This is a genomic window from Pseudoalteromonas sp. SR44-2 (genome assembly GCF_014163745.1).
Taxonomy (GTDB): domain Bacteria; phylum Pseudomonadota; class Gammaproteobacteria; order Enterobacterales; family Alteromonadaceae; genus Pseudoalteromonas; species Pseudoalteromonas distincta.
On the sequence record NZ_JACJDW010000011.1, the window covers coordinates 1 to 57,671 of the forward strand.

Sequence of the window (57,671 nt, forward strand, 5' to 3'; positions counted from 1 at the left end):
CAAGTGTTGCTTGCAGTGCTTGTTCTATATTCACAAAAAATCCGTAGTTAGTTTCCTAACTACGGATTTTGCATGATCGCTTGGATCGGTCAACCGGTCATTTTCTTAACTGATCGGCATTAAGCGCATGCGCTCCTTTTTTAATACCTTAAAATTAAAGTATTAAGCAGGTAGTTTTTCTAGCCATACTTTTAACCAAGGCTCGGTTACTGGCCATGGTTCAAAATCTTCACATGCATCTATTTCTAGGCGGTTGCCCACAGGCTTTGCTTGTAAATCGCGTAGTAACTCGTCAAAGCTACGCCCTGCGCCACAAAATGTATCGCCGTAACATCTGTCACCCATTGCAATTACACCAAACGGTTTATCGGTAAGCATTGGGAAAGTGCTATTCATTGCAAAGTACAATCCGGCCAAATTACTCGGTACATCACCTTGACCTGTTGTGGAGGTAACAATTAAAATATGCGATGCATTTTTTATATCATCAAGTGATGCTTCAGTAATTACTGTAGCAGTATGACCCGCTTGCTCTATTGTGGTTGCAACTTCATCGCTTAAACGCTCTGCACCGCCACTAACGCTGCCTACAAAAATACTAATATGTGCCATTAATAATCCTTTTCTTGCTCTGGCCAACCTAGCTGCTTACATATTTCAAGCATGTCTTCACCTAGTGGCGCTTTAATTGTTATTGATTCATTACTATAAGGGTGCACAAAACTAAGCTCTGTTGCAAATAACATTAAGCGTCTTAGCTCAAAATGATCCCTAAAAAATTGATTATGCTGGTTATCACCGTGATTTACATCACCAATGATAGGCAGTGATAAGTGTTTTAAGTGTCTGCGAATTTGATGCTTGCGCCCGGTTTTTGGAGAACACTCAACTAACGAGTAACGCACTGTTGGATACTTACCTATAGGAATAGGCAATGCAGCTTGGTGCAAGCAATTAAACTGGGTTTGCGCTTCTTGCGGTGCTTTATCTTGATCTGCAAACTTATCGGCTATTTTATCAAGTTCTTCTTTAAGCGGTTTATCTAAAAACACTGACTCTGGCGCAAAACCGCGCACTAAGGCCAAATAGCGCTTAGCAATAGTACCTTCAATAAATAGCTGGTTCATATCGCGAGCTGCTTCCGAGCTCAATGCAAACAGTAATACGCCCGACGTAGGTCTATCGAGCCTATGTACTGGAAATACATGTTGACCTAGCTGGTCGCGCAACATTTGCATAGCAAACTGGGTTTCGTGTTTATCTAAAAAAGAGCGATGCACTAATAAACCTGAAGGCTTATTTATTGCCACATAGTTTTCATCTTGATACAAAATAGTCAGCTCGCCATATTCAATAGGCGCTAGACGCTCACTCATTTGGTTCTCCTAAAAAGGTATCAAGGGCTGTTAGTAATTCAATAATTTCATCGCTTCCGGCTTTATTCACAAGTGTCATTTGCGCCATAGGGGCGATAGCAAAGTTACGCGGTAGTGGTTGCCTATGCGTTAATAATTGCTGTATTTTTTCAATAAATACAAATTGTAACCACTGCTCAAATGCCATTGTATCGTGACAAAAAGGAGTATTTGAAAGCAGTGCCTCAGCGTCTATTGGCTCACTTTGCCAAAGCGCGTGTTTTTGTAAAAGTGCCGTTAGCTGCACTAAATAAGTTTGGGTTTGCTGGTACATAACCACCCTCTTTTATATATGTAATGCAATTATACCCTGTTCCCTCATAGGCGGCTATGACGTATAATTAATGTAATTTTGCAGTAAAAACAGTTGAGAAAACAATGAGTGATCAAATAGCTACATTAGGTCAGCTTTTAGATGGTGCGGGTACTCAGTGGCGTGCTTTTGATATTGGCAGGCACATTACTAAGCTTGATAAAAAACAATTTTTAGCTATTGAACAAGCTCAAGTGCCTTACCCTTATCCACTTGCTGGTCATGCATGGCTCGCTATTCAATTTTGGGATACTAAAGCCAGTAAAGAACCGTATGTATGGTTTTTAAAATTCCCCCTTGATGAGCAAAGTATGCTGGTAAGTGCTAGTCGAGATCACTTTGCTGATATGGTTATTCAAGCGCTAGGCACTAAAATTACAGGCGAACAAGCCGATGGAAAGCTTGATAATAACCCTTATGTTTTTACACCAAACGCAAATAAATTAGCGGCATTTAACGCTCAAGTAAAAGTACTATTAAAACAGCCTGCATCGCAGTATTACGAGCATGCACGACTGTACTTTAGCGGTAAAATTGGTTTTGATAATTGGCAAAGTGTTGCACTACAGGGTATTGCCGATTTTGCACTACGCTTAGACAGCGATACAAACTTAAGTAATCTGCAAAAAGCATGGGCGCATTTACCTATTGAAGTACTACAACCACTCAGCGCCATGCTTGAACACGTTGAAATACCAACATCAATGAGTGAGTTACTTGTTGATTACACGCAGGGTGCAATTAGTAACAACGACACAGTAGCTATAACCGCAGCACTAAGATCAGCTTCAAAAGGTCAAGCTCAAGGGTTATGCGCTCAATTAGTCGATGCTGTACTAAGCTCACCAGTGAGGCACGACTCTGACGTGTTACTAACAATAGCTGGGCGGTGTTTTAAGCAATTAGAAAACCCTGAACGCTTACATGTATTTATGGATAATTGCGCGCATCATCAAAAAATTGAAGAATTGTTTCCAAGTATTTTTGCCGACTTAGTTGCAATACCGACTATTCGCCCGCATTTATTAGGCTTATTACGTAAAGAAAATCGTAGCGAAACCCTCGCGCGTGCAATTGGAAGGTTATTCTCTTAAATGGCAAGTTTATGGACGTTCATACTTATTGGTAGTGTAATTTACTTATTTTGGCTTAACCGAAAGGTTGCTGAAGCGGCGAACGTTCATGCTAAACGTCAAAGTGAGCAATTGCAGGTGCAGTTGATGAGTGTTGCATGTACGAAACGCCGCTTTGGTTTTTTAAAGAACGGCAAGCCAGGCATCAAAAGTGAATTTATATTTGAGTTTTCAAGCGATGGTGAAAATGCTTATCAAGGTGTGTTAATTATGGAAAATGAGTTTCTGAAAAGTGTGGTTGTTCCACCGCATAAAATATAAAACTTAATATACTTTAAGAGAGTGTGTGTCTTAAATTAATAAATTTAATTCAATACAAAAAACTAAGGCGTAACTAAAGTTACGCCCCAATTGGACTGCATCCTGCTAGATATCCATTATCTTAAATCCGTATTATCATCCCCTGAACGAGTAAACAACCTTGTTTACCCTCACATTGCATCCTGCAATATCCATGGCCACCTTGGCAAACCCACGAAATCTATCGTTTGGCTACATCCGTAGCATCATCCTTGGTAATCCTTTTAAGTAGCTCCTGCCACTTTTTGCATCCTGCAATATCCATAGCCATCTTGGCAAACCCACGAAATCTATCGTTTGGCTACGTCCCGTAGCATCATCCCTGTTAATCCTTTAAAGTAGCTCCTGCCACTTTTGCATCCTGCAATGTCCACTTGCCATCTTGGCCGTCCTGCGTAAACTAACGCTCCTGCTACTTCCTGTAGCGTCATCCGTGATTATCCTAAAGTAACTCCTAGTTACTAAGTGCTTCATGCACTTCCTTATTCTTCCTTGTATCCTTTTTTACTTGTCCTTTATGCTTCCTGCTGGCGCCTGCTATGTTGCCTATTCCGTATCCTTGGCAGTAACTCAATCATTGAGCTATGTCGTCTTGACAAAGAGAAGTTTAAAGCAATCAGGGGGGAGAAATAGGACTTAACACTAAATAAATAAACGTCACAAAAATGAAAAGATAAAATAAACACTTAAGAACAACAACTTAGAACAAAAAAGACTACTTATTAGTAGCCTTTAAGTGACAATGCTCACGATGATGTAAGATATATCTCACGGTCTTATGTCCGTTTGGGCGCATTGGCTTACATAAAAGTTTTAAATAGTTGGCTCAAGTATTGATTTAAATAGTAACTCGCCCTCTACTTGGTTAAAAGTAAGCTGTTTAAATGCTTCAAAATTTTCAGTTTTAAAAAATTCAATGTGCTCCTTACGGGTTACAAATACAGCCATCCCTGTTGACTCAGCGTTACATTTAACTAAGTCATCAAGCCCGCGTAGCAAGTAACGACCAAAGCCTTGCCCATGAAAATGCGGATCTACGGCAATAAAAGCTAAAAAGTAATAATTGCCCTTTTGTTTAAGGGCATCTCTAATTGTTTGTTCTTTATCTATTAATTGATTTGTTTGTAAGTAGCCAGCACTCAGCATTAATTTTAAACGCCAGTGCCAATAACGCTGCGCTTGTAATTGGCTATTAGATTCAAATACACACGCTACTGCTTTTAATTTATCGTTACGGTATAAACCAATTAGTGGCTGTTTTTCTTGCCAAAAACTACTGAGCTCTTCGCGAATTAATGATCGTAATTTTTTTTCATATACTGATTTATTTTCGTCATTGTAGCTAAGCATGTTTTGTAATACAGGATCGTCATGGTAAGCCTGATAAATTAGGCTCGCTGCAGTGCTAATATCTTCTGCGGCTAAATACTGTACGCTGAACGTATCAGCTGGTGTGGTTACACTCATTGTATTTCCTCTATTATTTTAGCTATAGGCTGTTTAACTTTATACCTAACTATATACCTAACTATATACCTAACTATATACCTAAAATTATTAACCGTAAATTCAGCGAGAGTTTAACTAGCAGGAGGTACAGTTAAGTACTAGTATGAATTTTCATTCATTTAAAGGAGCAATATCATGGATACGACAAAACACGACATTAACACACTTTTTGCACAGCTTGGATTACCAAATAGTGATGAGCAAATAGATGCATTTATCGCCTCACATGAATTAAAAGACACAACATTACTCCAAGAAGCTTCTTTTTGGGATGAGGCACAACAGCACTTTTTAGCTGAATCCCTTGCACAAGACGGAGATTGGAGTGAAGTAATTGACGAGTTAGATGTACGCATTCGTCAAAGTAAGTAATTTTATTTAATGTACCCTCCCTTATTTATTGCTAACATAGCATCTGCGCAGCATTTATATGCTGCGTATTTATTTTATTAAAGAGTTATATATCTAATGAATTCAGTTGTATTTGATGCAATCAAAGCCCTTCTTGATGAAGGCAAAACCCCTACTGTAGCACTAACTAAAAGCCGTTTGGCGCAACCGGTTCCAATGCCGATGATTATTGCAGCAGTAAGCCAATATAAAAACAATCCTGATTCAATTAATAACTTCATGAGAAACCCACAGCAGTCAGATAATACTGAGCTTAAAACAAGTCAATTAGATAGAATTGAGCAAAAACTCGATAAACTTCTTGCACTGCTAGAACAAAAATAATTTGAGACTATAAATGTTCGTTGTTGATTTAACTTTTGATTGCTACCAAGACACCACCCTAGAACAAGCCGAACAAGCAATAAATCGCTTAGTAAATGCACTGCGTTTTAATGGTCAAATAATGGGGGAAGAATTTCCAACCGTTTTAAAAGATGGATTTTTTATTACCCGCGTAATGTGCCCGACCGAAGATGCAATGCACCCGCTAAATAACAGCCCGTTTGTTAAGCACAGTATCGAAAAGTTACATAGTGCTGGGCTACTTGCGCCAAAAGTAAAAGTGATCGGACAAGATATTCACTCCAACGGGGCTGATTGCTGTAAAGAACCATCAAGTTATATTTTATACACAACCTATGTGCATACGTGCAGCCCGCTTTATTGTGGTGATGACTTTTTGCCTGTGCCGCTATTTCGTATTCCGGCAATTGCTAATGGTGACTATAAAACGCTTATAAAATGGCAAGAAGATTGGCAAGCCTGCGATCAAATTCAAATTAATGGCGCAACTCGTTGTGAATTTCCGGCGCTTGAAGAAATATCGAGTATCCAAAGCGACCTATATAGACGCGGAAAAGACATAACAAAGCGAATTAGTTTTTTAACTAAAAAGCCAACCTATTATTATTTATATCGTGTAGGCGGTGTAGATAAAGCGTCTGAACTTGAACGAAAATGCCCTAGCTGTAATGGCGATTGGAAATTACCTGAATCATGGTTTGGGTTATTCGACTTTAGGTGTGAGCCGTGTGGCTTGGTGTCTAATATATCGTGGGATTTTCAGTAACCACTTCAATAAGCGCTTAAAATCAGCTTAGTGATAACGCTAAGCTGATTTATTAAACACGTTTTAAACCTCTAATGCCTTTAAAAAAACATTAATGTTAGGCGCTAGTACATGGTGTGTTTTTTTGCCGACAAACTCTAAACATACTTCACCAGTGTGCACCAATACACTTACTAGTAAATCATCTTGATCTGTTAAACCAATAAATACTGTTTCTTGCTGCTTGAGCTTGCGTTTCATTAAAACGTGGCCCGTTATATTTTGCTGTAGCAAATTAAAGTCTTCTTCGTTCCATACTTGTAGTAATTCAACCTGATGCCCATCAATACTTGCTAAAATACTTCCACCGTACATATGTCCGTATAGCTCGCTAAGCTCTTTTGGAAACTCAAGCTCAAGTGCACTGGCTAAATCATTAAGCGAACCTGCAGGTTGCTGACGCGTGCCCTGCCATTGAATGTTTCCTTGCTCGTCAACCTCACCAACTTCACATGGGCTTGGCCATTGCTCGTCGTGCGCAATAAGTGGGTACTTTGTAGTGCTTTTAAGGGTATTTTCGCTAAATGTTTGATGAAGTTGTTCTATAAGCAATGCAACAGACATACTGTGAAACTCATTTAAATTAGATATAATGTCCCTATTGTAACTATTTAAGAGCAAACATGACAGATTACAGCAATTCTCCAGACCTTAAAGGTAGCGTATTAGGCCAATCTACTGAGTATGTAGATGTGTACACGCCAAGCTTGCTTTTCCCTATTGCGCGCAAACTAAATCGTGATGCTTTAAATATTGACGAAGCTGAGCTTCCATTTAAAGGCCAAGACATTTGGACAGGTTACGAGCTTTCATGGCTAAACAATAAAGGTAAGCCGCAAGTTGCCGTGGCCTTATTTACCTTTGAATGCCAAAGCAGCCATATTATTGAGTCAAAGTCGTTTAAACTTTATTTAAATAGCTTTAACCAAACCCGATTTGAAAGCATTGATGTAGTAAAACAGCACTTAATTGATGATTTATCTAACGCGGTTAACAGCCCTGTCAAAGTGACTTTATATAATCCTGATGATTACAATTGCTTACCGTGTACAGCGCTGCCAGGTGAATGTATTGATGATTTAGATATTGAAATTAATCATTACGATATTGATGCTAATTCACTTAAAGCAAAAAGTGATGAAGTAGTTACTGAAACGCTCTACAGCCACTTACTTAAGTCGAACTGTTTAATTACCTCCCAGCCTGACTGGGCAAGTGTAATTATAAGATACACAGGCGAGCAAATATGTCGCGAGTCGTTATTGCGTTATTTAATTTCGTTCAGAACACATAACGAATTTCATGAGCAGTGTGTTGAGCGTATTTATAGCGATTTAACAACACAACTTAATATTAAAGAGTTAGAGGTTTACGCGCGTTATACTCGTCGCGGCGGGCTTGATATAAACCCGTATCGCTCTACGCATTATAACGATACGCCATTTGCAGTTAAAATTAATCGTCAGTAGGTTATTTTAAACTGGAATATAAGTATTGAAAAAGGAGCCTAGGCTCCTTTTTAATATTGGTTTGCGCTAATCGATACGCTTTGTCGGTATAGGCATCGCGCATACATCCACATAATTGTAAGACTGTACAAACCAAGGTTCGTTACGGTTTTTACGAGCACTGATTAAGTTTTTGAACACCGGTGAGTTTGTTTTCATCACTTTAAATATGCTTTTATCGCTTTGTACATCGCCAAGAACTTGTATATTGGTAATTGGGTTAAATGCTTTTCCTTCAGTTGGTGTACGCGCTAAACGATTAAAATGCTCTATACCTTCTAGCACTCGACCAAACACCGTAATATTTTTATCAAGGTAGCGCGGGCCTTGCCCTATTGTTACAAAAAACTCCGTACTCGCACTATTTTTATCGTTGTCGCGCGCCATGGCAAACACGCCACTACAATGCACTTGCCATGTTTGCGTATGTGCTGAGTTTTGAGCTACTGCAAAGCCGTTTAAAAAGCCGGTAACTGGTGCATATCCGTCGCCATTTAGCTCAGTAATTAAAAGTGGTTTGTTTGTTGTTAAATAAAACTCAGCTGGAACTGTTTTATCTGCAGTTTTAATTAACTTTTTACCCGAGCTGTCGCCACCTTGCGCTACAAAACCCTCAACAAACCGATAAACGCTGGTATTTTTATAAAACCCTTCTCGCGCTAACTTTTTAATGTTTTGAGCGTGCTTTGGGGCAAGCTGTTCATTAAGTTCAATATACGCATCGCCCGTTGGCAGCGTTACCTTTAAAATATTTTGAGCATCCACTACTCGCCAGTCATTATCTGTTGCACTAGCAATTACCTCACTCGCGCTCAATAAAGGTAGCTCTTGTTTAGCAAAATCATCACCTAGTTGTTGAGCACAACCGCTCAATAAAACACTAAGCAGAGCTGGCAATATAATTTTTTTCATCGCTTATATCCTTATAATTATTATAGTTTTAGTTATTCCCAATCAAACTTATATAGCACATCAACATTTTGATATAGGCCGCTTGTTATTTCTATGTATAACTGTGAAAGTAACTGATAACGCACAGCCACTTCACTGAGCGAATCAAATACACCCACGCTATATTTAACTTGCAAACTGGGTGCTACGTATCCTGATATTTCTACTTTGGTACTATCACCACTACCTGATGAGCTTAAACTTACATCTGACAATCCAAAAGTTTCACCTACCTTAGAAACAACCCCTTCGCTGCGGCTAACCCCTTGAGAAAGTAATAACTGTGTGAGCATAGCATCGCTTGACGAACTTTCTCCATCGCCTAAAGGTTGGCCATTAAGTAAATATGCGAGTGCTTGTGCTTGATCCATCGCAGGCTCAGAAAATATTTTAAGCGTTGGTTGTTCAACATTACCCGTAAGCGTAACCCCTGCAATGACACCATTTGCAGTCGTATCGGGGTTACGTATTGCTTTAATATTTAAAAATGGTTGTTCAATTGAACCGCTAAAACCTACTTGCCCGGTGCTGATTATTAAATCTTGCCCAAAGGCTAAGTAAGTACCTTCAATTAAGTTAAGCTCACCTGTGGCTATAATTGGTGCACCTTGACTCATTTTTATCGCTAAATCACCCGCAACTTTTGATTCCAAGCCAAACGATTCTACTTTTACATCGTTTTTAACAATCACTTTTAAATCTATGTCGTAATCAAACGGAACTGTTTCGGTGGCCTCGGTTTTTTGATCAACAATAATTTCATCATCGCTAACTTGCACTGCGCCCTCAGGAAGCTCTTCAATCATTATACGACCGTAAGGCACAACTACCTCACCAGCAAGCTTGAGTGCATTATTAGCCAAGCCTATTTTTAAATCCGGCGATACTTTAAAAGTAACCCCTTGCTGCGCGCGTACATAAAACTGATCGCCAACTACCGCCACATTTACAGCAGGTTGCGCACCTTGCCAATCAACGTCACCGGTGAGGTTTATTTTACCGCCCTGGTTGTCGTTTAAGTTGCCTTTTATTGTGGCTGTTGTTTTATCAAACAATACGTTTATATTTGATTTTTGCAGCGCTATAGGCAATTGCTCGCCCTCTAAACTAATATCGCTCACATTAAGCTCGCCATTTAATAATGGATCTTTTAACGTACCTGCTAACGCGACTTTTCCGCTAATATCACCTTTTAACTGCTCAAGGGTTTCAAGAAATGGTTGTAAGTCTGAAAGGAGTATTTTATCAATATTAATAGTGCCGTTAAGCGCTTGCGTATTTTGTATGTCGTCAATATCAATTTGTGTGTTTATTTTACCAAGCACACTTGATTCTAAATTAGCTTCAAGCTTGCCAACTTGAGAGTCCGAAAATGCACTAACAGTTAGAGTTTCGATTGGTAATTTAAAACGATCTTCTTCCGAGGTAAGCACCGCTTCTAAGTCGCTAGAATCGATATTTGCGCGTAATGTTTTAAGCGCACCACTTTGCCAATTAAGTGCTACATCGCCAGTTATATTACCGCGAGTACGAATGCTATTAGGTAAAAAGTGCTTAAGCTCCTCAAGAGCTAAATTGCTTAGTTTAGCATTTAGCTGACCGAGGTTTTTTGATTGGGCTAAGGTGTCTATGCACAATTTACTTTGCTCAGATGCCCAACAATGTGCACTTACATCAAAGTCGCCACTTTGCGTATTAACCATAATGGCAATATTTTTAGTATTACTAAAACTAAGCTTTTTATCGCTGAGCGTTACATTACTAAGCTCGCCATTCCAAGTGGTATTATTAATTTTGCCATTAACTTCAAACTCTACACTGCCTTGCTCAGCATCTACAGATGCCGTAAGTTGGTGATCTGTTTTGTCGCCGCTAATATCAATTTTAACGCTATTAATTTGCTGTTCGGCTACAAGCGCCGAACCAACACTTACCGAAACATCGGTTTGCCAATCGGCTGCGGTATCTAACTGCCCTTTTACTGATAATTTATTAATGTTTATTTCATCAAAAATAAAGCGATCGAGTATTAGCGCTAAATCAACAGAGGGCGTTAACCTTTCCCCTCTCACTTTTAAATTTGCGTTGCCATCAGCAGTAAATGGAATATTAGCTTTTTCATCACTTTTAAGCGTTACTTTGCCATCAACCTGCCAAGTGTCATCAACTTGCCCGCTTAGTGCTAATTTATTGGTGCCGCTACTTAAATAAAAACTATCAATATTAGCTTTTAACGTGTTGTCGAGCTTAAAGTTTGAGGCAAATTCTAGTGGCACGTCGTTAAGTAATCCGTTTAACTTTGTATTATTCATTTGTAGCTGCCACTTGTCGTCAGCTGCATTAAACGAGCCTTTAAACTGTCCTGAAATATCACTGGTAGCGGCATCAGTTAAGTACTGCGCTTTTAAGTTAGCAAGCGTGCCATTAAAGTTAGCCTGTATGCCTTTTTGCCAATCAACATTGGCTTGTATAGTTGCACTGCTTTCGTTCGCTTTAATGCTTAGCGCTTGTAAAGTTGCTTTGGTGAGACTGCCTTTTAATTGGGTATTTAAGTCAACAGCTGGGTACGCGCCTAATTGGCTATTCCCCTGCAGGCTAAGCTGGTAATCGTCGGCATTACCTTGTGCATTGAGGCTTACATTTCGCACTTTAAGTTCATTACTTTGTGCATCAATAAGCCACTGTTTAATTTTGCCATTTAACTCAAACGGATAGTTTTTTTGCTTTAAATTTGCCGTTGCCGTTAAACTAAGCGGATATTGTCCCTGCGTTTCTAAATTTAAGTTTAGATTTGATAAGTCGCCATTCAACTGCAAATTGGCTTGGTGCTCATCACTTTGTAAAACAACATTCCCTTTTATGGGCAAATTTCCTGCAAGCTCAGCATTAAGGTGCGTATTAAGCTGCCACTGCTCATACTTTGCTGAGAATGACTCTAAATTAATAACCGCATCTTCCACACTTAATTGCAGCGAGATGTTTTCAATAACATGCTGGGCTTCGTTTTGCTCAATCGTAATGTTAGCCATTTCAAAGTCTTCAACAACTAAATCAAGTGGTGAAGTAAATTCTATCTTAGGCAGTGCGGGTAGGTGCGTCAAAGGCGCTTGAGTATTTTGCGCCATTTGTGTTTTCGCATCTTGTTCTTGCTCTTTTAAAGCAACAAGTATGGTGGGAATATTCAGGCTTTTAACCGTCAGCTTTGAACCCTCTGCTTTTGCTGAGAGTTTAAAGTTATTAACGCTTACGTTTGCACTTGGATGCTCTAGCGTAAATTTATTGATCGCAATGTTTTTTACAGCAATATTAAAAGGTAAGCTGATTTTTTCAAGCGGCTCTGCCGTGGCTTCTTCTTGTGACTCTGCAGTTTTTGGTAATGTTAAATTTATAGATTTAGCACTTAAGTTATCTATACAAATTCCATCGCACTGCCACCAAAACAAATCAATTTTCAATTGTTGTGCATTAAAGTCCAATCCGTTGCTAGTAAAGCGCACATTAAAGGCATCATTATAAATAAAACGGCCATTTTTAATTTCAATATGTAGTCCATCTACCGCTTTGTTTGCACTATAAGCAATAAATTGATTACCGGGTGCGGTAAATAACAAACAAAATAGTGCGACAACTAACGTGACAAAAATAGCACTTACGGCGGCTGTTATCTTTTTTAATACTGACATTAAATTTCTGGCCCTATGGTAATACTTAAACGTGTGCTTTTACTTTCTTTTGTTAATCCCCAAGCGTGGTCTATACGCACTGGGCCAACGGGTGTTAAATAGCGAAAACCAAAACCAGCGCCTACTTCAAAATCATCAGAAAAATCATTCGTCGCAGTACCACCGTCAACAAATAAAGCTGCGCGCCAGTTTTGAGCAAACTGATAGTTGTACTCTATTGTACTGGTTAGTAAGTATTTACCACCGATGAGATCGCCATCATCATTTTCCGGCGATATTGATTGGTACGCAAAACCACGAACACTTTGATCGCCACCTGCGTAAAAACGCAGTGAGTAAGGTACGTTTTCAATATCATCAACAAGCATTGCACCAACATTTGCTTTTAAAAACACTAAATGCTTATCTAAGTAAGTACGTAACCACGCATGTTGCATTTGAACCCTAATCAGATTAGTACTCGAAAGCACATCATCTAAGCCAAACTCAGCAGATATAAGCCACTGCTCTCCCCAGTATGGAGTCGTGCCGCCTTTTGATTTTTTGCGGGCATAGCTAATGCCCGGCATTAACATTTCTGTGCTTTCTTCCTCTTCATCACCGATGCGGTAGGTTTCTTGGTCGCGGCGTAAAAATGCAGTACGCACCCACTTATTTTCGGTTAACCATTGGCGCTGAACCTGCCCAGTTAATATTTCACTGTAAGTGTCGTTTGTGAGCTCATCTTCTAATTTATAACCAGCTGAAAAACGCCATAAATCATCATTCGGATCATCAACTGGAATGGTATAAGCCATGGAAATATCTTGCTGCCTTTGCGCCACATTTAAATTAGTTTCGAGATAATGGCCGTCTTCTGTGATCCACGGTTTACTCCATTTAAAACGCACTTTGGGCCCTAAGTCAGTACTAAAACCGCCGCCAATTTCATAGCTATTTGCAGGCTTGTGCAACACATCTACCTTAATAGGTACTTGGCCATTTTTACGCGCAGCAATATCGGCGTAAACGCGCACGCTTGCAAAATAAGGGGTGCTTGATAAATCCAAATTATAGTCAGCAATATGTGTTGATTTATAAGGTTGACCCTGAGTAAAAGGCGCAAGCGAGCGTATGTATTTTTCAGCAGGCGTATTACTGGCAATTTTTATATCGCCAAACTGATATCTAACCCCAGTATCAATTACAAAAGTAATAACAGCACTATTTTTCTTAAGTGACACTTCTAATTTGCGCGCTGGCCACTTTGCATCAAAATAGCCAAGCTCCAATAGCATAGATTCTATTTTTTTATGAGCAGAGTCATATCTACCATGATTTAAAACATCACCTTGTTTTAAGTTGGTATTTTTAATTAATGCCTGTAATTGAGTATCATTTTGGCCATCGCCGTTTAGCGTAATATTAATTGCTTCTATGCGAGTTGCAGGACCTCGCTCAACTTTAACAATTAACTCGCTGTCGTCTTTATCATAAATAACCTCGACGGTCGGGCTATAATAACCAAGTGCTTTAATGCTATTTTGTACTTGCTTTTGGGCATAACGACGAAGTGTACGGGTTGGTTTTTCACCAATTAATTGCTTGAGATAAAGGGCTACGTTATTTTCTAAATCACCACTTAACCCTTTAATTTCGTAATCTTCTATGACTTTTTCTGCCGCATAGCTATTTGTCGCAATTAAAGCGCTCACAACACATATGCAACGTAAAAACTTAATAAACAAGTAAATATCCTTACTTTTAATATCTTACATAAAACTGGCTAATTACGCGCATATTAGCATAGCCATAATGAGCAACACATTAACTTAATGACAATCTAACGCGTAAATTTAACTTTGAATAAGTATCAGCATAATTAAAATTAGTACGCGTTAAGACAATATTTTAGTTACAATAGTGCCTACGAATAAAAAATTAATTTTAAATGAGTTTTTAATGCAATTCCCTGATGATGATAACGGCCAACTTTTAGCCGAAATAGCCGCTGCTGGCATTGATTTAAATAAAATGCACCAAGTCGATTTTTTTATTTTATTTGAAGAAGAAGCCGATGCTGAAAAATTTGCTAAAGAAATAGTCTCTGATGCATTAGTTCAAAAGGCTGAACTTGAAAAATGTAAAGACACTGGCGTATGGGAAGTAATCACTCAAGTACAAATGGTGCCAGAGCACACCCTTTTAGGCCAAGCTGAGCAATACATTGAAAGCATTGCTAATAGCTTTAATGGATACGGTGACGGCTGGGGATTAATGGACGGTGACGAAGCTTAATTGCCTTTTAATTGTATTAGTTCAATGTCCTCTATCAGTTAAGCTTAGCGGCTTAACTGATTTGCCTTCCTAAAATTGCCTTTATAGTCAAATAGCTTATCAGCCACTTTCCAACCATACTTTTTGCTTTTTCGTGCAATAACAAAATCTGGTGGTACTAATTCAAATTGTGCGCTTAGTACTTGCGCTGCATTTTTAAAATTAATAGGTGTTTGTCCAAGTCCTACTCGTAGACCAAATTGCTTATTAAATATAAATTGCCCGCCTTTATTTGCGAGATTATATACCTCATCGCAACTTGCGCCATCTTCATCAAAATACGTTACTTTAATAAGTTCATCTTTAATTTGAGTAACCGATAACCCACTACATCGAAGCACAAGTGCATCTTTTAAGTTTAATGCATTACGTAACTTATCATCAGGGTCGGCCATTACCGCGCCGCAATCATGGCATTGTCGTGCAGCAATATCATTTTGGGCACCGCACTGCTCACATTCTTTAAACCTAAAACGATAATCGCACTGCTCTTTATGCCCATCATCATCTTCTAACAGGCCTTGGCAACGCCTGCCAAAGTGCTCTATTACTTTGCCAGTGGAGTCTGTTTTACCCCAAAATATATTCGCAAACCCACAACCAGGGCAAAGTACCTGCACAGGTTCATTATCACTATCGCCTTTTTTATCACCTACTTCTGGGTGAAATAAATTAAAACCATTGCCAGCATAATCTATTACTAAGCAATCCGTTTTTGATTCAGATAACCTTAAACCTCGCCCCACAATTTGTTGATATAAACTAACTGATTCTGTAGGTCTTAAAATAGCTATAAAGTCGACATGTGGCGCATCAAAGCCGGTTGTTAGTACCGAAATATTAACTAAATACTTTAATTGCTTAGCTTTAAATTGCTTAATGATTTTATCGCGCTCAGTGTTTGGCGTATCCCCTGTTATAAGTGCACTTTGATGAGCTGGTAGGTAGCTTAATATTTCCTGAGCATGCATTACCGTAGCGGCAAAAACCATAACCCCTTCGCGCTCTTCACTGTATTGAATTACTTGCTGTAATATAGCCTGCGTTGCGCGCTCACTGTTTTTTAAAAGCGCATTCATGTCATCAGTCGTATATTGCCCAAATGCATTGCTATCTAAGGACGAAAAATCATAATGGCTAATTGCTGCATCAACTTCGTTAGGGGGCGTTAAATAATTATGTTTGATCATATACCTGAGCGGCAATTCAAAAATACAACTTTTAAACGGACTTTCTTGAGTACCCTTAACAAAACCATGATAATGGTGGTGGTATATCCACCCCATTCCTAACCGATAAGGTGTTGCTGTTAAACCCAATACTTTTAACTGAGGGTTATACTCTTTTAAACTGTTTATTACTTTACCGTACTGACTTTTTTTATCCCCATTTACCCTGTGGCATTCATCAATAATAAGTAATGAATAATGCTCATTTAATTTATTTAAATTACGAGAAAGTGATTGCACACTGGCAAAGGTTACTTGATGGTTTAATGATTTTTCTTTTAAGCCTGCTGAAAATATACTCGCCTCTAAACCAAAACTTTTATATTTTTGCGAATTTTGCTCTACCAGCTCTTTTACATGAGCAAGCACTAATATTTTTTGCTTAGCTATACGCGCAAGTTCAGCAATCACCAAACTCTTACCTGCGCCGGTTGGTAGTACAATAACGGCAGGATCATTACTCTTTCTAAAGTGTAAAACGGTGCGTTCTACGGCTTCTTGCTGGTAAGGTCTTAGTTTATAGCTCATGGGGGAACAAATAGATTTTAATAAAGGGATTTTAGCAAACAATGGCTAGGAGTTTTAAACTTTAATTTTATTTAAATAGGAATTTGATGGAAAAAACCCTATAAAAATTATTTATAGGGTTTATTTTTTAAGAAATAAGTTAACTCATTAATTAAAATTCAACGCTTAGGTTAGCGAAGAAACGTCTACCTACAGCATCATAAATCGCTTCATCTCCACCGCTAGCTGAAATATAAGCTGGCGGTAATTTATCCATAAGGTTACGAATACCAAAACCTACACGCGTGTTATCAAATACATGATAGTTTGCAGAAATATCATGCGTTATGATTGAACCTACATAACCTGGTTTAAGATCTTCTTCAATATCGCCTTCTGGAGATAGATCAAACCTAGCAGAACGGTCTATATAACGTGAAGTCCAGTTAACTACTAAATCATTGTACTTGTAAACTGCAGAGAACCTAGCTTGCCACTCTGGATCACCCACTTCACCATTTTCTACATTTACTTTATCTGGACGACTTTGAAATTCGAAATCTTCAAGCTCAATAAGATGATTTACGAAAAGATTAAGTTTTAAGTCCCCTTCTAAAGAATAATCAGCCAAATTCATGTTGTAATCAAAATCAGCTTCAATACCACGAGTAGTTGTCGCTGCGGCGTTTAAGTAACCAGAGCGAACCAAAGTAACATCGTTTGTTGTTGGATCACGGTCTATCTGAGAACAAAATGACTGGTCTGGTCCACCAGCAGCATCAACACAGTTATCTGCAATACTTTGTGTTGCAATGAACGAGATTGCATCTTCTATTTCAATATCATAGTAATCAACTGTAACAGAGAAATTTTCAAAGAAGCTTGGAGTCCATACAACACCCGCCGTAAGTGAAGTTGATGTTTCTGACTCTAAGTCTGGATTACCACCACTAATAACGTCTACGCTAACGTTATCATTTGCTTGGAAATCAGCTGGAATACCTAGTGCAGCACAGTTAGAAGCACGATTTGGGTTATCATCAATATTGTCTGCATCACAAGGATCAGCAACACGACCAAAGCCAGGTGACTGTGGATCAAAGGCTTCTGTAATATTTGGTGCTCTCACTGCTTGACCATATGTACCACGTATACGAACGTCATCGATTGGGCGATATAAAAGACCTACTTTCCAAGCATCAGCATTGCCGGCATGAGAGTAATCGGCTGTTCTATAAGCAGCGTCAAGACTAAGCTCTTTTGCAAAGTCGACATCGGTTAACAAAGGTAAGTTTACTTCAATAAACCCTTCTGTTACATCAAACTCACCATATGCATCCGGAGTGGCGGCACTTGTTAAAAAGCCAGCCTTAGTAAACTCATCTGTTATACTTTCAGAAGTTTCTTCTCTGTACTCAAAACCTGCTGCAAAACCAACTGCACCACCTTGTAGCTCAAAAAATTCACCTGTATCAAAAGTTACACTACCACCAATAAATTCTTGTGTGATTTTATCTGTACGAGTAACGTCCGCTGAGACATAATCTTTTGCCGCATCGGATGCTTGACCGAAACCAAATGCATTGTATGGCGTACAAGCACTAGGGTTTACACCTGCAGGGTCTGTATAGCCCTCTCCTTGCAAACTTTCAACCTGACTTCTACATGCAACTTCACCGGTAGCAGGGTCTATTACAGCGTCAAGTGCAGCTGTTAAGTTGCTAGGAATAAGATCGTTAAGTGTTTTACGGCGGTTATCGGTTTGACCATAAACATAATAAAAATCATAGTCAAAATCCGTTTCGCTTAAAGTAAACAACCCTTTAAATCCTGTAACAATTCGGAATAATTCACGTTTGTTATCTGCGCTTCGATTTCCAAGCTCGCCAAAGAATTTAGCCATAGAGATATTGCTAGTGCCTTCATCTAATAATTGCTGGCGTAGGTCTCTGTCTAAATAAGGATTATCTTCAACATTTATATTAATGTTGCCAAATCGGAAAGAAGGTTGAAATTGCTGTTCAATGTCAGAACGAATAAACTTAAAATCGCTATAAAATGCGTGATCATCTGTAATGTTAAAGTTTAGGGTAGAACCAATTGTAATTTTTTCTAGCTCAGGTAATAAATTCTCATATTCTTGGGTATTCGCACAGAATTCACAACCATCAGGAAAATTACCAAAAGCAAAACTACCACTAGCCTCTCTAGCAGGCATAAGCTCAGCAATACCCATATCATTAAATGTATAAATACTTCCATCCGCTCCAAATGGATTGATAACACCATTATCACTAATTCTCTCTGACAATACATTTGGAACTGTTATACGGTCTGGAATACCGTCATTTTCACCTGTGTCTAATGGATTATCAACTGTGCCATAGGCATTAGCTTGACGTAAATCAGTACCTAGAACCTGTCTAACTCTGTCTTTACCAGCAAAGAATGTAATATTACCTTTGCCACCAGCAATTTCAGTACCGGCAACAATACTAAAGCTATGGTTTTGTGTTCCTACACCTTCTGTTGAATTACCAACAGATGCATTGAATTGAAGACCATCAAAACTCTCTTTTAAAATAACATTCACAACACCTGAAACAGCGTCTGAACCATAGATAGCAGAAGCACCACCTGTAATGATTTCAATTCTCTCAATCAAGGCTGAAGGAATTGCATTTAAATCTACTTGTGACGAACCTGGTGCTCCAGCTACATGGCGCTTACCATTAACAAGAACCAATGTTCTTGCTGCTCCTAAACGCCTTAAATCTGCAGAGCTTACGCCAGCAGCTTCGTTACTATTATTATTTCCAACTAATGTGTCGGTAGAACCAATTGCAGGCAATTCCGCTAAGATGCTTCCTAAATCAGGAGTACCTGCTTTTGCAATATCTTCTGCTGAAATAGTAACAATAGGAGCTGGTTGAGAAAGGCTGGCTTTACTTATGCGTGAACCAGTTACTTGAATGCGTTCTACTTTTTCAACGCCTTCTTCTGCCGCAAGTGAATTTGCAGCGAAAACAGCCGTTGATGCTGTACCAAAAGCAATCGCTAAGCGAACTGCCTTTGAGATTTTATTGTTTAACATTTGATTCTCCCTAGAATACTATATTATTGTTTTGTTTTTCACAACGAGACCTACTTTTCAATGTAATACTCGATTCTTTCTGAATAATAATCTTATCGGGACCACGAGGTCAACAAACCAATAACATAGTAAGCGCTCTGGTTTACAAATATTTACATTCCCTTTTTATTTTTTATTTTTAATACGCAAAAAGTAAACAATAAGCATCTCACTCATTAACTTAAATTTATTTTGGGGTGGAGGTTATGCACTAGTCATAAAACTGTAGCTAAATTTAGTTGACCACTTGTATCTTGAAGCTTTGAATTGTTGTGGTCAACTAATTCCGGACAGTGAATTAAGTTTTTCTTCAGCTACAGCAGGGGCAACCATTTGATTATGGCTATGTGGCCTGCGCCAGTTATAATAATTCATCAAATAATTGCTAATATCTTTTTCAGCTTCTTGGTAATTACTATAACCTAATAAGGGAACCCATTCTGTTTTTAAACTTCTAAATAGGCGCTCCATCGGCGCATTATCCCAACAATTACCTCGGCGGCTCATACTTTATTTTATCCGGTAACGCCATAGCCTCTGCTGAAACCTCTTTGCGCCGTATTGGCTTCCTTGATCTGAGTGAAACATCAATTCAGATGGCTCGCCTCGTTACTCGTAGGCTCTGTCTAATGCTTTAATAACCAATTCAGTATCAGGCTTATCTGACAATGCCCAGCTAACTACGCGACGAGTAAACAAGTCGATAATAACAGCCAGATAAGACCAGTTATTACCCGTCCAAATATAGGTAATACCCCCACACCAAACTTGGTTTGGGCTATCAACGTCAAACTCACGATTAAGTATGTTTGGAATGTCTGGCCGCTCCACAGTCGCCAACTTATATGAATGAGGTCCAGGTTGTTTACATACCAACTCCATGTCGCGCATGATACGGCCACCTTAAACACACCTGTCGGTAAGTCCACGTCATTCAGCATCGCTACTAACGTGCGGCTACCTGCTGACTCACGACTGAGTAAAAATAACTCATTAATCGTTGATCTAAGTTGCACCTCTTCAAGCTTTATCGATGTTACACGCTTTTTAAAATCATAAAAGCTCGAACTTGGAACATTAAAGACGCTACAGAGCATTTCCACAGACTCATGCTCACTTAATTGGTCTATCAACGAATATTGTTCATCTCGTCTGACATTAAGAGAGCTGTAGCCTTTTTTAGAATTGTTTTTTCTCTTTCAAGTCGATTAACTTTAGCTTCAAATTCCTTAATTCTCTGCTGCTCAGGGGTAAGCGCTTTGGAGTTTGGTGTTGTGCCACCGCGCTCTTCTTGTAACTGCATAACCCAACGTCGAAGGGCTGTTTCACCGACTTCTAGTGAACGAGCAGCTTCTGGAAATGAGTATCCATCATCAAGGACTAATTTTGCTGAATCAAATTTAAACTCTTGAGAAAAAGAGCGACGTTGTTTTGTCATAGAACACCTATGTTTGAGTGGTAATAATACCACCTAAATTAGTGTCCGGTTTTATTGAATCACAACACCATAACCCTGATACAAAAGCACAATAAGAGTAACTTTTCGCGGCAGGAAAAACAAAGATGCAAGATTTAGGAGCTGTGATGAGAAAGCTGATTCAAATTTGCTTTGGTGTAATAAAAAACTAAATAAATACCAATCTGAGTTAGCATTAAATTAGGGGGCGAGTGCTTTTGAAAGATGGTATCCAAATAATACTTTTATCCGCGCCAGGAGGGGGGGGTTATAACAGCCGTTTTGTATGTTGTGCTGAATTATAAAACAATGCCCTCTACCGCTTCTTACCGGTAAGGTCTTAGTTTTTATAGCCCAAGAGGAAAGAATAGGCTTAATTAAGGGGATTTTAGCAAATTACTGCTATGACATTTAGACTATAATTATATTTTATTGAGGGGTAAACAGAAAAGAGAAGCCGAAGCTTCTCTTATATTTAGCTTTAAGCTAAAAACTTTTCAAGCTCAACACCTTCAAACGCTTTAGGACGACGGCCACGGCCAGTCCATTCAATAGTCTCACCATTGAGTTCCATACGGTACTTAGGCTTAACTTTAGTGCGCTTGTCTGATGCTCCATCTTGTAAATCTTCTAGCGTAAGTCCTTTTTCTTTTAAAAGATCCAAAACTTCCTGTTTCGCTTTTTGCTGCTGGGTATATTTTGAAATTGCATCATTGATAAGCTGTTGAGCCTTTTCAAGCTCTGTTAATGATGCCGTTTTAATAAAAGATCGGACTTCTTTCATTTATATCTCGCTAAATTATATGATTGGATTTATTTAAATATTCTTTTTAAGTATAAGGCTATTTTACGAAGAAAACTATTTACCTAAAAATAAAGAGTAAAAGAAACCTATCTTTGTATAAAATCTAGCTAATTAAACTTTTTATAAGCCCATAAATGAAATAGCTTCTATCTAGCTTCATTTAATTACAATGTGCTTCATCCAAGTAAATACTGTAAATTTATTTCCCAGCTTTATTTCCGAAAAGTAATTTCCTTTGCAGGCTATAATTAGCTGTATCATTGAAGTGTAGGCATCTAATTTAAAAATATCACTAACGGCTTTAGAAGGGATCCTAAAGAGTCTTAGGTATAGCACAATATGGCCTGTAGAGTATGATTTAGTAACAGACATAAAAAATGCCACTTGATTTTATACAAGTGGCATTATTGAAGTATTAACGGGCTTTTTGAGCCTTCAATTTAGCACTTAGAGTTAAAAACTCTGAGTATAACGGAAGTACAATAAGCGGCCAATATCAAAACCACCATAATAAGAATAAGCAGAACTAGGACCTGAATACATTAGAGGACCCTGCTTATCAAATACATTGTTTGCACCAACTGATAATGTTGATTCCCACGGTGTATTGTAACTTACTTGTAGATCATTGAACGTAGTTGAACCAACTTTATTTTTAGGTGTAACAACGCCATTAGTCCACTCGCGTTCAAAGTCTGGATTACTACATCTGTCGTCAAAGTAACAATCTTCACGCATTGATGAGAAGTAACGTATACCCCAGTTAGCACTAAAGTCACCATATGACCAATTCAGCCCAACACTTGAACGAACTCTGAAGACATCTTCATGCCCAACATCAGACTCAACTTTAGCAGTTAATTCATCTGAAGATTTTGAATCATACTTAATTAGGTAAGTACTATCCATTGTAGCTCGAAAATCACCAAACTCAGTTTCAAATGCATAAGCTAAAGCGAGGTCAATACCTGATGTTTCAGTAAAACCTGCGTTACGAGTACCATAAGTTAAATCATTTACAATAGAGTTACTTGCATCACGAGAGAACATAGCACAACGTGACTCATCTCCACCAATATAACAATCTTTTAAAATATCATTAGGTGTATCAGACACGACCGTATCAGTAATTTTGATACTCCACCAATCAAGAATGATATCTAAGTTTTCAATGTAGCTTGGGTTATATACAAAACCAATTGTTTTACTAACTGATTCTTCTGGTTGTAAAAACTCATTTGAACCACTATTAAATGGAACAGGTGTTTGAGATGCAGGACCTGTTGAGGGAACAAAGCCTTGTTGTAATTGACGGTAATCTGCAGGAACGTCTTGTAAACAACGAGCGGAACCTGCAGCAGTACCATAAACAGAATCACACGGATCTATAAACCCTGTGGTAAACGTTTGAGAGCTACCACCGTATAAATCATTTATTGTAGGAGCACGGAAGCCTTCTGACCAAGTACTACGAACTAATAAATCATCAACTGGTCGCCATTCGATACCCACCTTACTATTTGTTGTATCACCAAAAGTACTGTAGTCAGAATAACGAGTTGCCAAGTTAATGCTTAGCGACTTTGCGCCTACCACATCTGACAGTATTGGAATATTTAATTCACCATATGCTTCGGTCACATCGTATTCACCGCCTGTTGGGCCTGAAGCAAGCGTTGTACTTTCGCCTAATTGAGCAAGAGCATCAGGAGTATACTGCCCTGTTTCTTCGCGGTGTTCAGCACCTAAAGCGAAAGTTAAACCACCTGCAGGTAACTCAGTAATTAAACCACTAATGTTAGCAAAATACATTGTTGTTTTAGTTTCACCGCGATAGTGAAGAGTTGGGTACAAAAAGGCTTGTACATTAGGATCCGCTAATGAATTTTCTACCGAACCAGCACCAAAGCCTGCTAATGGGTTCCAAGCTGTACATTCTGCAGTTGAGATAGGATTCGCTTCAGTGCCACATTGAACTTGACCTGATGCATTTAAAAAAGATGGACCTGTCGCGGCTTCAATTGCTGGCTTATAAAAATCACCATTACTAACTTGAAGCGATGAACTTTTACTATAAACTCCGCCAATATCCCAATCGAAATAACGATCAGCTATTTCAAATGAACCTTCAAGAGCAGCGGTAAAACGTAAAGTATCTTGGTTACTATCTGTTACACGAGGAACTTCCCAACCACGGCGAGTAAATGAAACATCTTCACCAACAGGGTTAAAATGGCTATCTCCACTAAGTACAATACCATCAGCAGCTGACTGGTATGGGTAACCTGCAATTTGTCTAGTGGCCTCACGTTCACTGTAACCAATATCACTACTAAAGTTAATATCATCGGTTAGTGCGTAGTTTGAACTAATGTAAATAGAGCGCGCGCTAATAGGAGTTTCTAAATGCATTTGTTGTTGTGCAACACTTGAACCGTTTTCATATGTCTGAGGCTCGAAATCATCAATAGAAGAAGCATCACCAGGACGCTTGGCAACAAACCATTGATCATCATAGTTAAAACGGCCATATTGACCAACTAAAGTACGGTTATTTGTGATATCGTAGCCTGGGTATGAAACCTCAGAGAATGCGCGATCTTTAGCCCAAACATCACCCTCATCACGCCACTCAGCGCCTAAAGTTATAGAGCCACGAGCGCCTGTTATGCCGGTAACCATACTAATATTTTTCTTTTCACCATCGCCTTCGTCGTACTCACCACCGTAAACGGTAAACTCAAGCCCTTCGAAATTTTTTCGAGTGATTATATTTACAACACCGGCCATAGCATCAGAGCCATACATAGCTGATGCACCGTCTTTTAATACGTCAATACGCTCAACCATTCCCATAGGAATAGCTGATAAATCTTGGTAGCCAGAGGTAGTAATACCTAGGCGCTTACCATTGATAAGTACTAATGTTCGACCCGTACCTAAATTACGTAGATTCACATAGTTACCACCAACATTCTCACCAGAAGAAAGAGGTTCTGAGCGACTTATTGGCGGCGAACCTGCCGCTGACATATTTTCAAGAAGGTCAATAACTGAAGTGAAACCTTGATTTGCGATATCTTCACGGCTAATTGTCTGAATCGGTTGTGCCGTCTCAAGGTCGGTTGAACGAATTCGTGAACCGGTAACTTGAATACGCTCTACTTTTTCAACGCCTTCATCAGCAGCCATTGAGTTTGCAGAAAATACAGCTGTAGATGCAGCACCAAAAGCTATCGCTAAGCGAACAGCTTTTGAAACTTGATTCTTTAACATTGGATTCTCCCTAGAATATTTTTTAATTATTTTGTTTTCAAAACGGTCTGCAATTAATCACAGTACCTATTTCGGTTTGAATAGTAGGCCCAACTCGAGCAAAAGGTCAACACTTTGACAACGAAAAAACACATTAATTTACAACAACTTAAAGAAACAAAAAACTAACACATTGCGATATTATCACCATTAACTAAAGAGCAATATTCCACTTTTTGGAGCCATGCTAATAAATGAAATTAAATGTAAGCAAAACTTGAAAGTGAATTAACATTTGTAGATTATGGTGTTCCTAACAAACAAAGGAATTGCTATGAAAACTCACCTCGTATGTATTTTAATACTCACTATCTCATTCTCGGCTTTCGCTGACTTAAAAGAACTTCCGGAAGAATTTTCAGATTTTAGTTTAAATAGAGATATTACTGTCTCATATGATGACTTAGATACTCTTCTAAGTTTTACTGTAATTGATACTGGAGCATCAGATCGTTCCAAACTAAATTCTCAAGCCTCCATCGGTACAAGAATGAAGTCGCATAAAAATAACGACACAGCATTAGAAGCAAATCGTTTCTTCTTTGAAGAAGTAACAAAATCAGAGATTAAAGACGGTTTTTATAAGATCAGAGTTAGCCTAGAAAGTCTGCCAAATGAAATCTCACTTAACGAACTCAGCCTTGATGAGCAACTTGCTTATTGGTTAAACCTTTACAATACAGCCATGTTAGAAAAACTAATCACACACTATCCTATTCGCGATACAGAAGATTTACTCTTTGGCAGCAATTCAATTTTAAAGGATGAGTTTTTAAATGTTGCTGGCCATAAACTTTCTTTAAACGACATACAACAAAATATTGTTTTTAAAAAGTTTGGTATAAAAAAACCAATAGTTATGTATGGGTTTTATCAAGGAAATATAGGAAGTCCTAACATTCGTGCCGAAGCATATAAAGGAAACAAGGTTTATCATCAATTAGTTGAAAACGCTGAAGAATTCGTCAATTCAAATAGAGGAACTAGTATCAAGCGAAAAAATCGCCTTTATGCCTCTAAGTACTATGAGCAAGTTAAACCATTATTCGAAAACTTCGAGAAAGATTTACGAGAGCACCTAAAAGACTATGCAAACCCGCCAATGAGCTCTGATATAAAATATGCTAAGAGCTTTAAAATAGGTATCGAAGATTGGAGAATCACTGATATTTATGGCACAGAGCGAAAGTTTGGTGGCGCAGCGTCAACAAACCCTGCAGCCATGCTCAATGCTGTTGCAAATAACTCATCAAAACCAATAGGAGCTGATGGCGCAGGTTCAGGACTAGGTGCTGTTAACATAAGCTTTTTATCTAATTCTATTTCGGAGAAAACGATGGACTTTGGCCGCTTTTCTCCAGAAATGCTCGAAAAAATTAGAGCTCTCAAGCTAAAAGAAACTGATAATAGTGGCTTTGTAAAAATAAAAGACCTTTAATAAATTTTATTATTTAACTTTAAAAAACACCCTGTTAACATGGTACGAAAAATAGGGTGTTTTATGTCTAACTTTCTTAACTCTGCGCTCGCTGCTTATAATTCACGCCAATATAACCAAGCTATTCTTTTTTTAAACAAATGTGATATTAAAACTGTTGATTGGTATATTTTACTTGCCGCTACATATAGCGCACTTAACCAAAATGAAAATGCCGAACAAACATATTCTTACGCAGTAAATAAGTTTCCTTCATCCCTCCCTCTAATTGAAAACTATACAAACTTGCTGTGCAGAACTGCTAAACATTCGTTATGTTTAAACTTTTTAAAAAACACAAGGTATTTGGCACAAAGCGAAAAGGTATCTCTGAATTTTATAGAAAGCTTGATCAAAACCAACCAGTTGTTACAAGCAAAAAAGGAACTTTCTAAAACCGTATCTGATGAAACCTTAAAAGAGAGATATCACTGGTTAAAGCTTGAATTACTAGAACGTTTGGGTGACTTAGAATTAGTTGAAAGCTATTACCTCTCTTTACCTGCCGATTTAAAAAATCAATTTTTATTTAAATATAAACGTGCTTGTAATTTTCGCAATATGGGTAAATTCGACAATGCTTTAGATATATTTTTAATGCTAAGCGATAAGCAGAACAAGTATAGCCCCGAGGTTAACTTTTTGATTGGCTGTACTTACTATGATTTACTAAAGTTTGAGCTCTGTGAGCAGTATTTAAAACGATGTCTTGAACAGGCTCCTAACTATATACCTGCGCATGAGTGTTTAAATAAATTATACTGGGATCGTGCAAACAAATCAGCCCTTATGAGCTCCTACAATAGTACATTCTTAAAGCATGCTAAAAACCCACAACTAGTTCAATCACAACTAGCTCAGCTTTTACATTTTAAAGATTTTAATCAAGCCCTTGATGTATCTTCACAAGCAATTAGGCTCTTCCCTGATAACTTAGACATAAAACATGCTCATGGCATCATTTTAGGTAAGCATGGGCAAAGTGATAAAGCATTCATTATATTAGATGAGCTTGTATCACAGGCTCCCCAATCAGCAAGATATAGTGTAGATTTGGCAAACTACTGTATTGAAAATTTTGAATATAAAAAAGCAATACTGCACTTAAACACTGCAGTTAAACACAACCCTTTTAATCAAGAAATCTGGGCTTATTTATCCACAGCTTGGCGCTTAGCTAAAGACGATAAATATCATTGGTTAACTAATTACGATATGTTTGTTAAAACAATGGCTCTACCTACGCCTAAAGGCTACAAGTCGTTTGACTCTTTTGGGAAGGAACTCAAGGAACTATTACTTACTTTACACACTAAAGAACAAGACCCGCTTGATCAAAGTGTTCGAAGAGGAAGTCAAACTGAAGGACACTTACTCTATCGCTCAAATACGTTACTCTCATTATTTAAGCAGTCAATGGAGTCATGTATATCTACTTACTTAAATGATTTACCAGCAGATAGTATGCACCCATTAACGGCAAGAAATAGCCTAAACTTTACTGCCAAAGGCAGCTGGTCAGTAAAACTAGAAAATGGAGGATATCATGCCAATCATATTCATCCTCACGGTTGGTTGTCAGCACCCAGCTATATTTCTATACCTGATGAAATGAGTAAAAATGATCCACTTAAAAATGGATGGTTAAAGTTAGGAGAAACATGCCTTGACCTAGGAAAAAGAGAATCAATAGATCGCGAGATATGCCCTGAAAGTGGACAAATTATCATTTTTCCTAGCTATATTTGGCATGGCACAAATGAGCTTAAAAGCGATAGACCTCGCTTAACAATACCTAGCGATATTATGCCAATTGGTTAATCTAGTTGATTGAAATTCAAACTAGTGCTATAAAAACAAACAAACAAAAACAAAGGATTGATCATGATAAAATGCTTGCTACTTATAATCGCTATTGTTTTTATTCCAGTGAAAGCTGAAGAATTCTCTTTACCCAAAGAGTTTTCAGATTTTGGCTTAAATAGGGATATAAGCATATCTTATGAAGACCTAGACCAACTTCTAGAGTTAACCGTTATTGACATGGGTTTATCTGATAGGACTATTCTAAAACCAATAGTAGGTAATGGCACAAGGTTACGATCTAATAAAGACAGAGATACGGCTTTAGAGGCTAACCGCTTTTATTTCGAAGAAGTTGTAAAATCGGATATTAAGCTAGGTTTTAAAGTAATTCGCCAAAGCCTAGAAAAAGTACCTGAAGAAGTCCCTTTAAACGCATTAACCTTAGATGAGCAATTAGCTTATTGGCTAAACTTATATAATACAGCCATTATTGAAAAGTTAATTGAACATTACCCAGTTAGAAATGCAAAAAAATTACTCGAAGGTGAAAACTCAATACTAAACGATAAATTTATAAATGTTTCAGGTCATACCTTGTCACTTAATAATATTCAACATGATATCGTTTTTAAGAAATTTGGGAATAAGAAAATAGTAATGTATGGCTTCTATCAAGGGATAATCGGAAGTCCGAATTTACGTAACGAAGCTTACACAGCTGATAAGGTATATCAACAACTTTCAGGTAATGCTGAAGAGTTTGTAAACTCCAACCGAGGCGTTCAAGTTAAAAGAAATCGTCTAAGCGTTTCTATTTTTTATGATCAAGCAAAAACTTTATTTCCTGACTTTGAGAACGATCTACTAAAGCATATTTTAAACTATTCTGATTCTTCTATTAACTCACAAGTAGAAGATTCGGAAGAATTAATTCTAGCTATTGAGGACTGGAATGTAACCGACATATACGGCACTGAGCGCTCATTTGGTGAGGGTAATGCCACCAACAAAGCGGCCTTACTCAATGCCGTAGCAGCCAATAGTAACGTGCCTGGTGCAGGCGCTATGAACCTTAGCTTCCTAAGCGATATGTTATCCTCTAAAGTTAGCTCTCAATCTCGCTTTTCACCTGCAGTATTAGACAAAATTAATAAGCTTCGTCTCAAGAAAAAAATTAATAGTAGTAGTGTTAAAATAAAAGACTTACCCACTAAATAATTAAATTGTATTCAGCGCTCTATTGAGTGCTGAATACTCTCAGTGATTAATCTAATACATTATTAAACTCTTCAAAATCAGAAATAGATAAGCTTTCTTTAATATACCTACTGAAATTTTTATATCTTCCCGATGAAGATGTATAAAGAGGCTTTCTCACCTGCCAAACACTAGCAGTACTTACAATATTTTTTTGTTGATGAAATAAACCGCTTTCACCTTGGTATTTTACGCCTAAAAATTCGAACAGAGGCAATAATACCCCCTCGGGCTTTGAAACAAGTTCATCATAATTGACTGTAAAAATATCATTAGGATACTTTTTTAGCCAATGTGCTTTAACACGCTGCTGCGCTTTATGATAGTGCACTGTATCATTCAGTGCGGTCGCATAATTCAAACTTGGGCCTAAATGTTGAAAGTAACCCGATAAACTGTTATCTCTAATATCGCGCTGTGTCCAAATAACTTTTGCTTCAGGGTACATCATTTTAATTATATCAATGTATAAGTAGTTCTCAGGCCGTTTATCAGTAACAAGACTACTTTTTCCCGCTCTTAACTTTAATTCTTTCTCATAACCTTGCTGAAATAATGTTGAGTTAACCGTGCTTGACAGCACTTTAGGCTTATCAATTAGATTGAATAGTTGCTTATGCAAGTAATCAATCTCTCCTCCATTGCTAATCACCTCAGAAGTGCAAATTATTTGTTCTATTAAGGTTGAACCAGACCTAAACATGCCACAAATAATAATTGGAACAATATCGCCAGTCTTACTTTTTACGTTACTAAGCTCTCTTGCTAGTGTGCTACTTACTTGATGTTCAATATCAACTCTGTTGTATTGCGGGATATATTTTCGATTAAAACTATTGGCTTTAGTATAATAAGACCATGATTTTTCATAATCTTTGCTATCGTCAAAGGCTTTTCCAAGCGCATAATACATATCAGCTTTTAACACATCATCTTCTGTAGCTTCTAAAATAGATAGGCTTTTTAGTTCGTATTCTAACGCTTCTTTTTTATTAAATGTTTGTATATCAGCAATTCTCGCATGCGCCAGACCATATAAAGGATTTATCTTTAATACCTGATTAAAGCTCTTTAAACAGTTTTGCTTATCACCAAGCTGCTCATATATATTAGCAAGATTAAAATAGGCATTAATTTTATTTGGCTCAACTGTAATTGCCTGCTGTAAATAATTAGTCGCAGTCCCATAATCAATTAAAAGCTCAGAGTAGACGGATGCTAACTCTACATAAGCGGTATATATGTCGTGGTAACCAAGCTCGATAGCTGCTAATAAAGATGTACTTGCAAGAGTACCTTTGCCATCTTTTTTTGCCATTTCACCCAATTGAAAATATGACATTGCGCTATCCGGTACTATTTCAGTGTATTTTTTAAGTAAGTCTATTGCTAAAGAGAATTCATTACTGGCGGCATATAACTGACAAAGAGTATTTACATAATCGAATTTTTTGGGGGCTATTGAAATGAGTCTTCTACAAACTTCCTTACTTTTTAGTAAATCTCCTTCATTCATAGCTACTTTAAACAATACAGCTAAAGCTTGCTCATTAACTTCAGGGTTGTCGCATAAACCTTCTAGGGTAGCTTTACCTGCCACAATCTTTCCACTATTCAATTGCTGTATTGCAAACAGTAAACTGTCTTTTACCGATTTCATTTTTTCCCCATAAAAAAAGCGAGCCTAAGCTCGCTTAATATACATTAATTAATTCAAATTAGAATTTTAATGAAAGGCTCGCATGGAAGTAACGACCTAACGAATCGTAGTAACCAGCAATAGCATTTGCGTTTGTTGATAATGAACCACCAACTAGAGGTGCCTCTTTATCCATAACGTTGTTAACACCTACTAATAAAGACGTGTAATCATTAATAGTAAATGTACCTTTAAGGTCAATATAGCTTTGTGAGCTAATACCGTCGTCTTGTACTAATGTATCAGCACCAGTGTAATCGTTTACACCGCTGAAGAAACGCCATTTAGCAGTAGCTCTCCACCAGCTGCCCGTGTCGTAGCTAGCAGATACAACATGACGCCATTCTGGTTGAGGGAAACAACCGTTATCTAATGAGTCAACACAGTCATATACTTCACTTACACCAGGAATATTATCAAATTCCTTAGTTAACATGTAGGTACCAATGATACTAGTTTTTAATGTACCTTCAGCAATTTCCATATCGTAGTTTGCGCTTAAATCGATACCTTCGTAATGGATATTACCTAAGTTAGTATTTGTAGCAACAACTTGGCCAGAACCTATCCAAAGGCTACCACTACCAGGTGTACGGTCTACGTTATCACAAAATACAGCCGCGCCGCTTTTACCACATTGTGTAACTAGAATTTCTGGGTCAATATTACCAATCGCGTCTTCAAGTTCAATATCCCAGTAATCGATTGAGAAGTTGAAGTTTTCAAATGGGTTACCAACAACACCTAAAGTAATAGTATCAGCGATTTCTGGAGATAAATCTGGATTACCACCAAACAGAGCATTATATTGATCCGCAGGGCTCTTACCTACATTGCCATACTGACTTGCAGAAACACCTGTATTTGCACACTCAGCAGCTGTTAGGCTTGGTGTACCAGCACATGGATCAGTACCGGGCCATAAACCAGTGCTTTGTTGAGCGAATAGCTCACCATTGTTTGCTGCACGAACTGCACGGTTGTAGCTTGAACGAATTTTCCAATCGCCTGTTACATCCCAGTTCATTGCCACTTTATAAGTCGGCTCAGCACCTGAAGTGCTATAGTCTGACCAACGGTAGCCTAATTCAACAAGTAAACTTTCAACTAACGGTAAATCTTCAACGATTGGTAGGCTAAGCTCACCAAACACTTCACGTACTTGATAACCACCATTTAAACTCTTCGTAGTACCACCTTGGCCTAGTAATAGACCTTGTGCATATACTTCATCAGCTGTTCTACTGAATGTTTCTTCACGATACTCTGCACCAAATACTGCAGCAACTGGGTACTCTGAAGATGGAAGTGAGAAATCGAATTCGCCAGTAACAAAACCACTTACAATCAATTGCTCAGTAACACCGTTCAAGATTGCCGTACCAGTAAGTGACTGTGCAGCTTCTTCAGTTACACCATCAAACTGAAAAACATCGTACGGAATACAACCAGAAGTCGCGCTACAATCTTCACCATTTGCTGATAAAGCGGTGATTATACGCGGACCAAAGAAATCATTTTCATATGCTGAAGAAGATGACGTTGAACCGTATTGAGCAAATGCTTCGTAAGACCAAAGGTCGTTAATTTCGCCTTTACTACCTAATACTAAACGGAAAGAGTTATGTTCAAGGCTGTCTGCACGAGGGCCACCTTCAACGTTACGCTTACCAATATAAGTTGCAAACTGATCACCAGAAGTCAATCCAAAGCGCTCAGTTAGTTGTGCACGTTGTGTATCATTTAATAATGGGCTATCAAAATCAATTGAGTAATTATCATTAAAGAACGTACCAGACTCAGCAATCTGCGCTGTAGTGCGGTTACGCATAAACATTGCTTCCATGAACGGACGGAAGCTATCATTGATTTCGTAGTTAGCAAACATACCTAATGTATGACGTTCATCAGGACGCATAAAGTGGTTAATTGGCGCGTAGTTATATGTATTACCAACTGAAGGAATAAAGCTGCTATCTTGACCTAGAGTCCAGTATTCGTACTGGCCTTCACCAAAGTCTACAACACCGTCAGCGTTAGGAGCTGAGATATAAAAGTTAGGGTTAACAGCATTACCTGAACCACCACAAGCTGTACCAGCAGCATTTAGAGCACAAGATGAGTAATCACGTGCACCTTGGCGTAATTCATTTTGTCTGTTGTAAGTAAAGTAAGCTACTGCATGACCCCTACCACTATCAAATGCACCACCTAGGGTCGCTGCAAAATCAAATGACGCGCCATCAAGACCCGTATTACCTTCTTCATATTCAAAGCCAGCATCATCCATTAGGCCTTGCATGTATTCATTATCGTTATTATGTTGGTAAGCAGTTGTACCTACATTAACTTCAAAACCTTCAAACTGATCGTTCATTACAAAGTTTACAACACCAGCAACAGCATCTGCACCGTAAGTAGATGAACCACCACCAGTCATTACATCTACGCGTTTAATTAGCGCAGCAGGAATTTGGTTAATATCAGCTGATTGTGTGTAAATACCACCTGCTTGCATACGACGACCGTTTACAAGAACAAGAGTACGCTGAGCGCCCATACCACGTAAATCAAGGGTTGCAGTTCCCGAAGCACCATTTGATTGGAAAGAAGTATTAGACGCTTCTAGTTGCGGTAAGCTATTCATCATGTCTTCAACACGAGTAAAACCTGCAACAGCAATTTCTTCAGCAGTTGTTACTTGCACTGGGCTAGCTGTTTCCATATCTGTACGTTTGATACGTGAACCAGTAACTTCAATTCGTTCAACCTTATCAACTTTTTCTTCATCAGCAGCAAACGAACTTGCTGAAAAAGCAGCTGTTGAAGCTGTACCGAAAGCTATCGCTAAGCGAACTGCTTTTGAAACTTTATTATTTAACATTTGATTCTCCCAGAATACTTTATATTTTTTATATTTTTTGCTTGATTACCATTTGTTAATAAATGGTAATCATACGTCATGATAATACCAGCAACACAATGTGGTCAACATAAAATTAACTTATTGTTAATTACCAACACTTTCACAGCTAAAGCATTACAATTTAAAATCAAAAAATTTACATTGGCATTATTAAATAGCGCCATTACTGCATTAGGAGAAATTATAAAAAGGTGGGATTGAATTCACAAAGGTTAACTTTTAGCTTACGGTAACTTAAAAGAGAGAGGTTTGAGTGCTCTTTGATAGCGTCACTTCCATAGCACTAAAAATCATTTCGGCTATTGGGTCTAATTGTTTTTTTATATACAAAGGATAATTCAGTCTTTTATTTGTATCACTGAGCTCTGGTCCATCAAATGTGTAAACATACTCTATAATTTGCCCTCGTTTCACCTCAAAGTTTGGGTTCTGGGCTTTATATTTTTTAACTGCTTGGACATGTGGTGGAATATTCTTTTTATATTCAGTTAAATTTTGTCCTAACCTTTTTCTATAAATTAATTTATCGTCAAATTCTCCATTTTGTAAACGCCTAGAGTAAGAATTAACTAACTCCTCTAAAAGGCTTATTTTATAGTCACTACTGAACAAAGCTTCAAACAACTCTACTTGAAACTCTTGAGCGAACTCAGTCCAATCACTTCGAACTGCTTCAACACCTTTAAATACTAGCTCATTGTGATTTTTATTAATTTTTTGACCTACATATCGTTTTTTAGAGCCCATCGTTTTCCCCCTAATTGTAGGCATAAAAAAAGGACTGTATAAGGTTTCAAATTCAATCTCCAAAAAGCTCTCTAAGTCGTGCTTCTGACTAATTTCTTGTACCCACTGTTGATTGATATTAATAGCTAATTGTTTACCAATTTCATCGCATTGAAGCGTATTCAAACCGTCATCCAAAGTAATGAATATTGAATCTGTATCGCCATAAATTACATTGTACCCACACTCCTCTATCCATTTTTTTGTGGTTTGCATTATATCGTGCCCACGTAGTGTGATTGAACTTGAAAGACGTGGATCGTAAAAGCGACACCCCCGAGAACCAAGCACTCCATATAAGCTATTCATTATAATTTTTATAGCCTGCGATAACATAGGTTTTTGGCTATCTTTTGCTTCTTGTCTTGTTATTGATAGAGTTTTTATAAGGGCTGGTAAATGATTTTTATGTCTTGAAAAAAGTGCATTATTATATCCTGAAATTGCATCTTTTGGATTGAGCAACCCCTCAATTAAACCAAGAGGGTCTATACAAAAAGTACGCATAATTGATGGATATAAGCTTTTAAAGTCGAGTACAAGTACATTTTTATAAAACCCCGGTTTTGAAGACATTACATACCCTCCAGGACTATCAAAACTTAAGCCATGATCTCCTAAATTAGGTGCTACATAACCACTTCGGTGAAGTAAGGGCAGATAAAGGTTAACAAATGAAGCGACTGAACCGCCCATTCTATGAAGTTCAAGCCCCGTTAATTGACTCCTAACAACAGCAAAATCAAGTAAATTTAATTTGTTAAAAATACGTAGAACCAGTACGCAATCTTGTCTATTGTATTTCGCAAGGGATAACTTATTATCATTAAATTGGCGTTCAATTTCTGCTAGCTGGTCACTTGAACTGATGAACTTTTTCTCACCAAGCTCCTTAGCAGCTACATTTGATAGGCTAAAGCTATCATAGTGGTAGGTCGCATTTTTTAACGTGTCTATACCGTCTATAACAACTCTTCCTGGTATAGTTAATCGAGTATAATGGCCTACTCGTAATTTTATTTTTTCGTTATTACGTCCAAGACGCAATTCTATACCTAGAGTTTCAGCTCTGGAGTGAAGAACAGAAAAATCAAACTCAATGACGTTCCAACCAATAATAAGATCTGGATCTGTTTTTGCTATAAAGTGCTGTAATTTTTGTAAAAGATCGATTTCATCAACACACCATATTACTTCAATTGCATCACTATATTTAATAGGACTGCCAATCATTAATACGCAATCAATGCCATGACCGACCAAACCAATAGAGAATAATACCCCTTCTCCATTGCATTCGATGTCTAAAGAAACTGTTTTAAACTTAGGATTTACATCTGGGTTATTTTTAAATTGGCAATTGGTTAACAGCCTATATCCGTTTTTATGTGTAATATCTCCTCTCACCCATGTGGAGCCTTTAATAAATCGCTCCATTAAAAAGCGATCTATAGGGCGTATGTCATCTTCGTATGTCACAATGCCCTCTGCGCTTAGAGCTTTTAACGCATTATAGTAATGTTTAAGTGATTTAAAGTAGCAACCAGCCACAGTCCCTTGCTGGAAATCTTTTAATTCTACAGGGACAATTTCAAAAGAAACATCTGAGAGCCGCAGTACTTTTTCTACCGTCGCTTTATCCTTTAACTTGATAAAAAAAACAACTGACTCTGGTAAGCTAATTGCTTTTAATGGCCCTTTTTCAGTTAAAAGCCAAATAACAAAACTTACGCCCAAAGGTGAATCAACTGTTTCTGTAGAGAGAATAAACCCCGAGTCTAAGTGCATTAATGAAATAAGCCTTGTAATAAAAAACGACAAAAATAAAATTTGTAAAGCAGGTTATATTTTATTTCTTTCTAAGTTAGTCTTAAGAAAAAATAATATGAGCATTCAATGAGCCCTTCTGAAATTATCCAACACGCTAATAATCTCCTTCAACAAAACAAGCTTCAACAAGCCAAAAAAATAATATTATCTTTAATTCAAACTGCACCAGAGCACCATCAAGCTTGGCAAGTATTAGCCCAAGTACATCGACAGTTAAAAGAGCAAGAGCAATACCAACAAGCCATTAAACAATATGAGATGATTGCTTGGTTTAACCAACGTTTAGATAAAGCGAATCAGCATCTATTAAACAAAGAATTAAAACCAGCAGAAAACATTGCCCATGAGTTGCTCAAGCTTGTAGCGAATGAATACCGTGTTTTAGTGTTATTAAGTAAAATAGCTTTTCAGGCAAACGACTTAAAAACGTATTTGGCTATTACTTCTCATAATATAAATATAAACAGCACAAAATCAGCCGCTTATGATGCGCACATTGAAGCATTATTTAATACAAAGCAATATTTAGAACTAATCTCTTTTTATAATAGGTCGACCAAATTAGTTACTTTACTACCACAATCCCAAAGTCTACTCGCTGCTGCCTATGTAAAAATGATGGACTTCAAAAATGCATCTCTAAATTACCAATCTTTGTTAAATAAAAATTATTACCCCGCATATTGCAATTTAAGACTTGGAAACATAGAAAAGATAATTGGCAATAACCAAAGTGCTATTGCGTACTATTGCAAAACAATAGAACTAGCTCCCCATATCGGCGAAGCCTATTGGAACTTAGCAAACTTAAAAACATATACTTTCACTCAGCTTAATATAGCTAATTTAGAACAGCAGATAACAATAGACTCAAATAAATTGAATAAAGCACAACTTCACTTTGCTTTAGCTAAAGCATATGAACAACATAGCAGGTACGAAGATGCCTTTTTGCAGCTAAGAATAAGTAACGATTTACAAAAGTCACTTACCCCTTACATTACTAATGACTTTAATGAGCGCTGTAAAAAATACCTAACCAAAAAAGTAGCCAATACAGTACATACCTCAACCGAAAATGAAGTCCAGCTAATATTTATTGTAAGCTTGCCAAGAAGTGGCTCTACACTTATTGAGCAAATACTGGCATCGCATAGCTATGTTGACGCTAGCTATGAATTATCAGAAATCACTTCTATTGCAGTAGAGTTAGAAAACCTTCAGATAAAAAGCAACGTACCTTATAAGCTAAATAGTTTGACTCAAGAGCACTTGGCAACATTAGCCAAACGCTATTTAAAATTCATTGAACCTTTTCGCAATAACAAGCCTTACTTTATTGATAAACAACCAGTCAACTTTCAACATATTGCTCTTATCAAAACTTTATTTCCTAATGCAAAAATAATCGATGTACAACGAGATAAAAAAGCGACTGCATGGAGCCTTTATAAGCACTCATTTTCACAAGGCCATAGTTATAGCTACGATCAGGAAGATTTAGCTCACTACATGAATGAATATTATAAGCTGATGACACATTGGCATAGCGTATATCCTGACGAAATATATACAATTAATTATGAAAGCTTAATAAACAACTTCACTGAAACGGTTAATGATTTATTTGAACATTGCAATTTAGTAGTAGAGCAAGCGTGTTATGAGTTTTATAATAATCAACGTCCTGTTTTAACTCCCAGTTCAGAACAAGTACGTAAGCCAATTTACAAAGAAGCGCTGACTGACTGGAAAAAATATGCAAATCATCTAACGCCACTGCTTAATAGGCTAAATTAGTAAACAAGCTGCTTGTAGTTACACTCTTATAACTCTAAAATCCATAGCACTGTAATTATATACATACTTTAGGTAAATCATCCCATGCTTTCTGACTCACTAAAAAAAACAATTAGGCAAGTACACCAGCATGTGGCTAGTAACCTAAAAGATTATCGCCCTCGTAGCAGTCAAAATTATCTTGTAGCCGAAATAGCAAAAACACTTGCTGGCGAATACCATAAAAAGCAGCGCATTTGCGTAATTGAAGCAGGCACTGGTACCGGTAAGTCTCTTGCCTATTGTTTAGGCGCGTTGCCTCTTGCCTTAGCGCAAAAAAAGAAGTTAGTTATTTCTACCGCAACGGTTGCACTGCAAGAACAATTAATAGCAAAAGAACTCCCATTTTTTAAAAAGCATTCAGGCCTCGACTTTAAATTTGATTTAGTAAAAGGTCGCCATCGTTATATTTGCGCTCACAAATTACATAATGCTGTAAACGGCGATAGCCAAACACAAATGGACTTTATGCCAACGCTTACCTCACCATTGAGCGCAATGGAAACCAAGTGTTTAAATGAGCTATATAACGCCTATGTGAATAAAAAATGGCAAGGCGATAGAGACAGTTGGGCCGATACTGTATCCGATAGAGTGTGGAACTTAATAGCCTGCGATAAACATTCATGCCAACGCCAAATGAAGGCCCATCAAACGTGTCCGTTTCAGCTTGCTCGTAATCAATTAATGCAAATGGATGTATTGGTAATTAATCACTCTTTATTACTTGCCGATTTAGACCTAGGCGGCGGTAAAATTTTACCAGAGCCCGACAACACCATTTATGTAATTGATGAAGCGCACCATTTAGCACATATAACACGCGACTTTTCATCGGCTGCTGCAACAATTAAAGGCACGATAGAGTGGCTTGATAAGCTCACCAAGTTTAGCGGGAAAATGGCGAAGGTTTTAGTGGGGCAAAGAGCTATTGGGCAAAACTTTAAACTTTGCGACAGTATTAATGACGCGAATAAAGATTTAAAAGTAGTTCGCGATATTCTCGATAATGCTGACTTTGAATATTCGAAAGACGATACTTATCGCTTTGAGCACGGTGAAATTCCACAATCGCTGCACAGTAAAGCAAAAGACATAAGCGAAGCCACGCAAGATGCGCTGCGCTGTTTAAACAAAATGCACGACACCCTTACCCAAGATGTAAGCGACGGCGACATAAAACCTTACGTTGCCGACCCAATACTAGGCGAAAGCGGTCAATACATAAACCGCTTAGAGCAACTAAACAAACTATGGTTTAGTTACGCAAAAAAAGGCGAAGGTGCTCCCCATGCACGGTGGATAAAACGTCTTGAATATAAAAGCCATCACGACCACTTATTAAGCGACTGCCCTATCGAGGTCGGTTATTATTTAAAAGATAAATTGTGGCGAGAATGCGCGGGCGCTGTTTTATGCTCTGCTACATTAAGTGCACTGGGCTCATTTGATCACTTTGCTTACGAAACAGGGCTTGCTAAAGAAGAGGGCGTTAAATTTATTAAAGTACCTTCTCCTTTTGATTACCCAAAACAAGCCACTTTACGTATTCCGGTATCTAAAGTAGAACCTACCGATAAAGACTTTAGTGATCACCTAGCTAAAACTTTACCAGAGTACTTAAATGATAAAAAAGCGAACCTTGTACTATTCGCTTCTTACTGGCAAATGGACCATGTAACAAAGTTTCTTAGAACAAAAGGTTTTAACTTATTAGTACAAGGTGAGATGTCGCGAGAAGCTTTACTTAAGTTACACACCAAAAATGTAGACGAAGGCAAAGGCAGTATTTTATTTGGAACACAAAGCCTTTCGGAAGGGCTTGATTTACCAGGGAAATATTTAGAGAACTTAATAATTACTAAAATCCCGTTTGCTGTACCTACTTCGCCGATAGAAGAAGCGCAAGCAGAATTTGTACAAAGCAAAGGTGGTAACCCGTTTTTAACGATTACCGTGCCAGACGCCGCAAAGAAATTGGTACAAAGCTGTGGTAGACTGCTGCGAAAAGAGAGTGATGAAGGCTGTATTACTATTCTCGATAGACGCTTAGTGACTAAGCGATACGGTAAAGCCATGCTCGACACCCTACCACCTTTTAAAAGACAAATAGATTATTAATGTTTGAACTCGCACTCGATCCAACAACCTGGGCTGTTTTATGTGCTGTTGCACTTGCCGCAGGTTTTATAGACGCTATCGCCGGTGGCGGTGGCATGTTAACTGTACCCGCTTTATTAACTGCTGGCTTACCTCCACATTTAACATTAGGCACCAATAAATTAGCGGCTAGTTTTGGCTCGTTAACGGCAAGCTATACATACTATAAAAAGAACTTATTTAGTCCTAAGTTTTGGGCAGCCTCTATTATTGCTACCGCAATAGGTGCATTGATAGGGACTGTTATTGTTGATCATTTAAGTATCGATTTTTTAAACAAACTACTCCCGATTATTATTATTTTAGTTGCTGGCTATAGCTTATTTGGTAATTTAAGTACTACCGAAGGCGATGAACTTCCTAAACTAAACAAAGCGATGAAAATAAAACAATGGCTACAAGGTTTAGCATTAGGCTTTTTTGATGGTTTAGCAGGCCCAGGTACGGGTACATTTTGGACTGCTTCTAATGGCATGCTTTACAAAATGAACCTGCTACTCAACTGTGGTTTAGCGCGTTCAATGAACTTTGTGTCTAACTTTATATCTTTAATTACCTTTGTTGCACTCGGCCATGTAAACTTTTTACTTGGCATAACAATGGGCTTTTTTATTATGCTAGGCGCATGGTTTGGGGCGCATTCAGCAATACGTTTTGGTAGCAAATTTATTCGCCCAGTATTTAATACTATGGTTATACTTTTAGCATTAAAACTAATTTACGAGGCTTACTTTTAATATGCATTCAATGGCTTTAGATAAACTACGTCAACAAGTTGCAACGCTAAAACAACAAGCTGAGCAATTTGATAAAGCTAAACTTTTTTCTAAAAATCGTTACATGCAAGCACAACCTAGCTTGTTTGACCGCGCAGTTTTTAGTACCAAAAGCATGAACCTAGTCGATTACGTGATAGAAATAGAAGACGAAGTTTCGAGGTTACCGCCAAGCGAGCATCGCCATGCTTATACCTACGCGCTTGAACGTATTGCAGCTCAAATACAAGCTGTATTCAATGTTATTAAATCTACCCCTATTTGGGTTAAAGAAAACAAAAGCCATTATAAACCACGCCCTAAGCAAACCGTTTATAAGCAAGCTGTGCAAAAAATAATGCAATCATCCCATGAGCTTTACGACGAATTAAAACAAAACCATGAGTTTGAACGCCGTTTAGTACTTATGATTGAAGAGCGAAAAATGCAAATGGATAAAGCCTCACCTGCTAAAGCACAAAAGCTTAACCTTGAAATATTAAGCACACACGCTCGATTAGGCCGCTGCAGAAAAGCAATTTCTGCCACCGAAGATAAAATTCAACAAGTAGAAAAACAGCAGCTGCGTTAAGGCGCACTTTACTATGCAGCTTTATTATCATCCATTGTATTCAGACCTTATACTCCCAGAACGTCATCGATTCCCTATTCAAAAGTATAAGTTACTTAAAACCGAAATAGAAAACCTAGGTGTTTCGGCTATTCACTTTCAAGAGCCTAAAAAAGCAACCAAATCTCAACTTTCGCTATGTCATAGCCAACATTATATAAATAACTTTTTAAACGGCACGCTTAGCAATAAAGCCATAAAAAAAATGGGCTTTCCTTATTCAAATGAATTGGTAGAGCGCACATTACTATCAGTTGGGGCAAGCATCCAAAGTAGTGAACACGCGCTAAAACATGGTTTTTCGGCTAATTTAAGTGGTGGCTATCATCATGCATACAGTGATTACGGCAGCGGTTTTTGTATTTTTAACGATCTAGCTATTGCAGCAGCACATTTAATAAATACAGAGCAAGCCGACACTGTTTTAATTTTTGATTGCGACGTACACCAAGGCGATGGCACAGCACAAATCACTCAAAATCATGACCAAATTATTACCTGCTCAATTCATTGTGAGCAAAATTTCCCTCGTAATAAACAGCAATCCACTTACGATTTTGCATTACCCGCTAAAACAACCGACGCTGAGTACCTTGCTACATTAGAGCAAGCACTCGATTTTTGCGTGCGTATTCATAACCCCGATATTATTTTGTATAATGCAGGGGCTGATATTTACATAAAAGACGAGTTGGGCTTGTTTGATGTATCACTAGATGGCGTATATAAACGCGACTTTTTTACTCTCAACTTTTGTAAGCAACACCAAATCCCACTAATGTGCGGCCTAGGCGGAGGTTATCAGCGTAATTTGAGTTCACTAATTAATGTTCATAAACAACTATTTAAAGCCGCTATCGATTTATAGCAAGCCATAGTATAGACTCAGTTAAACGGATTATTTTAAAGCGGTGGGAATATGCGATTACACGAAGATATACACAACTATTACGAAAAGATTGTAGTCGAGGAAGTTATCAAACTTAAACTTGATGAAAAATATGATGAAGATGTAATGGCTGACTTTTGTTGTACGGTACTAAATCAGCTCCCGCCACGATATATTCGCTACGATGTAGATATGGCGTTTTATTTACCGCAATCAGAACGCATACATATGGAACAACGTGTACAAACAGCAATAAATGTTGCCATCAGCCAAATATCAAAAAAGAAAGAGTTAAATGACAAGTCCACTTGATCAAGCCCCTACACATATGAAACTTGCAGTAGATTTAATTATGATACTAGAGCAACACGATGTTGCTCCAGAAGAAGTACTTAAAGCACTTGAAATAGTTAAAAGCGACTTTGAAAAGAAGCTAGAAAAGTCATAACTCTATTCTATTATCTGTATGTCGTGCTCGGTAACGCTACCTTCGTGCTTAGTGCAATCAATTTTAACTTCACCAAATGTACGCCTAGGCGAAGCTGAACGCCGACAGGTCATATTTTGTGCTTTAACGCCAAATTGCGTTATATACAACTCAACTGTTTCGTCTATTTGTTGTTTTTGCTGCGTAGTCGCTGCACTGTAAAATGCATCGTATTGCGCAGACCAATTCTCAACCCCCGCTTCTTTTGCAACACCTAGCCAGCCCATTCCGAGTTTAGTAGATTGCTCCAAGTATTGGCCTTTTAAAAACATGAATGCCAACGTGTATTGTGCACTTTTATAGCCAAGTGCTGCCGGCTCTTTTAAATCATAAAAAGCTTGCTCGTACAGCCCCTTTTTATACGCTTTAATACCATTGTATTCTTTTTTCTTCATTGTATTGTCGCTGTATAGGCTAACAGGGGTCGACCCACACCCACCTAATAAACCTACAGCCAAAATTGCTGCAACCGATATACATTTAGCCATAACTAGTCCTTTATTATTTTTATATGCGAGTACCGAATCTGGCTTACACTCTTTGCAAAGCCTGTTATTGTGTAATCCTGTTTGTATAATTAAAATACTATCATGAGCTTAGCAAGTTTACTTCGGTTATTTTTTCTGGCTGCAATTTGGGGCGCGTCATTTTTATTTATGCGAATGGCAGCTAACAGCTTAGGCCCAGCGGTGTTAATAGAATTTAGAGTTGGCTTTGCCGCACTCACCCTCTTTATTGTGGCGCTGTACTTAAAACGCAGCTTAGCGTTTGTCCAACATAAAAAACACTTTTTTATTATAGGTGCGTTTAATTCTGCTCTGCCGTTTTTATTTTTTGCTTACGCAGCCCAAACTATTAGCGCTTCCACACTCTCAATTTTAAATTCTACAACACCAATATGGGGTGTTGTTGTTGGAATTGTATGGAAAAAAACAAAGCCCAATAAAAGTATGGTGATTGGTTTACTGCTGGGTTTAATTGGCGTAGTTATTTTGGTTGGGCAAAATCATTTTGTGTTAAATAGCCAATCAATTTTGGCCATAGTAGCGGCATTAAGCGCATCACTTTGCTATGCCATTGCATCGCATTACACTAAAAACGCGCCTAAACTGGCCCCATTCGATAACGCCCATGGCTCAATGTGGGCTTCAAGCTTTATGGTATTGCCTCTTATCTTATTTATGCCAATGCGTGAAGTTCCAAGCACCAACGTTATGTTAGGTGTACTCGTATTAGGAGTAATGTGTACCGCACTTGCTTATATTTTATTTTTTAAATTAATCGAAGATATAGGCCCTACCTCAGCATTAACAGTCACGTTTTTAATTCCACTATTTGGCATCTTTTGGGGGCATTTAATTTTAGATGAGCAAATTGGGCCAAATACGTTACTAGGCGCATTATTTGTCATTGTGGGCACTATGCTGGTTACTGGTTTCTTACCACGAAAAAAGCACTTAGCTAAAACAAGCTAAGTGCTTATATCAAGCGCTTTTACAAAGCGCTTACTTTTGTGCTTTTTTGCTTAAGTTTTCAATTAAGTCTTGTGCGCTAAAACTGTTGTCGCTTGGCTTTATACCTTTGCCCATTTTAATATCAATTAAGGTGTGCACTTCTTTGCGTTTATCATTGTTGCTCACTTGTACGCCTACACTGCTTGTTGGGCGAGCGCGTGTTTCGCAGGTTAATAAACCGCAGCTTCGCTCATATTGCTGGCTTTGTGATGCACTAATAGATGACGCGGGAGCTTGCGATTTAGACTCAACAAAGGTTTCTTTGTTGGTTACAACAAACCAATCGTAGCCTTGTGTTTGGGTAAGCTCAGCCGCGCGTAATAATGCATAGTCACCGGCATCGGCTACATTATTTGATACGCTTTTAAACTCTACTCGGTATTGATCGTCGCTAATCTTTTGCTCGCTGTAACCTTGTGAGCCATTATTTGCGGCGCGGTAATCAGGTTTAGATGCACAGCCCGCCATAAGTAAAATACTGATAATTAAAATAGATGTTTTCATAGTTCACCTCGTTTTATACACATTATTATTTGTTTAACTGCCACTTTGCGCTAATTGCTTGCTGCTCTTGCGCTCTATCGAGTGGTGCGCCGCTGATCATGCTATCTATAACAGCATCTAACTCACTGTTATTAGACGCCGTTTGATATTGCGCGCCACTGTTACTTTGCTGCACGGCTGTTTGCGCTTTAATTTGCCAACCGCTTTGCGTTTTACAAGCAATGCTTGTTTGCGTTGTATTATTTGAGCTTAGTGCATACTGCCTACAAAGCTCACCTTGCTGATTTTTAAAACTAAGCTGTGCACTAAATAGTGAGCCATCACTTTGCTTATACTCACCACTACTTAGCTGTGTATTAAGCGCTGTGGCTATGTTACTGGCTACTAAATTTTGCGACTCATTGGGTTGTAAATAGCTCGTCATTGCAATACCAAATACCACAGCAACGCTTGCTGCTATTGCTAAACTTTTATTAGCCGATTGCTTAACCTTTTGCCAAGGCGTTAACGTTACTACATTACTGTTTAACGTGTTTTTTGTCGTTGCTGTATCAAGCTTTGCAACCGTTTTAGCTAATGAGTCACTAAGTGGTGCGTCGTCAATACTTGCTGCGTGCTCTTTTACTAACATGTCTACTTCGCTAAATTCTGCAAGTCGCATTACTAGCTCATCATCGGTTTCAAGGGCTTTACGCACTTGCTCCATTTCGTGCTCGCTTAGTTCTGAGTCTAAAAAGGCGCTAAGTGTTTCGTCGTTAATGTTCATACTTGCTCCTTTTTAAAGTCGGGTTTTATTAAATTATAAAGTGTACTGCGTGCGCGCGATAATTTACTCATTACACTGCCTATAGGTATATCGAGTGTATGTGCTACCTCTTTATAAGCCATGCCCTGCACTGCCACCAGCGATACTATGGCGCGTTGTTCTTCGGGTAATTGCCCAAGTGCTGTATTTACATTTTTAAGCATTTGTTTGTTTTCGAGTGTTTGGTGCTCATTACTTGTTATTGGCTCTGGTAATATATCGGCCTGAGCCGTATTTTGCCTTACCTTGCGTGAGCGGTATTCATCTATCCACACATTACGGCAAATTTTAAATGCCCATTTAGCAGGCTCAACGTCATCTGAAATACCTTTTACTAATAGTTTTTCAATTGTTATTTGCACTACATCGTCTGCATCTGCTTTACTACCCGTTAGCGAATAGGCAAAACGCCTAAGCATGGGCAATAAGGTTTTTATAGTTTCGTTCATTGATTTTTACCCCTTTTATAAAGAAGACGATTCAAAAAAGCATTTATTCCCAAATAATCAAAATAATTTAAATAATGAAATATTTCTATGTGTTAAACGTTAACTAACCAGCATGATAAATTTAATAGAAGTAACCCACTATGAATATTATAAACACACGCGTTAAACACATAATAGCCGCTTCGCTTTGTATGTTTAGCGCAACGAGTTCAGCCAATATAGTAAGAGTCGATCAGGTGCTTGGGCAGCTAAACCCAATAGAGCAGCGTATTGAACAAACTATAGAGCGAGCACAGCGCCTGCCGCTTCCGGTGCCTGTTCCACAAATATCGATTGATGAACTAAAAGCGCAAATAAGTGAGCCAATTAGCAGCTTACCCAATGTGCTTAACATTAATATAAATAGCCAAAACACCGCATTTGTTGAAGTAGAGCTTGAAAACGGCTTTAGAGCAATAGAGCGCCAATGGTTATTAATGGCTAATAGCCAACAACTTAATACCCTAAAGCAGCAAAATGTAACCATTGTATCGGTAAAAAATTACAACGCACTTAATATGAGCTTAGTGCGCTTTAACGCCCCCCAAGGTGTTAACTCTAAAAGTGAGTTATTAAAAGCGCTTAACTTAAATGAGTCTGCAATACTTGACCGAAACCACATTTACCAAGCGCAAACAGGCGAGCCTACCGCAAAAGTAACACCAAATAAGTCTGTTGCTCCTTACTGCACACAAAGCGTAAAAATTGGCATGATCGACAGCGCCATTAATACCAAACACAGTGCTTTTAAAGGCGCAAATATCATCACACAAAGCTTTTTACCACAAGGGTTAAGCTCGCCAAATTTACACGGCACCGCCATTGCAGGGCTAATTACAGGTAAAGGCGCAAAACTTAACCCGCTTTTAGGCAGTGCCAAGCTCTACAGTGCCGAGGTGTTTTATAGGCAATCTGAATATGCACAAGGGGCTACTTTATTTGCCATAGTAGAGGCACTTAACTGGCTAGTTAGTAATAAAATACCCGTAATAAATATGAGCCTAACGGGGCCAAATAACGCAATTTTAGAAGCAAGTATTACTGCAGCAATAAAACAAAATGGTTTAATTGTAGCAGCTGCGGGTAATCAAGGTCCGGCGTCGCAGCCGTTATACCCAGGCGCGTATAAAAGCGTGATAGCGGTAAGTGCTATTGATTCAAAAAACCACATTTATAGATGGTCAAATAAAGGCGATTACATAGACTTTGCAGCCCTTGGTGTAAATGTTGTTACAAGCCAAGGCAATGGAAAATTTGGGAGGGAGTCGGGTACGTCAATGGCGGCGCCGCATGTAAGCGCGGCATTAAGTTGTTTATTGTTAAAACATGGTAATAATAAAACCAAAGCACTTAACGAACTTACATCGCTGGCCGTCGATTTAGGCAAGCAAGGCAAAGACGCCACCTTTGGTTATGGCGCCATTTACCCACCTAAAAGTGCACTTTAACTGACGCCGATAAAACCGACTGAGTATAGGTATTGCTACTAAGCTTTGATTGATAATCGCCATATTCAGCCTCAGCTATTAGTTTTACGTGCTCAAACACAGCTAGGTTATAAAACGCATTAACTACATTTCGATGCTCATCTCGCGACGGTATTTGCTCAAAAAAATCATCCGTTGTTTGCTCATCGTAATCTTTATTTTGATAACGCCAGCCAGCCCCTACTTTGTTAGCCACATTAAAGGCCGTAAATTTGTGCGTAACTTTAGTAGTAAAGCCGTAGCCGTTAAAGTCGTATTGGTTGTCGTCGGCGTTTTCTTTATCGGCACTTAGCGCTGCCATTAACATGGTTTGGCCATTATTTATAAAATGATAAAGCGCTACATCGGCACCTACGCCGTCGGCATTACGTGCTTTTGCAGTAGCAAAACGTTTAGCTTTGGTTTTTATGCTCATACGCAAATACGTATGCGGGTTTAAAAAGTGGCCATAGTAAGCACTAGCTTGATTAAAATGTAAAAATGTATCGCCATCTACATTTGCTTTTGCACCATCGTAACGAACTCCTACCTCATGGCTATTAAAGCTATAACTGCCATCTAAACCATATTGATGAAGATCTAAATCGTATTGATCAAATTCATCGTAGTCTTGTTGTTCAAACCGATAGCTTGAGGTTAATTTAGCGCCTTTGGTTAATTGCCATTTTGCATTAACACCTGCTGCGGTTTTTATGCCGCTGTCGCTTTGCGATGAAATATCGTCAAGCTCCTGAACAGAGAGCGCTGAATTACTTAATCCCCCAACTTCTGCATCTGCATTTAGCTCAAAGCTACTTTTAAAGGGTTTATTTTGCTCAGGTGTTTTAACGTGGTTGGTTTGTGCAAGCACCGCTTGGGCACTAAAAACATACAATGTGGCGGTTATAACTGCTTTCATATTTATTCTCCAACAGGCCGAATAGGTTTCCCTATTCGGCATTTGTGCAAACACGCTTAGGGCGTATTAAAGACCTAGGTCTAAATCGTTAGTAATGTTGGTAACTACTTCACTTGCGGTGCTAAGTGCTACATCGTTACTAATTTGATCAGTGACCGCTGCACTCACCTGCCCGCTAACACTTTGTTGTACCGTGCTTTGTAAGCTGCTAACCGTACTATCTTGCACACTGGCAATTAAAGATTGCTGAACACTGCTTACTACTTCATTACTGGTATTAATTGCATCACCTACCTGCAGTGTAGAACTCACTGAATTTGCAGCCGTATTAGTAATTGCTAATTGGTTTGTAAGCTCACCCGTATTAAGCGCATTTGTTGCATCAGCTTGTGTTACTGAATCGGTAGAGCTACCCACATTTGAAAGTAAAGAGGCATCTGTTGGTGTATCAGTAGTATCAGGCTGAGCGGCTTGCTCTGAGGTAAGCCCAAGTAATGACGACTGGCTCACTGCAGTCGTTAAATTACCCGCCGAGGAGGTTAACTGCGCGGTTGCATCAAGTGCTGTATTGGCTGTGGTATTGCCTATGGCATTTAAAGACGAGGCCGATGCGTTCAATGAGTTATTTAAAGATGAGCTGGCAGATGCAACTAATGAATTTGCAGGCTCTGCGGCCTCGCTACTTTCTTGCGCTGAAGTTTGCGTGTTATTTGCCGTTGAATCTGTATTTTGCGAATCGTCAGCCGTTACTTGTGTATCGCTAGATGCGTTTGACTCGTTGCTACCACTGGCTGTTAAACCGTTTTGTGAAAGCGCAATAGATGTAGATGTTTGTTGCTGCGCCGACGTTGACTGAGATAGTTCAATATCAGCGGCGTGCACTGCACCTGTAAAAGTACACACACCGCTTAACATCATTACGCTTACAATTTTATTTAATTTAATCATTGTTTTGTCCTCTAGTTTGTCGGATTGACATAAAGAAGACGATTTACAAAAACACTTTATTCCAAAATAAATTAAAAAAATTACAATAAAATCACTTATTAACTAAATTTCAAATACTTAAAGGTAAGCCAATACCCTACGGCGTTAGCGTTTCACTATTTTGTATCAGCAATAACAGCTCGGCGGTGGCGGTTGCGTCGGCCAATGCGCGGTGATGGCTGGTTAAATTTAAATTAAAATGCGCGCTAAGGTTACCAAGCGAATACGACTTTAAGCCTTTAAACGCTTTGCGCGATTCAACCACGGTGCACATTTTTGGCATTTTAAAAAAGTGCCCTGCCATCTCGCACTCTTTTTTAATAAAGCCGTAGTCAAAATTAACGTTATGGGCTACAAAAATACTGCCTGCGAGTTTATCTAATAGCGGCTTGGCTATATCGGCAAATACTGGCGCGTTGCGTACCATGCTATCGCTAATACCGGTTAATGACGTAATAAAGCCAGGTATATGGCGCTCGGGGTTAACTAAGCTTGTCCAAGTATCAATGACTTTACCGTATTGCACTTTTACAAGGCCTATTTCGGTAATACGGTTACCGCCTTTTAAGCCGCCGGTGGTTTCTATATCAACTACGCTGTAAACACGGTTTGGATCTACAAACCACTTAACTGCGGCAATGTGTACCGTAAAGCCCACATTTTTTAAATTATCTATGGTGGTAAGTTGGTTGCGCCTAAGCTTATCGCCAGGGGCTTTTACCTCTTCAAAATGTACTTGGCCATTATTAATGACCATTAAGTCGGGGTAGCCGTCTTTTAGCTGTAAATAATGTTTGCTCATGGCTGTTAAGTGCGCAATTAGCGCCTTAATAGGGCTGTTTAAAATAAGCGCCTCTAGTGGCTCTAATAAATTGCTGCGCCATCTAAACAAACCGTTAGGTTGCTCAAAGTATTGCGCTGCATGTTTGCATACTAAATTAAGTAATGCTTGCGACGTTTGGCACTGCGCTAAGCGCTCATTTATCTGTGTTTGCTGCGCTTCATAAAAATTACCAAGCCTTAATACTTGCGGATAAATATCAAACTCATTGCATGGCGGATAAGGCGACTCCACAAATAACTCATGCCAAAATACTAAACCAAACAAACTTTGCCAAAGCGTGTTTTCGGTATTAAATACAGCCATACCTTGGCGAGTATAATAATCGTTTACGCCCTGCTCTACTTCACCTCGGTACAGTTCATCTATTTCTAGCACGCACTGAGTATCGGCAAGCATGGCACTTAAACGCGAACGTGTTTTTTTATTAAACTTACGCATTAAAAAATCGTCAGCAAAATAAAGTAAATCATCAGTAAGTGGGTTTTCGATAATGGCTTCTAATCGAGCTTTTACCCACTCTTTATTGCCAAGCCTGTATTGCTCTCTTATTTGAATTTCTTGTGCTTCGCTATCATCCACACACCCTTCAAGTAAACTAAAAGCAAGTTCGCTATCAACTGTTTTTAGCTGCCTATAAAGCCTAACTAATAGTTTGTTTTTTAATACAACGGCTATTGCACCATGTGCAGCTTGCACTAAAACCTGCGACGCTAAAGCAACATAGTCGCTCTCATCTGTAATATTTTTAAATGCAAACCGGTAACGGTTTAATAAATAGTTTGATTGCGCTTCGTCAAGTGTTTCAAAGCGCGACAAGCTCTCGCTGTGTCCTTCGCGCGTAGCGGTTAAGCCTAAGTCTCGCATTACAAAACGGTTTTGATGATTCACATCACCACTGCTTAGTTTACCTGCAAATAAAAACTCAAAATACTCGTAGTAATCACTGCGGTTGTTAATTACATACTGGCTATAAAGTGGCGCAAGCTCTTGTGGGCATGCTTTAAAAAACTCACGCGCAATATCCACCAGCGCGCCTTTAGCGGCGCTTTTTTTAAAGCTTATTTGCTCACTGTAATTACTTAGCAACTCAACCAAAGAAGGCTTAGTTAAGTGCGCTAAAAGCTGCTGGTAATGCTGCTCGTTTGGCTCAAATAAAATGCCCGCTTTTTTTAGCGAATAAATAGCCTGATGCGGCGAGGTTATTTCTTCATAGTTAAGCGATTGCGCCTGCACCAAATAAGGCTTTCGCGAGTACACACGCGCCAACATGCATTGGCTTTGCTCATCTAGCTGGTTAATTTTACTAATAAATTCGCTGTGTTTGGGCTCAAGTAAATGCATACATTTACTAGTTACAAACTCAATAAGCTCTCTAAAATGCGCTAAATAGTATTTTGCTGGTAATTCTTTTTTCATAATATCGCCATAACTGTATATAAAAACAGTATCTAGCATTTATGCTTATTATTCAATCTTAAACTTATAACTAAAACACGCTATAGTGAGCGTATAAAAGCAAATTCATTAAAAATAAAGGACTTACCATGAGCGCGCATCCGTACGATGTTTTATCACTCAATAACGGCGCAAATATTATTTTTACGCCTTGCCCTGGCACAAAAACGCAAAACCTAGCGGATTCAATCGCTACATTAAAGGCGGCTGGCACTCACATGCTGCTTTCACTTATGCCGCAAAAAGAACTTGAAAAAAACAACGTACAAACAATTAATAGTGAGTGCAATAAGCACGATATAACCTGGTTTCATTTACCTATAAATGACGACGAAGCACCCAAACAGCCTTTTACATCAAGCTGGAACACCCACAAAACCGACATATTACAGGCCATACAACACAAACAAACCATTGCCATACATTGCAAAGGCGGTACAGGCCGCACAGGGTTGGTGGCTGCGCTTATTTTAAATTCGGCAGGTTACACAAAAGAAGAGGTATACAACCTAGTACAAGGCATTCGCCCTAAAGCGCTTACTATAGAATTGCAAAAAGAGTACTTTGAGAGTTTTAGTCGGTAATAAAAAAGCTAGCGTAAAACAGCAAAGCTACTGATAGTTAAACGCCCATTAACTGGGTCACAGGCATAACCATTAGACGCGTTTATATTACCGGAATGCAATAAGTTACTTGGGTATATAACTGCGCGATTTAGCTTTGCCTCTACACTGTAAACTTGCTCAAACAAAGTTGTACTTCCATTTATATATTGTGGATTTTTATGAAGCTTTTGCGCCATGGCTTGTTGCTTAATAGCTTGCCTATAAAGCATAAGCCGCTCTTTTGTTATACGTTCGTACCCTAGGGCTCTATGCTTATAAAATGAAGTGCCACCATGAGTTTCATCACATAAAAAGTGCACTATAGCAAGTTGATTTATATTAGGTGTATCAAAATGAGGGAGCATTTGTATTGGCCTGAGCTTATCAGGCTCAGTGCATGCAATTGAAAAAGCAGAAAGAATTACATCGAACTCGCTTTTATCCGCCATATCAAAGTGTGAATTAATAATTGGCGCAAGCGCTTTTAACCGCTCGATATAACTAAGCGGTGCTGCTTTTCTTACTCCTGGGTAAAAATCACTTTCTTGTGCGCAAAACGCTTCTCTAGCACTTTGAGAAAACACAGCAAAATTAATAAGCGCATCTACATTATTTACAAAATCATCAATAACAATAATAGGGGTTTTCTCTTCCCCTACAGTATGTATGTGTAACGCCATATTTTCGTTTAGTTTAAAATCAATCATCGGCTAAATTAAGCACTGCATTTTTACGCTCTATCAATGGGTATATTTGGCCAAGTGAGGTTATAACAGTATAAATAGCGGGTAATAAAGCGCTTTGATGTAAAAGTGTAATTTGATCACTATTAAGTTGTGCGAGTCTTTCTTGGTTAATAGTGTATAGGCCGTTTAACTTTGTTTTTTGACTGTTCTGAAACGTTACCTCAAGCGATAATGGCTGCAGTAGATCATGCTGTAACAAGGTATCAATTAACTTTTTATTGTCTATTTCGCCCTGTAGTAAATGCCCTAAACACTGCTTTATTTGTTTGAAATAGCTACTTTCTTCTGCGCTTTGGGTATAAATTGGTTCTAAATTATTCTGGCTTTGCGATCGATTATTAACGACTGCTGGGCTATTTAAATTAATACACACAGGGTATTGAGTTTGCTGCGCATGAGTATCACCAACAAAAAATGGCTGACGCTGTAATTGAAGCGGTAAATACACACCCTGCCACTGCGAGTTCTGATAAAACAAGTTCTCATGTTGCTCAAAGCCTAATAAAGCATTGAGTGTAAACTCGCCTGTTTCTGAGTTTTTTGCAAAAACTATAGGCTGCTGAACAGCAATTTGGTTTAGTTCCGCCATAACAACAGGAACCATATTAATGTTTTCTGCGTGTGATTGTGCCTTTTGTGTGTCTATTTTTATGTGCTGATGAGCACTTTGTTCTAATGCGACTAAATTTTCCATGTGTGTCTCTTTATTGTTTTTATGTGTAAATTTTTAAGCTAAATAGTGCTAAAACCATGATTCTTAACTTTATTTAATAATTCTCGGTTACTAGGTAAGTTAGTTACAGCTTGGTTTATCATGCTCTTATTTTTATCAAACTGACTTTTAGCAAAAACAGTGTCTTCAAGCATATAGGCAGTTGTGCTGTAGTCACTTTTAAAGCCCATACCATATAAAACATATTGATAACTCGCAGCTGGAAACACCTCATTGTTACTTGTAAAGTCGTGATCAGCAGGGGCGCGGTATTGCCATAGTTTCATTAGATCTTGTAAGCTTTGAGGAATCGTTTTAGGGTCTCTGTTATCGCTCCAAAATGCGTTATCGTCACGGGTTGATAAAATATAATGTAACTTTAAAAAGTCGATTATTTTTTCCCACCTATAGGTAAACGTCTCATTAAAGCGTTTGGCGGTAATATCCATAATATCCCGGGTATGGGGGAGCTGTTCGCTGATCATTTGTGCTGACATTTCTACTAATACCAATGCAGAAGCTTCTAGTGGCTCTAAAAAACCAGCCGAAAGCCCAACCGCAACACAGTTGTTTTGCCAAAAATGTGAGCGGTGGCCACTTTTAATAGGGATTTTTCTAATTGTTAACGACTCTATTTTATCGCCTACATACTCTCTAAGCTTTTCCCTTGCTTGCGACTCAGTACTGTACTTACTGGAGTACACATAGCCCACCCCACGGCGATGCTGTAGTCCTATATCCCATATCCAGCCCGCTTCTTGCGCTGTTGAGATTGTGTGAGATGCAATACTCTCATTTTCATCTTCATAAGGGACTTGCACTGCTAAGGCGGTATCAATAAACAGCACATCATCGCAGGGCTGAAAAGGAACCTTATAATGCTCGCCTAATAACAATGATGAAAAACCAGTGCAATCGATAAATAAATCACCGCTAATTTCACCTTGTTGCTTTGTAGTAACGCTTGCAATATCGCCATTTTTAGCACTATTGACCTGCGTTACATCAGCTAAAATATGTTTAACGCCTAGCTGCTGAGTACAATGTTTTTGTAAAAAAACGGCAAATTTTGCAGAGTCTAAATGGTAGGCATAATTGGCTATAGCAGCATATTCTGGTGTACAAATTGTTTTAGGGGCAAGCCCTTGCTCACAAATAGCTTCTTGGTAACACACTGCGTTTGAAAAAGACGTTGACTCTGCTGTGTTATTTAACCAATGCCCTGCCATATCGGTTTTTGAAAAGCCCTGCGGCAGAACTAATGGGTGATAGTAAAAATCATCATCGCTGCCATCCACCCATTTGGCGAATTTTGCTCCTTGCTTAAAGCTTGCTTCACACTCGCGTATAAAATCGGTTTCGCTAATACCAAGTGCTATTAATGTACTACGCATGGTAGGCCAAGTGCCTTCACCAACACCTATAATTGGTACATTTGGAGATTCAACTAGCACAACATTAAGACCATCGGGGGTATTACTTTTATGGTGCGCCGCTAATCGACCAGCTGTTAGCCAGCCTGCTATACCACCACCAACGACAACCACTGTTTTTATTTCTTTATTTTGCTGGTTCATGCTTGTTACCTATAAAGGCGTATTTAAAAAGTGGCTATTACTAAATGTAAAAGCCACTTTTATTATTTAAGTTAGAAACTTCCACGAACACCTAACGCAAAACGTCGCCCGCTATCTTCAACCATTAGTAATTGATTAGAGAAGCGACCACGTTTGTGTACGTATTCTTCGGTTAAGTTTATACCCTCAAAGAACACCGATACATTTTCGGTAATATCATAGCTGCCACTGGCATCGAATTGTGCATAGTCTTCAACTATCGTCACACCATCACCATTTAACTGTGTTAGTGACTGTACAAAGCTATCGCGCCAGTTATAGGCTAAACGCGCCTGAAATGGGCCATTCTCATAAAAGCCAACCACATTATAAGAGTCGCTTAAGCCTGTTAATGCAAATACTTGAGTTATATCTGCAGGGTCTAGTTCTGCATCACTATCAACAAATGTTGCATTAACCATAAAACCAAAGCCACTATCATAACTATGCTGTAAGGCTATTTCCCAGCCATCAACAATCGCCGATTCGCTATTATTTGGTAATGTGTTTGTAAATACAGCCGTCGAGTCAGCAGCGTCAGAGTTATCTACATCGTTACCTGTTGAGGGGTCAGTCAACAATCCGCCGTCAGACAATTCAAAGGTTAAATCTTCAGTGGTATTGATAATGAAGTTAGCAACATTCTTTCTAAAGTAACCAGCGGATAAATAACTGGCATCCGCGTAATACCACTCTAATGATAAATCTAAGTTATCAGAGGTAAATGGCTCAAGCGCAGGGTTACCAGAGCTTGATGTTAAATTGCCCCCTTGGCGCGTTGTTTCAATTACTGTTACAGGCGACATACTATCGAGTGTTGGTCGCGTAATTGTTTGTGATACAGCAGCACGTGCTATTAGCTCATCGCTTATTTCAAGCTTTACGCTAAAGTTAGGTAAAATTGCTTCGTAATCTGAACTTGCTGAAATATTTTCTACGGCGCCGAAATTAGCAAGCATTTCTGTTTTATCTAAGATAGTTAACGCGCTAACCGGCTCATCTGTGCCCTTTACTTTTACATCGGTGCTTTCATATCTAAAGCCCGCTGTTGCGTATAAAGGCATGCCTGCAAGTTCAGCTTCAAAATCAAATTCTGTATAAAGCGAGAAAGTATCTTCAGTTATCTCAAACGACTTATTACGTTTAACTGCATCAAAACTAATAGGCTGACCATTCGCCGCAGCTATTTGCTCAAGGTACGCAAAGTTTGCCTCTCCATCATGTGCAAGCCATGACGTTGGCATACGACCGCTGCCGCTCACATCACCTAAAAAGTCATCCCCTGCATCAAATACAAATTGCGCTAAGCCATCCATACTTGGGTCATCTGGGTA

46 protein-coding genes and 1 pseudogene (1 of these 47 running past the window's edge) are annotated in these 57,671 nt (G+C 38.5%); 20 read left to right on the plus strand and 27 right to left on the minus strand.

Going from position 1 to position 57,671, the window contains the following annotated elements:
• Nucleotides 1-162: 162 nt before the first annotated feature.
• From H5115_RS08610 to H5115_RS08620, 3 genes are read right to left on the minus strand one after another with little or no spacing between them, the layout of a single operon-like run.
• On the minus strand, nucleotides 163-612 hold the full coding sequence (locus H5115_RS08610) for a flavodoxin (protein ID WP_182754788.1): 450 nt from the start codon (nucleotides 610-612) through the stop codon (nucleotides 163-165).
• Nucleotides 612-1,376: a tRNA pseudouridine(65) synthase TruC gene (gene truC / locus H5115_RS08615; RefSeq protein ID WP_182754789.1), complete on the minus strand. Its 765-nt coding sequence runs from the start codon at nucleotides 1,374-1,376 to the stop codon at nucleotides 612-614. The genes H5115_RS08610 and truC overlap by 1 nt, the downstream gene beginning before the upstream one ends.
• Nucleotides 1,369-1,689, minus strand: a complete 321-nt coding sequence (locus H5115_RS08620; protein ID WP_182672058.1) for a YqcC family protein — start codon at nucleotides 1,687-1,689, stop codon at nucleotides 1,369-1,371. Before H5115_RS08620 ends, truC begins: the two co-directional genes overlap by 8 nt.
• 104 nt (nucleotides 1,690-1,793) lie before the next feature.
• Here H5115_RS08620 and H5115_RS08625 point away from each other — a divergent pair, with 104 nt between their 5' ends.
• Both H5115_RS08625 and H5115_RS08630 read left to right on the plus strand, forming a co-directional pair.
• The gene (locus H5115_RS08625; RefSeq protein ID WP_182754791.1) at nucleotides 1,794-2,822 is read left to right on the plus strand and encodes a DUF3549 family protein; all 1,029 of its coding nucleotides are present in this window, start codon (nucleotides 1,794-1,796) and stop codon (nucleotides 2,820-2,822) included.
• Entirely contained in the window at nucleotides 2,823-3,122 is a 300-nt protein-coding gene (locus tag H5115_RS08630; RefSeq protein ID WP_002963032.1) for a DUF3301 domain-containing protein, read from the plus strand.
• 852 nt (nucleotides 3,123-3,974) lie between these two features.
• Here H5115_RS08630 and H5115_RS08635 read toward each other — a convergent pair.
• Nucleotides 3,975-4,628, minus strand: a complete 654-nt coding sequence (locus H5115_RS08635; protein ID WP_149591910.1) for a GNAT family N-acetyltransferase — start codon at nucleotides 4,626-4,628, stop codon at nucleotides 3,975-3,977.
• A gap of 177 nt (nucleotides 4,629-4,805) precedes the next feature.
• Between H5115_RS08635 and H5115_RS08640 the strand changes: the two genes are divergently transcribed.
• The 3 genes from H5115_RS08640 (at nucleotide 4,806) to H5115_RS08650 (ending at nucleotide 6,192) form a co-directional block, all read left to right on the plus strand.
• A complete protein-coding gene (locus H5115_RS08640; protein WP_149591909.1) occupies nucleotides 4,806-5,042 on the plus strand; it encodes a DUF2789 domain-containing protein in 237 nt (78 codons plus the stop codon).
• A 96-nt stretch (nucleotides 5,043-5,138) separates the two neighbouring features.
• Nucleotides 5,139-5,405 (plus strand): hypothetical protein, encoded by a 267-nt coding sequence (locus H5115_RS08645; RefSeq protein ID WP_007378199.1) that lies wholly within the window; start codon nucleotides 5,139-5,141, stop codon nucleotides 5,403-5,405.
• Between the two features lie 13 nt (nucleotides 5,406-5,418).
• The gene (locus H5115_RS08650) at nucleotides 5,419-6,192 is read left to right on the plus strand and encodes a Zn-ribbon-containing protein (protein ID WP_002958242.1); all 774 of its coding nucleotides are present in this window, start codon (nucleotides 5,419-5,421) and stop codon (nucleotides 6,190-6,192) included.
• Between the two features lie 63 nt (nucleotides 6,193-6,255).
• On the opposite strand, the gene syd is transcribed toward H5115_RS08650, so the two are convergent.
• A complete protein-coding gene (gene syd, locus H5115_RS08655; RefSeq protein WP_182754793.1) occupies nucleotides 6,256-6,795 on the minus strand; it encodes a SecY-interacting protein in 540 nt (179 codons plus the stop codon).
• Nucleotides 6,796-6,854: 59 nt separating this feature from the next.
• On the opposite strand from syd, the gene queF reads away from it, so the two are divergent.
• A complete protein-coding gene (gene queF, locus H5115_RS08660) occupies nucleotides 6,855-7,700 on the plus strand; it encodes an NADPH-dependent 7-cyano-7-deazaguanine reductase QueF (protein WP_182754795.1) in 846 nt (281 codons plus the stop codon).
• A gap of 66 nt (nucleotides 7,701-7,766) precedes the next feature.
• Here queF and H5115_RS08665 read toward each other — a convergent pair whose 3' ends face one another.
• The 3 genes from H5115_RS08665 to H5115_RS08675 are packed head-to-tail and all read right to left on the minus strand — an operon-like array spanning nucleotide 7,767 to nucleotide 14,100.
• Nucleotides 7,767-8,651 carry a peptidylprolyl isomerase gene (locus tag H5115_RS08665; RefSeq protein ID WP_182754797.1) on the minus strand — a complete coding sequence of 295 codons (885 nt, stop codon included), beginning with the start codon at nucleotides 8,649-8,651 and terminating at the stop codon, nucleotides 7,767-7,769.
• A 32-nt stretch (nucleotides 8,652-8,683) separates the two neighbouring features.
• A complete protein-coding gene (locus tag H5115_RS08670) occupies nucleotides 8,684-12,373 on the minus strand; it encodes a translocation/assembly module TamB domain-containing protein (RefSeq protein WP_182754798.1) in 3,690 nt (1,229 codons plus the stop codon).
• Entirely contained in the window at nucleotides 12,373-14,100 is a 1,728-nt protein-coding gene (locus H5115_RS08675; protein WP_182675675.1) for an autotransporter assembly complex family protein, read from the minus strand. The genes H5115_RS08670 and H5115_RS08675 overlap by 1 nt, the downstream gene beginning before the upstream one ends.
• Nucleotides 14,101-14,314: 214 nt before the next feature.
• On the opposite strand from H5115_RS08675, the gene H5115_RS08680 reads away from it, so the two are divergent.
• Nucleotides 14,315-14,650: a ribonuclease E inhibitor RraB gene (locus H5115_RS08680; RefSeq protein WP_182754799.1), complete on the plus strand. Its 336-nt coding sequence runs from the start codon at nucleotides 14,315-14,317 to the stop codon at nucleotides 14,648-14,650.
• A gap of 44 nt (nucleotides 14,651-14,694) precedes the next feature.
• On the opposite strand, the gene H5115_RS08685 is transcribed toward H5115_RS08680, so the two are convergent.
• The 5 genes and pseudogenes from H5115_RS08685 to H5115_RS08705 all read right to left on the minus strand — a co-directional run bounded on the left by H5115_RS08685 (nucleotide 14,695) and on the right by H5115_RS08705 (nucleotide 25,095).
• Nucleotides 14,695-16,446 (minus strand): DEAD/DEAH box helicase, encoded by a 1,752-nt coding sequence (locus H5115_RS08685; protein WP_182754801.1) that lies wholly within the window; start codon nucleotides 16,444-16,446, stop codon nucleotides 14,695-14,697.
• A gap of 151 nt (nucleotides 16,447-16,597) precedes the next feature.
• Entirely contained in the window at nucleotides 16,598-19,519 is a 2,922-nt protein-coding gene (locus H5115_RS08690; protein ID WP_182754803.1) for a TonB-dependent receptor domain-containing protein, read from the minus strand.
• 315 nt (nucleotides 19,520-19,834) lie between these two features.
• Nucleotides 19,835-20,996, minus strand: a pseudogene (locus tag H5115_RS08695) (IS3 family transposase).
• Between the two features lie 499 nt (nucleotides 20,997-21,495).
• Nucleotides 21,496-21,798, minus strand: a complete 303-nt coding sequence (locus H5115_RS08700; protein ID WP_002958250.1) for an H-NS family nucleoid-associated regulatory protein — start codon at nucleotides 21,796-21,798, stop codon at nucleotides 21,496-21,498.
• 474 nt (nucleotides 21,799-22,272) lie between these two features.
• On the minus strand, nucleotides 22,273-25,095 hold the full coding sequence (locus tag H5115_RS08705) for a TonB-dependent receptor domain-containing protein (protein WP_182754805.1): 2,823 nt from the start codon (nucleotides 25,093-25,095) through the stop codon (nucleotides 22,273-22,275).
• Nucleotides 25,096-25,408: 313 nt separating this feature from the next.
• On the opposite strand from H5115_RS08705, the gene H5115_RS08710 reads away from it, so the two are divergent.
• The 3 genes from H5115_RS08710 to H5115_RS08720 all read left to right on the plus strand — a co-directional run bounded on the left by H5115_RS08710 (nucleotide 25,409) and on the right by H5115_RS08720 (nucleotide 29,635).
• Nucleotides 25,409-26,572 (plus strand): DUF547 domain-containing protein, encoded by a 1,164-nt coding sequence (locus H5115_RS08710; RefSeq protein WP_182754807.1) that lies wholly within the window; start codon nucleotides 25,409-25,411, stop codon nucleotides 26,570-26,572.
• 63 nt (nucleotides 26,573-26,635) lie between these two features.
• Complete coding sequence (locus H5115_RS08715) at nucleotides 26,636-28,432, plus strand: putative 2OG-Fe(II) oxygenase (RefSeq protein ID WP_182754809.1); 1,797 nt, start codon at nucleotides 26,636-26,638, stop codon at nucleotides 28,430-28,432.
• A 63-nt stretch (nucleotides 28,433-28,495) separates the two neighbouring features.
• On the plus strand, nucleotides 28,496-29,635 hold the full coding sequence (locus H5115_RS08720) for a DUF547 domain-containing protein (RefSeq protein ID WP_182754811.1): 1,140 nt from the start codon (nucleotides 28,496-28,498) through the stop codon (nucleotides 29,633-29,635).
• Nucleotides 29,636-29,681: 46 nt separating this feature from the next.
• Here H5115_RS08720 and H5115_RS08725 read toward each other — a convergent pair whose 3' ends face one another.
• The 3 genes from H5115_RS08725 to H5115_RS08735 form a co-directional block, all read right to left on the minus strand.
• Complete coding sequence (locus tag H5115_RS08725; RefSeq protein WP_182754813.1) at nucleotides 29,682-31,334, minus strand: tetratricopeptide repeat-containing sulfotransferase family protein; 1,653 nt, start codon at nucleotides 31,332-31,334, stop codon at nucleotides 29,682-29,684.
• A gap of 58 nt (nucleotides 31,335-31,392) precedes the next feature.
• On the minus strand, nucleotides 31,393-34,257 hold the full coding sequence (locus H5115_RS08730; RefSeq protein ID WP_182754815.1) for a TonB-dependent receptor domain-containing protein: 2,865 nt from the start codon (nucleotides 34,255-34,257) through the stop codon (nucleotides 31,393-31,395).
• 276 nt (nucleotides 34,258-34,533) lie between these two features.
• Nucleotides 34,534-36,873, minus strand: a complete 2,340-nt coding sequence (locus H5115_RS08735; RefSeq protein ID WP_182754817.1) for a DNA polymerase II — start codon at nucleotides 36,871-36,873, stop codon at nucleotides 34,534-34,536.
• A 108-nt stretch (nucleotides 36,874-36,981) separates the two neighbouring features.
• On the opposite strand from H5115_RS08735, the gene H5115_RS08740 reads away from it, so the two are divergent.
• The 7 genes from H5115_RS08740 (at nucleotide 36,982) to H5115_RS08770 (ending at nucleotide 43,637) form a co-directional block, all read left to right on the plus strand.
• Nucleotides 36,982-38,715, plus strand: coding sequence for a tetratricopeptide repeat-containing sulfotransferase family protein (locus tag H5115_RS08740; RefSeq protein ID WP_182754819.1), 1,734 nt, complete (start codon nucleotides 36,982-36,984; stop codon nucleotides 38,713-38,715).
• Between the two features lie 84 nt (nucleotides 38,716-38,799).
• A complete protein-coding gene (gene dinG / locus H5115_RS08745; RefSeq protein WP_182754821.1) occupies nucleotides 38,800-40,875 on the plus strand; it encodes an ATP-dependent DNA helicase DinG in 2,076 nt (691 codons plus the stop codon).
• The gene (locus H5115_RS08750) at nucleotides 40,875-41,651 is read left to right on the plus strand and encodes a TSUP family transporter (protein ID WP_002958254.1); all 777 of its coding nucleotides are present in this window, start codon (nucleotides 40,875-40,877) and stop codon (nucleotides 41,649-41,651) included. The genes dinG and H5115_RS08750 overlap by 1 nt, the downstream gene beginning before the upstream one ends.
• 1 nt (nucleotide 41,652) lies before the next feature.
• Nucleotides 41,653-42,261: a primosomal replication protein gene (locus tag H5115_RS08755; RefSeq protein WP_002958255.1), complete on the plus strand. Its 609-nt coding sequence runs from the start codon at nucleotides 41,653-41,655 to the stop codon at nucleotides 42,259-42,261.
• A gap of 13 nt (nucleotides 42,262-42,274) precedes the next feature.
• Nucleotides 42,275-43,168, plus strand: a complete 894-nt coding sequence (locus H5115_RS08760) for a histone deacetylase (protein WP_182754823.1) — start codon at nucleotides 42,275-42,277, stop codon at nucleotides 43,166-43,168.
• A 51-nt stretch (nucleotides 43,169-43,219) separates the two neighbouring features.
• The gene (locus H5115_RS08765; protein ID WP_002958257.1) at nucleotides 43,220-43,501 is read left to right on the plus strand and encodes a late competence development ComFB family protein; all 282 of its coding nucleotides are present in this window, start codon (nucleotides 43,220-43,222) and stop codon (nucleotides 43,499-43,501) included.
• The gene (locus H5115_RS08770) at nucleotides 43,485-43,637 is read left to right on the plus strand and encodes a DUF2496 domain-containing protein (protein WP_076914928.1); all 153 of its coding nucleotides are present in this window, start codon (nucleotides 43,485-43,487) and stop codon (nucleotides 43,635-43,637) included. The genes H5115_RS08765 and H5115_RS08770 overlap by 17 nt, the downstream gene beginning before the upstream one ends.
• A 2-nt stretch (nucleotides 43,638-43,639) precedes the next feature.
• Here the strand turns inward: H5115_RS08770 and H5115_RS08775 are convergent, their stop codons facing one another.
• Nucleotides 43,640-44,164, minus strand: a complete 525-nt coding sequence (locus H5115_RS08775; protein WP_182672041.1) for a sel1 repeat family protein — start codon at nucleotides 44,162-44,164, stop codon at nucleotides 43,640-43,642.
• 102 nt (nucleotides 44,165-44,266) lie between these two features.
• Here H5115_RS08775 and H5115_RS08780 point away from each other — a divergent pair, with 102 nt between their 5' ends.
• Nucleotides 44,267-45,151: a DMT family transporter gene (locus tag H5115_RS08780; protein WP_182674410.1), complete on the plus strand. Its 885-nt coding sequence runs from the start codon at nucleotides 44,267-44,269 to the stop codon at nucleotides 45,149-45,151.
• A gap of 30 nt (nucleotides 45,152-45,181) precedes the next feature.
• On the opposite strand, the gene H5115_RS08785 is transcribed toward H5115_RS08780, so the two are convergent.
• Genes H5115_RS08785 through H5115_RS08795 form a run of 3 tightly spaced genes read right to left on the minus strand, consistent with a single transcriptional unit; the run spans nucleotide 45,182 to nucleotide 46,948 of the window.
• Entirely contained in the window at nucleotides 45,182-45,694 is a 513-nt protein-coding gene (locus H5115_RS08785; protein ID WP_182754825.1) for a CC0125/CC1285 family lipoprotein, read from the minus strand.
• Nucleotides 45,695-45,719: 25 nt separating this feature from the next.
• Complete coding sequence (locus H5115_RS08790) at nucleotides 45,720-46,460, minus strand: anti-sigma factor (protein WP_182754826.1); 741 nt, start codon at nucleotides 46,458-46,460, stop codon at nucleotides 45,720-45,722.
• The gene (locus H5115_RS08795; RefSeq protein ID WP_182754828.1) at nucleotides 46,457-46,948 is read right to left on the minus strand and encodes an RNA polymerase sigma factor; all 492 of its coding nucleotides are present in this window, start codon (nucleotides 46,946-46,948) and stop codon (nucleotides 46,457-46,459) included. The genes H5115_RS08790 and H5115_RS08795 overlap by 4 nt, the downstream gene beginning before the upstream one ends.
• A 140-nt stretch (nucleotides 46,949-47,088) precedes the next feature.
• On the opposite strand from H5115_RS08795, the gene H5115_RS08800 reads away from it, so the two are divergent.
• Nucleotides 47,089-48,435, plus strand: a complete 1,347-nt coding sequence (locus tag H5115_RS08800) for a S8 family serine peptidase (RefSeq protein ID WP_182754830.1) — start codon at nucleotides 47,089-47,091, stop codon at nucleotides 48,433-48,435.
• Here H5115_RS08800 and H5115_RS08805 read toward each other — a convergent pair.
• The 3 genes from H5115_RS08805 to H5115_RS08815 all read right to left on the minus strand — a co-directional run bounded on the left by H5115_RS08805 (nucleotide 48,419) and on the right by H5115_RS08815 (nucleotide 52,658).
• A complete protein-coding gene (locus tag H5115_RS08805; protein ID WP_182754832.1) occupies nucleotides 48,419-49,372 on the minus strand; it encodes a surface lipoprotein assembly modifier in 954 nt (317 codons plus the stop codon). The genes H5115_RS08800 and H5115_RS08805 overlap by 17 nt on opposite strands.
• Nucleotides 49,373-49,438: 66 nt before the next feature.
• A complete protein-coding gene (locus H5115_RS08810; RefSeq protein ID WP_182754834.1) occupies nucleotides 49,439-50,320 on the minus strand; it encodes a hypothetical protein in 882 nt (293 codons plus the stop codon).
• 136 nt (nucleotides 50,321-50,456) lie between these two features.
• Entirely contained in the window at nucleotides 50,457-52,658 is a 2,202-nt protein-coding gene (locus tag H5115_RS08815; RefSeq protein ID WP_182754836.1) for an exonuclease domain-containing protein, read from the minus strand.
• 89 nt (nucleotides 52,659-52,747) lie between these two features.
• Between H5115_RS08815 and H5115_RS08820 the strand changes: the two genes are divergently transcribed.
• Nucleotides 52,748-53,242 (plus strand): dual specificity protein phosphatase family protein, encoded by a 495-nt coding sequence (locus H5115_RS08820; RefSeq protein WP_182754838.1) that lies wholly within the window; start codon nucleotides 52,748-52,750, stop codon nucleotides 53,240-53,242.
• Nucleotides 53,243-53,250: 8 nt separating this feature from the next.
• Here H5115_RS08820 and H5115_RS08825 read toward each other — a convergent pair whose 3' ends face one another.
• The 4 genes from H5115_RS08825 to H5115_RS08840 form a co-directional block, all read right to left on the minus strand.
• The gene (locus H5115_RS08825; protein ID WP_182754840.1) at nucleotides 53,251-53,970 is read right to left on the minus strand and encodes a DUF6445 family protein; all 720 of its coding nucleotides are present in this window, start codon (nucleotides 53,968-53,970) and stop codon (nucleotides 53,251-53,253) included.
• On the minus strand, nucleotides 53,963-54,703 hold the full coding sequence (locus H5115_RS08830) for a SapC family protein (RefSeq protein WP_182674402.1): 741 nt from the start codon (nucleotides 54,701-54,703) through the stop codon (nucleotides 53,963-53,965). Before H5115_RS08830 ends, H5115_RS08825 begins: the two co-directional genes overlap by 8 nt.
• Nucleotides 54,704-54,741: 38 nt before the next feature.
• Nucleotides 54,742-56,298 carry a tryptophan halogenase family protein gene (locus H5115_RS08835; RefSeq protein WP_182754842.1) on the minus strand — a complete coding sequence of 519 codons (1,557 nt, stop codon included), beginning with the start codon at nucleotides 56,296-56,298 and terminating at the stop codon, nucleotides 54,742-54,744.
• A 71-nt stretch (nucleotides 56,299-56,369) separates the two neighbouring features.
• Nucleotides 56,370-57,671, minus strand: the 3' portion of a protein-coding gene (locus H5115_RS08840) for a TonB-dependent receptor (protein ID WP_182754845.1). It continues 1,992 nt past the right edge of the window; only the last 1,302 of its 3,294 coding nucleotides appear in the window; the start codon falls outside the window, past its right edge; its stop codon occupies nucleotides 56,370-56,372.

Coding starts and splice junctions, on each gene's coding strand:
- H5115_RS08610 (WP_182754788.1), bottom strand. CDS start 612: ATGGCACATATTAGTATTTTTGTAGGCAGCGTTAGTGGCGGTGCAGAG.
- truC (WP_182754789.1), bottom strand. CDS start 1,376: ATGAGTGAGCGTCTAGCGCCTATTGAATATGGCGAGCTGACTATTTTG.
- H5115_RS08620 (WP_182672058.1), bottom strand. CDS start 1,689: ATGTACCAGCAAACCCAAACTTATTTAGTGCAGCTAACGGCACTTTTA.
- H5115_RS08625 (WP_182754791.1), top strand. CDS start 1,794: ATGAGTGATCAAATAGCTACATTAGGTCAGCTTTTAGATGGTGCGGGT.
- H5115_RS08630 (WP_002963032.1), top strand. CDS start 2,823: ATGGCAAGTTTATGGACGTTCATACTTATTGGTAGTGTAATTTACTTA.
- H5115_RS08635 (WP_149591910.1), bottom strand. CDS start 4,628: ATGAGTGTAACCACACCAGCTGATACGTTCAGCGTACAGTATTTAGCC.
- H5115_RS08640 (WP_149591909.1), top strand. CDS start 4,806: ATGGATACGACAAAACACGACATTAACACACTTTTTGCACAGCTTGGA.
- H5115_RS08645 (WP_007378199.1), top strand. CDS start 5,139: ATGAATTCAGTTGTATTTGATGCAATCAAAGCCCTTCTTGATGAAGGC.
- H5115_RS08650 (WP_002958242.1), top strand. CDS start 5,419: ATGTTCGTTGTTGATTTAACTTTTGATTGCTACCAAGACACCACCCTA.
- syd (WP_182754793.1), bottom strand. CDS start 6,795: ATGTCTGTTGCATTGCTTATAGAACAACTTCATCAAACATTTAGCGAA.
- queF (WP_182754795.1), top strand. CDS start 6,855: ATGACAGATTACAGCAATTCTCCAGACCTTAAAGGTAGCGTATTAGGC.
- H5115_RS08665 (WP_182754797.1), bottom strand. CDS start 8,651: ATGAAAAAAATTATATTGCCAGCTCTGCTTAGTGTTTTATTGAGCGGT.
- H5115_RS08670 (WP_182754798.1), bottom strand. CDS start 12,373: ATGTCAGTATTAAAAAAGATAACAGCCGCCGTAAGTGCTATTTTTGTC.
- H5115_RS08680 (WP_182754799.1), top strand. CDS start 14,315: ATGCAATTCCCTGATGATGATAACGGCCAACTTTTAGCCGAAATAGCC.
- H5115_RS08685 (WP_182754801.1), bottom strand. CDS start 16,446: ATGAGCTATAAACTAAGACCTTACCAGCAAGAAGCCGTAGAACGCACC.
- H5115_RS08690 (WP_182754803.1), bottom strand. CDS start 19,519: ATGTTAAACAATAAAATCTCAAAGGCAGTTCGCTTAGCGATTGCTTTT.
- H5115_RS08700 (WP_002958250.1), bottom strand. CDS start 21,798: ATGAAAGAAGTCCGATCTTTTATTAAAACGGCATCATTAACAGAGCTT.
- H5115_RS08705 (WP_182754805.1), bottom strand. CDS start 25,095: ATGTTAAAGAATCAAGTTTCAAAAGCTGTTCGCTTAGCGATAGCTTTT.
- H5115_RS08710 (WP_182754807.1), top strand. CDS start 25,409: ATGAAAACTCACCTCGTATGTATTTTAATACTCACTATCTCATTCTCG.
- H5115_RS08715 (WP_182754809.1), top strand. CDS start 26,636: ATGTCTAACTTTCTTAACTCTGCGCTCGCTGCTTATAATTCACGCCAA.
- H5115_RS08720 (WP_182754811.1), top strand. CDS start 28,496: ATGATAAAATGCTTGCTACTTATAATCGCTATTGTTTTTATTCCAGTG.
- H5115_RS08725 (WP_182754813.1), bottom strand. CDS start 31,334: ATGAAATCGGTAAAAGACAGTTTACTGTTTGCAATACAGCAATTGAAT.
- H5115_RS08730 (WP_182754815.1), bottom strand. CDS start 34,257: ATGTTAAATAATAAAGTTTCAAAAGCAGTTCGCTTAGCGATAGCTTTC.
- H5115_RS08735 (WP_182754817.1), bottom strand. CDS start 36,873: ATGCACTTAGACTCGGGGTTTATTCTCTCTACAGAAACAGTTGATTCA.
- H5115_RS08740 (WP_182754819.1), top strand. CDS start 36,982: ATGAGCCCTTCTGAAATTATCCAACACGCTAATAATCTCCTTCAACAA.
- dinG (WP_182754821.1), top strand. CDS start 38,800: ATGCTTTCTGACTCACTAAAAAAAACAATTAGGCAAGTACACCAGCAT.
- H5115_RS08750 (WP_002958254.1), top strand. CDS start 40,875: ATGTTTGAACTCGCACTCGATCCAACAACCTGGGCTGTTTTATGTGCT.
- H5115_RS08755 (WP_002958255.1), top strand. CDS start 41,653: ATGCATTCAATGGCTTTAGATAAACTACGTCAACAAGTTGCAACGCTA.
- H5115_RS08760 (WP_182754823.1), top strand. CDS start 42,275: ATGCAGCTTTATTATCATCCATTGTATTCAGACCTTATACTCCCAGAA.
- H5115_RS08765 (WP_002958257.1), top strand. CDS start 43,220: ATGCGATTACACGAAGATATACACAACTATTACGAAAAGATTGTAGTC.
- H5115_RS08770 (WP_076914928.1), top strand. CDS start 43,485: ATGACAAGTCCACTTGATCAAGCCCCTACACATATGAAACTTGCAGTA.
- H5115_RS08775 (WP_182672041.1), bottom strand. CDS start 44,164: ATGGCTAAATGTATATCGGTTGCAGCAATTTTGGCTGTAGGTTTATTA.
- H5115_RS08780 (WP_182674410.1), top strand. CDS start 44,267: ATGAGCTTAGCAAGTTTACTTCGGTTATTTTTTCTGGCTGCAATTTGG.
- H5115_RS08785 (WP_182754825.1), bottom strand. CDS start 45,694: ATGAAAACATCTATTTTAATTATCAGTATTTTACTTATGGCGGGCTGT.
- H5115_RS08790 (WP_182754826.1), bottom strand. CDS start 46,460: ATGAACATTAACGACGAAACACTTAGCGCCTTTTTAGACTCAGAACTA.
- H5115_RS08795 (WP_182754828.1), bottom strand. CDS start 46,948: ATGAACGAAACTATAAAAACCTTATTGCCCATGCTTAGGCGTTTTGCC.
- H5115_RS08800 (WP_182754830.1), top strand. CDS start 47,089: ATGAATATTATAAACACACGCGTTAAACACATAATAGCCGCTTCGCTT.
- H5115_RS08805 (WP_182754832.1), bottom strand. CDS start 49,372: ATGAAAGCAGTTATAACCGCCACATTGTATGTTTTTAGTGCCCAAGCG.
- H5115_RS08810 (WP_182754834.1), bottom strand. CDS start 50,320: ATGATTAAATTAAATAAAATTGTAAGCGTAATGATGTTAAGCGGTGTG.
- H5115_RS08815 (WP_182754836.1), bottom strand. CDS start 52,658: ATGCTAGATACTGTTTTTATATACAGTTATGGCGATATTATGAAAAAA.
- H5115_RS08820 (WP_182754838.1), top strand. CDS start 52,748: ATGAGCGCGCATCCGTACGATGTTTTATCACTCAATAACGGCGCAAAT.
- H5115_RS08825 (WP_182754840.1), bottom strand. CDS start 53,970: ATGATTGATTTTAAACTAAACGAAAATATGGCGTTACACATACATACT.
- H5115_RS08830 (WP_182674402.1), bottom strand. CDS start 54,703: ATGGAAAATTTAGTCGCATTAGAACAAAGTGCTCATCAGCACATAAAA.
- H5115_RS08835 (WP_182754842.1), bottom strand. CDS start 56,298: ATGAACCAGCAAAATAAAGAAATAAAAACAGTGGTTGTCGTTGGTGGT.